Consider the following 57,671-nt stretch of genomic DNA (forward strand, 5'->3'; position numbering starts at 1 on the left):
CAGATTGCCCACGTGTTACTCACCCGTTCGCCACTAATCCACCCGAAGGCTTCATCGTTCGACTTGCATGTGTTAAGCACGCCGCCAGCGTTCGTCCTGAGCCAGGATCAAACTCTCCAACAATGTCAAATTTGATCGAGGCAAATTTTACTTGCACTCAAAGAAACCTCAAACGAGGTTCACATACATAAGCTCTACTGGCTTAATTCACTAGCACACTGTTGAGTTCTCAAGCAACACGCTTTGTTTCAAAGCGATATTCACAAACTTTTGGTCGAGCATGCCGAATCCTGCGGTCTTAGCTGCAGGGAGTCGGCGGCCGCTCGTGGGCCGACGCTGAACGTTACCTGGTCCGATTCGCGGTGTCAACCCGCTCGGCCCGTGTTCCTGGCCTGGGGCTTTTCGGCCCCGGTGGCCCGGTGTTCTTGGCGACGAAGAGAAGATTACATGCCCCGGAACCCCCCTGAAACAGGGGGGTCACATAACGGCATCGCCGCAGGTCAGCCGGTGCGAACCCCCGTCATCCGACGGTCTTCAGGTAGCGAGGCGTTTTCCGAGCGGGGACGACGCGCTCGAAGTCGGCCGCGTAGGCGAGCATCCGAGCGTCCGTCCACTGCCCGGCCATGAACGAGATCCCGACCGGGAGCGCCCCGACGAATCCGGCCGGCACGGTCACCGCCGGGTACCCCGCGACCGCGGCGGGGGTCGACGACGGGATCACGTCGTTGTCACCGGTCTTGCAGTCGGTTTTCCAAGCAGGCGGGTTCGTGGGTGCGACGATCGCGTCGAGGCGGTGCTTCGCGACGGTCTCGTCGATCGAGCGTTTCGCCAGGTCGGTCAGCTCGCGGCGCATCGCCAGGTAGCCGGGGTCGGACGGACCGGGCGCGGCGAGTGCCTGCTCGAAGAGTTCCTGCCCGGCGAAGCAGGTCTGCTCCAGCGGGTCGGATCGGTTGTAGGCGATCAGCGCGGCGAGGTCGCGCGGGCCTTCGGGGCGCGTGGCCAGGTAGCGATCGATGTCGCGGTGGAACTCCGTGAGCAGTGCCGGGAACTCGAGTTCACCGAGCCTCGCCTGGTACGGCGGTGTCACTTCGACGACTTCGGCGCCAGCCTTGACCAGCGAGTTCCTGGTCCGCGTCAGCACGTTGTCGACGTCCGGACCGAGTACCGGCAAGCGCCAGAGTCCGATGCGGGAGCCCTTCAGAACACCGGGCCGGAGGTGTGCGGCGTAATCGGTCGGCTGGTTCGGCGGGTACGCGCCGGTGGCCGGGTCGCTCGGGTCGCGGCCCTGGAGCGCGGACAGGGTCAGCGCGACGTCGACGACGTTCCTGGCGATTGGACCGGCGGTGTCCTGTTCGGCCGAGATCGGCACCACGCCGGTGCGGCTGACCAGGCCGAGGCTCGGTTTGTGCCCGACGGTCGAGGTCATCCCAGCCGGGCAGACGATCGAGCCGTCGGTCTCGCTGCCGATCGCGACCTGGGCGAGTGACGCGGCCACGCCCGCGGCGGATCCGGCGGATGACCCACACGGGTTGCGGTCGAGTACGTACGGGTTGTTCGTCTGCCCACCGACGCCGGACCACCCGGAAGTGGGTTTGGCGGCGCGGAAGTTCGCCCATTCGGACAAGTTCGCCTTGCCGAGGACCACCGCGCCCGCGTCACGCAGACGGCGGATCAAGGTCGCGTCCTTCGCGGGGTTGCCGCGCAGAGCGCGGGAGCCGGCGGTCGTCTGCATCGACCGGGTGTCGACGTTGTCCTTCACCAGGATCGGGATGCCGTCGAGAGGGCCTCGTGTCTTGCCCGCCCGGCGACGGATGTCGCTCCCCGCGGCTTGCGCGATCGCGGCCGGGTTGACCGCGATGACCGCGTTCACCTTTCCGTCGACCTTGCGAATGCGATCGAGATAAGCCGAGGTCAGACTTACCGCCGTGAGCCGCCCGGAGGACATCCGCGCCTGGAGCGCGGGGATGTCGGCGGCGTCGAGATCGAGAGGCCTACCGGTGGCGGATGCCGCCGGCGCGGCAGTCGCCGTGATGGTCACGGCGACCAGTGTCGTCAGGATTCGGAACACCGGTCGCCGCACCATCAGGTCTCCTTCTAGAGCACCGGAAGCAGGGTCCGCAGTTCGTACGGGGTCACCGCGCTGCGGTAGTTATCCCATTCAACACGTTTGTTGCGCAGGAAGAAGTCGTAAACGTGCTCCCCGAGCGCTTCGGGCAGAAGTTCCGATTTCTCCATCTCGGACAAGGCCTCGCCGAGGTTCTGCGGGAGCTGGGCGTATCCGGCCGCGCGGCGTTCGGCGTCGGACAGCTGCCAGATGTTGTCCTCGGCGGGAGGCGGGAGCTCGTAGCCCTTCTCAATGCCCTTGAGACCGGCGGCCAGGATGACCGAATAAGCCAGATAGGGGTTGCAGGCCGAGTCGAGCGTGCGGATCTCCACACGGCGTGACGACGCCTTACCCGGGGAGTACATCGGGACCCGGACCAGCGCGGAGCGGTTGGCCCGGCCCCAAGAGACGGTCGTCGGGGCCTCACTGCCGCTGATCAGCCGTTTGTAGGAGTTCACCCACTGGTTGGTGACCGCCGAGATCTCCTTCGCGTGGCGCAACAACCCCGCCACGAAAGCTTTACCTGTCGCTGACAACTCGTACGGGTCTTCGGCGTCGTAGAAGGCGTTGCGGTCACCCTCGAACAGGCTCACGTGGGTGTGCATCCCGGAGCCCGGCTGGTCGGTGAACGGCTTCGGCATGAAGGTGGCGCGGACCCCCTGGGTGATCGCGACCTCTTTGACGACGTAACGGAAGGTCATCACGTTGTCGGCCATGGTCAGCGCGTCGGCGTACCTGAGGTCGATCTCCTGCTGGCCGGGCGCGCCCTCGTGATGGCTGAACTCGACCGAGATCCCCATCGCCTCGAGCGTCTCGATGGCATGGCGGCGGAAGTGTGTCGCGGTCGCGTGGCTGGCCTGGTCGAAGTACCCGCCGTTGTCCGCGGGCTCGGGCTCGCTGCCGTCGTCCGGCAGGCTCGCGAGCAGGAAGAACTCGATCTCGGGGTGGACGTAGCAGGTGAAGCCCGCTTCGGCCGCCTTCGAAAGCTGCCTGCGCAGGACATGCCGCGGGTCCGCCCAGGACGGGGAGCCGTCCGGCATCGCGATGTCGCAGAACATGCGCGCCGAATACGGTCCACCGTCGGGGGTCTCCCAAGGCAGGACCTGGAACGTGGCCGGGTCGGGTTTCGCGACCATGTCGGATTCGTAGACGCGCGCGAACCCTTCGATGGCTGATCCGTCGAAGCCGATCCCTTCGCTGAAGGCTCCCTCGAGCTCGGCGGGCGCCACGGCGACGGACTTGAGAAATCCCAACACATCCGTGAACCAGAGCCTGACGAAACGGATGTCGCGCTCTTCCAAGGTACGGAGCACGAACTCCTGCTGGCGATCCATGGCCGCACCCTAACGAGAACGTGTTAACGACATGTTTCGCGACGCGCCGTAGGACCGGAAGTGGTGGATCACCCGACCAGAACCGGCTCGGGCTTGGCGGCCTTTGTAATCGACAGCGAAGCGACCGAAGCGAGCACCGCGAGACCCCCGGCGATGTACCAAGCGAGCGCGTAGCTGCCGGAAGAGTCGCGGATCGCTCCGGCGCCGAAGGCCGCGAGACCCGCGCCGAGCTGGTGGCTGGCGAAGACCCAGCCGAAGACGATCGGTCCGGCGGTACCGAATTGGCGGACGCAGAGCGCGACCGTCGGCGGGACCGTCGCCACCCAGTCGAGGCCGTAGAAGACGATGAACGCCCACATGCTCGGTTCCACCGATCCGCTCAACAGCTGCGGAAGAAGCGCGAGCGAAACGCCACGAAGGGCGTAGTAGACGCCGAGCAGGATGCGCGGATCGACCCGGTCGGTGAGCCAGCCGGAGGCGATCGTGCCGACGACGTCGAAGATCCCGACGAGAGCGAGCAGGCCGGCGGCGGTGGTCTGCGGCATGCCGTGGTCGTGCGCGGCAGGAACGAAATGAGTGCTGACCAGGCCGTTCGTCGTGGCACCGCAGATCGCGAAACCGGCTGCGAGCAGCCAGAACGTCTTCGTGCGCGTCGCTGAGCCGAGGACCGAGAGCGCGCGGCGGGCTGAACCACCCGTACGGGCCGGTGGTGCGACTTCGCCGGGTCCGGCGCCGTAAGCGGTCGTTCCGACGTCGGACGGGTGATCGCGGACCACCAGAAGGACGACGGGGACGACGGCCAATGCGGCGATGGCGATGACGAGCGACGCCGTCCGCCAGCCTTCGTCGATGGCGAGGTTCGCCACGATCGGGAGGAAGATCAGCTGGCCGGTGGCGCCCGCCGCGGTGAGGACGCCGGTGACGACGCCGCGGCTGCGGACGAACCAACGGGCGGCGACCGTCGCGGCGAAGCTCATCGCCATCGAGCCGGTGCCGACGCCGACCAGGACGCCCCAGCAAAGGATGAGCTGCCAGCTCGCGCTCATGAACACCGTGCCGCCCGCGCCGATCGCGACGACGAACAGCGCCGTCGAGGCGACGCGTCGCATGCCGAAGCGCTCCATAAGAGCTGCCGCGAAGGGCGAGAAGAGGCCGTAGAGCACGAGGTTGACGGAGACGGCTGACGCGATCGTCGCGCGTGACCAGCCGAACTCGTTGTGAAGCGGGTCGATGAGCACGCCAGGGGCCGCGCGGAAACCGGCGGCGGCCAGGAGGGCGACGAATGCCGCGGCGGCGACGAACCACGCGCGGTGGAGTCGGGTTTCGAGTTGCACGGGAACAGCGTCACCGACGGCTGCCCCCGGCGGAAGCGGCTGGGAGGACACCGTGCGAAAGATTCGGGCCAAGGCCATAGGCTCTGGCCATGCACTGCCGTCATCTCGTGCCGGCGCTGCTGCTCTCGGTCGGGCTCATCGGCGGCTGCGCGGGGTCACCCTCGTTGCCCCCTGCCCAGGATTTCGTGAGCGCGGCGGCCGACTCCCTCGTCTCGTTGCGCAGTGTGCGGTTCACGCTCGGGGTGAACGGCGTGGTCTCCGGGTTGCCGGTGCTCGGGCTCGACGGCGAAATCAGCCTCGAGGGTGGCGCAGTCGGTAATGCCGACCTGCAGGACGACTTCGAACGGATGAAGGTCAAGTACCGGTTGTCCGGTTCGGAGATCACGCTCAGTGGGTCTGGTGCGGAGCGCGTGATCCCTGCTTCGGCGCCGTACACGCCTCGGGCGATGCTCGGAGCTGAAGGGGGGCTTCGGCGGCTGCTGACCGGGGCGACCGAGCTGAAGGGCGAGCGGTGGGAGCGGGTGCAGGACACCGACTCGTTCCGGATCGGCGCGAAGGTGCCGGCCGCGGTGATCGGCGGGATCGTGCCGGAGATCAGGTCGGACGTGGTCGTGAAGCTGTGGATTTCGAAAGACGAGCCGCGGCGGCTGATGCGGGTGTGGGTGCAGGTGCCGCCGACGAAGCCGGAGGAGTTCGCGGTGATGCTGGAACTGGCGCTGACCGGGCATAACGCGGTGGTCGTCGGGGACGGGCGATAGCAAAGGTCCCTTGCTCCCCCGCTAGGTGCAGCGGGTGTCGGGGGCGGGCAACTCGCCGTCGATCAGGTACGAGTTGCCGGCGCCGTCGACGCACTCGTTGCCGTCGAGGAAGACGGTGTGCCGCGCGCCCTCGAACGTGAGCAAAGCTCCCTTGAGGTCGCGCGCCAGGTTCACGCCGGACGCGTATGGGGTCGCGGGGTCGTCGGTGGTCGAGATGATCAGTGGCCGCGGCAGGCCGTCGATCTTCGGGCTGTGGACCTCGGAGGTGGCGGGCACCGGCCAGACCGAGCAGATGTCGAGTTCACTCATGTCCGGGGTGCCGCCGGCGAGGAACGGCGCGCTCTGGAGCATCCGCTGATGAGCACTGTCGATGACGCGCCGGTCGGCGATCCGCGTGCTGTCGACGCAGCGGACCGCGAAGTAAACGTCGAGGATGCCGGTGTACCGGCCGTCCGGCTCACGGCCGTAGTAGCTGTCGGCGAGCGCGACGAGGGTTTTGCCGCTCCCCCGCTTGAGCTCTGCGAACCCTTCGTTGAGGAACTTCCAGGCGTCCTGCGAATACAGCGCGGCGCTGGTACCGGTGATGGCGTCCTCGAACGAAAGTTCACGGTTCCCTGCCGGGACCGGTTCGGTGATCAGCGGCCGGACCAGGTCCTGGAACGCCTTCGTCACCGCGCCGGCGTCACGACCGAGCGCGCAGTCTTCACGGGCGGCACACCACTTGCCGAACTCGATGAACGTGTTCTGGAAGCCGGCCATCTGCGTGACCAGCGATTCGGCGGTGTCGAGTTCGGGGTCGACCGCGCCGTCGAGGAGCAGCGCCCGCACCTTGTCGGGGTAAGCCTCGGCATAGGCGGTCCCGATCTGGGTGCCGTACGAAAAGCCCAGGTAGGTGAGCTTCTCGTCGCCGAGAGCCGTGCGCAGGACGTCGAGGTCGCGGACGACGTCCCTGGTTCCGATGTTGGCGAGCAGCTCTTGGCCGTGCTTCGTGCGCTCGGCGCACTTCGCGGCGTACGCCCGGGCGTCGTCGAGTTGCTTCGCGATCCCGCTGGGAGTCGTGTCGCTTTCCGAGTCCTCCGCGCGGTCCGCGTCGCGTTCGGCGTCGGTGAGACAGACGAGCTTCGGTTCGCTGGTCCCGACGCCGCGCGGGTCGAATCCGACGATGTCGAACCGCGCGGCCAGCGTCGCCGCGGGATCGGACTTCGCGATACGCGCCGCCGCCGACACGCCCGAGCCGCCAGGCCCACCTGGGTTGACCACGAGCGACCCGATCCGCTGGTCGGTCTTCTTCGTTTTGTGCCGGAGGACGCCGATGGAGATCGTTTCGCCGTCCGGTTTCAGGTAGTCGAGCGGAACGGTGAGCTTCGCGCAGTCGAACGCCTTGTCCGCGAAGTCCGTGCACGCGCCCCACTTGAGCTTCTGCCCGGTGAACTTTTCCAGCGCCTTCGGATCCGGAGTCGGCGACACCGAAGTCGTCGGCGACACCTGCGGCGCGGGTTGCGGCCGTGGCGTCGTACACGAAGCGACGAGCACGGCGACAACGAGCACGGCCGGGACGCGGCGAAGGCTCATCTTATTTGGCCTCGCAGCGAGTGCCCTCGTCCGGTACGGCGCCGTCCACCAGGTATTCGATGCCGATCTGATCGACACACGAGACGCCCTGGAGGAACACCGTGTGCTGGTTCCCCTCGAACGTGAGCAAAGCTCCCTTGATCGCTTTCGCGAGGTTCACGCCCGCTTGGTAAGGGGTCGCCGGGTCGTTCGTCGTCGAGATGACCAGCGTCTTCGGCAGACCTTCGACCTTGGGCAGGTGCGGCTCCGAGGTGTTCGGCACCGGCCAGAAGGCGCAGGCGTCGCGCGCGGAACCGTCCGGCTTGCCGTCGTCGAGGAACGGCGCCGCCTGCGCGTACCGCTTCTGCGCGTCCAGGATCTTCGCCGGATCGGTGACCCGCGGATCGTCGACGCAGCGGATCGCGACGAACGCGTCCTGCGTCGTCCCGTAGCGGCCGTCGGCGCCACGCTCGTTGTAGAGGTCGGCCAGCCTTTCCAGGCCGTCGCCGCGCTGGCGCTTCAGTTCGTTGAGCGCGGTGTTCAGCGGTTCCCAGAGATCTTCCTGGTAGAGGGCCTGGATCACGCCGGTGGTCGCGTCCTCGTACGACAGTTTCCGGCCGTCGCCGACCGGGACGGGGAAGTCGATCAGTGGCCGCACCAGGTCCTGGAACGCCTTTGTCACGCCCGCGGCGTCGCGTCCGAGCGCGCAGTCCTCCCGCGCGGCGCACCAGTGGGAGAACTCACCGAACGCCTTGCCGAAGCCCTGCCCCTGCGCGACCAGCGATTCCACCGCGTCCTGCTCCGGGTCGACGGCCCCGTCGAGTACCAGCGCGCGGACGTTCGTCGGGAACGCCTCCGCGTAGGCGGATCCGATCCGCGTCCCGTACGAGTAGCCGAGGTAGCTCAGCTTCGGATCGCCGAGCACCGAACGCAGGATGTCCATGTCCTTGACGACCTCGCGGGTACCCACGTTCGCGAGCGTCGAGGCGCCGTGTTCGGTCCGCTGAGCGCACCTGGTCGCGAAGTCCTGAGACTCGGTTTCCTGCTTTTTCACGCCTTCGGGTGAACCGTCCGTCTCGCTGTCGTCCGCTCGGTCCGCGTCGCGTTCGGCATCGGTCAGGCAGCGGATCTGCGGCTGGCTCGCACCGATGCCTCGCGGGTCGAATCCGACCACGTCGAAGCGTTTGCCCAGCTCGTTAGTCGCGGTCCGGGACGCGAGACCGGCCGCGGCCTGCATGCCGGAGGCACCGGGGCCACCCGGGTTGACCACGAGCGAGCCAATCCTTTCGTCGGTTTCCAGCGCCTTCCGGCGTAGGAGGCCGAGGGTGATCGAGTCGCCTTCAGGCTTCGCGTAGTCGAGTGGGACGGTCAGTCGGGCACACTGTGCGTCCTTCACCCGAAACGCCGTTTTTACGTCATCGGATGTCGCGTAGGGTGCACAGTCGGCCCAGGTCAGACTCTGTCCGTAGAACTTCTCGAGTCCTGCAGGCACTTGTCCGGACGGTGCGTGCGATTCGGTCGCCGGAGGCGGCGGCTGGGTTCTACCCTCTCCCGACGAGCAACCGGCGAAAGTGACGGCGAGCAGGCCGGACAGCGAGATCGCGGCGAATCGACGGGCACGGGACCTGGCGCTGACATGAGTGGACACGGTTGGATCGTGCCATCGGCCGTGGAACTCGGCCGCACCACCACTGCGTTGGTGATACGAGTGCGGACGGCAGAAGAACAGACGGGAGCACAGGGGTGGCAGCACTGATCAGCCGGGTGGGCAAGAAGCTGCGCCGGATCATCCAGCGGCCGGGCAGCGTCGAGCTGACCCGCTACGAAGCGCTGCTGCCGGCCATCGAGAAGCTCGAGCCCGAGTTGGAGAAGCTCTCCGACGAGGAGCTGACAGAGCGGGCCGGCAAGCTTCGGGACGCCACGGCCTTCGGCAACGACCAGCTGGTCGAGGTCTGCGCGCTCGGCCGTGAGGCCGCTCGGCGCGCCCTCGGCGAGCGTGCCTTCGACGTCCAGCTGCTGGGCACGATGGGCCTGCTCAGCGGGCACATCGTGCAGATGGAGACCGGTGAGGGCAAGACGCTGGCCGGTGCGCTGGCCGGCGCCGGGTACGCCCTGCGCGGCAAGCAAGTCCACGTCGTCACGGTGAACGACTACCTCGCCCGCCGTGACGCGGAGTGGATGGGCCCGATCTACGACCTGCTCGGCGTCTCCGTCGGCTGGATCGAGCCCGCGCACTCCCGCGACGAGCGCCGCGAGGCGTACGCGAAGGAGGTCACGTACGGCGCCGTCAGCGAGATCGGCTTCGACGTGCTCCGCGACCGCCTGGTGACGCGCGAGGAGGATCTGGTCCAGCGCGATCCCGAGGTGGCGATCGTCGACGAGGCGGACTCCGTACTGGTCGACGAGGCACGCGTGCCGTTAGTGATGGCGGGGTCGATCGACCACACCGATGCCGACGAAGAGGTCGCGAACATCGTCCGTCGGCTGCGGCTCGGGCTGCACTACGAGACCGACGCCGACGGCCGCAACGCCTGGTTGACCAAGGCGGGCGCTTCAGTGGTCGAGAAGGCTCTCGGCGACGACATCAACCTTTACGACGACACGGGTTCGGACCGGCTGCCCGCGGTGAACGTGGCGCTGCACGCGCACGCGCTGCTCACCCGCGATGTCGACTACCTCGTGCGTGACGGCAAGGTACAGCTGATCAACGCCGCGCGCGGCCGCGTCGCCGAACTGCAGCGCTGGCCGGACGGCCTCCAGGCCGCCGTCGAGGCGAAGGAGCAGGTGAAGGCGACCGACCGGGGCGAAATCCTCGACTCGATCACCGTGCAGGCGCTGCTCGCGCGCTATCCCGAGGTCGCGGGTATGACCGGTACCGCGGTCGCGGTCGCCGAACAGCTGCGCGAGTTCTACAAGCTCGAGGTCGCGGTCATCCCGCCGAACACGCCGAACATCCGCGAAGACCAGGAAGACCGGATCTTCGGATCGCCGTCGCAGAAGCTGCGCGCGATCGAAGAGGAGATCAGGCGGGTGCACGAGAGCGGACGGCCGATCCTCGTCGGCACCCAGGACGTCGCCGAGTCCGAGGAGCTGGCCGAGAAGCTGGCGAAGGCCGAGCTCGAGTGCGTCGTGCTCAACGCACGCAACGACGCCGAGGAAGCCGAGATCATCGCCGACGCCGGCAAGAAGGGCGCTGTCACCGTTTCGACCCAGATGGCCGGTCGAGGGACCGACATCCGGTTGGGCGGCAAGGAGGGCGACGGCCGCGACGAGGTCGTCGAACTGGGCGGCCTGCACGTGATCGGCACCGCCCGTTACCCGTCGAGCAGGCTGGACGGCCAGCTGCGCGGCCGGTCCGGACGGCAGGGCGACCCGGGCAGCGCGGTGTTCTTCGCCAGTCTGAACGACGAACTCGTGCTGTCGAACGCGCCGGACGTGCCCGAAGGCATTAGCTCCGACGTGGGCAGCGGCGAGGTCACCGACCCGGCGGCGCTGCGGCAGATCAACCACGCGCAGCGCGTCGCCGAGGGCGTCGACCTGGAGATCCACCGGAACACCTGGCGCTACACGCGGCTGATCGAGCGGCAGCGCGGCGAGCTGCTCGAGCACCGGGACAAGGTGCTGAGGACCGCGCACGCGGCGGAGGTACTGGAGAAGGCGCACCCGGAGAAGTTCAAGGAGCTTTCGGAGGCTGTCGACGACGAAGCACGCGTCGAACAGCTCAGCCGTGAGGTGCTGCTGTTCCACATCGACCAGCTGTGGTCGGACCACCTGGCGTTCCTGACCGATGTGCGGGAGAGCATCCACCTGCGGGCGCTGGCGCGGGAGACGCCGATCGACGAGTTCCACCGCGCGGCGATCCCCGAGTTCCACAAGATCATCCCGGAGGCGGCCGAGCGGGCGGCGAAGACGCTCGAAGAAGCCGAGATCACCGAGGACGGGATCGACCTCGGTGACGCGGGAGTGCGGCGGGCGAACACGACGTGGACCTACCTGGTGCACGACAACCCGTTCGACTCCGACTTCGAGCAGACCATCAAGAAGGTGCGGAGCATGATCAAGCGGAAATAGCGCTCGGGTCCTGTCGCGGTAGCGGGGGACCTTTGCTATCACTCTCTTTTGGAGAGCGATAGCAAAGGTCCCCCGCTCTCTTTTCGCACGACCGGACCCAGGTGGGCGATTCGGCACATCCGGTCGTCCCCGCGGACGCCGGTGGGTGAGAATGTCGGCATGCCGCAACTGCGCATCGCACTGGCCCAGGTCAACACCACCGTCGGAGACCTCGAGGGCAACGCCGAGCTCACCGTCGAGTGGACCCGTAAAGCCGCCGAAGCAGGCGCCCACCTCGTGGTCTTCCCGGAGATGTCCCTCACCGGTTATCCCGTCGAGGATCTCTCCCTCCGCCCGACCTTCGCCTCCGCCTCGAAGCAGATGGTCGAAGCGCTCGCCCGGCGGCTCGAGGACGCCGGATGCGGTGAGGTGCTCACCTACATCGGCTATCTCGACCTGGACGAGACCGGTCCGCGCGACGCGGCGGCCGCGCTGTACCGCGGCGAAGTGGTCGCCCGCCAGTTCAAGCACCACCTGCCCAACTACGGCGTCTTCGACGAACACCGCTGGTTCAAGCCGGGCAACGAACTCGAAGTCGTCCGCTTCCACGGTGTCGACGTCGGCATGGTGATCTGCGAGGACGTCTGGCAGGACGGCGGCCCGATCTCCGCGCTGGGCAAAGCCGGGGTGGACCTCGTGGTCGCGCCCAACGCCTCGCCTTACGAGCGCGCGAAGGACGACATCCGCCTGCCGCTCATCGCCCGCCGCGCGACCGAGGCCGGGGCGCCGCTGGTGTACACGAACCAGATCGGCGGCCAGGACGACCTCGTCTTCGACGGTGACTCGATCATGGTCGGCGCGGACGGCCGGTTGCTGGCGCGCGCGCCGCAGTTCGCCGAGCACCTGCTGATCGTCGACACCGACCTCGTCGCGGGCGGGCACACCGCCGAGGGCGAGTTCGAGGGGCTGCGGGTCAAACGCCGCGTCCTCAGCGACGAACTGGTTCCGGCCTACAGCCCGCGCACCGAATCCGCGATCAGCGAACCGCTCTCGGACGAGGCCGAGGTGTGGCACGCGCTCGTGATCGGCCTGCGCGACTACGTGCACAAGAACGGCTTCTCGTCGGTGACGTTCGGGTTCTCCGGCGGCATCGACTCGGCGGTCGTGGCAGCGCTGGCCGCCGACGCGCTCGGCGGCAACAACGTCTACGGCGTTTCAATGCCTTCGGAGTACTCCTCGGAGCACTCGAAGGGCGACGCCGCCGACCTCGCCCGCCGCATCGGCGCGCACTACCGCGTCGAACCGATCGCGGACATGGTCAAGGTCTACGTCGACCAGCTTCAGCTGACCGGCCTCGCCGAAGAGAACATCCAGGCCCGTGTCCGCGGCATGCTGCTGATGGCACTGTCGAATCAGGACGGTCACCTGGTGCTCGCCACCGGCAACAAGACCGAGCTCGCCGTCGGCTACTCGACGATCTACGGCGACGCCGTCGGGGCCTTCGCGCCGATCAAGGATTTGTTCAAGACACACGTCTGGCACCTGGCCAAATGGCGCAACGCGGAAGCCGAGAAGAACGGCGAGACCCCGCCCATCCCGGAGAACTCGATCACGAAACCGCCGTCGGCCGAGCTGCGGCCGGGGCAGCTGGACAGTGACTCGCTCCCCGACTACCTGATGCTCGACGACATCCTCGACGACTACATCGAGGGTGACCGCGGCTACGTCGACCTGGTCGACGCGGGCTTCGAGCCGGAGACCATCGATCGTGTGGTGCGCATGGTCGACAAGGCCGAATACAAGCGCCGCCAGTACCCGCCGGGCACCAAGATCACGTTCAAGGCGTTCGGGCGGGACCGGCGGCTGCCGATGACCAACGGCTGGAGCGAGGGCACCGTCGTGGCACGCTCAGCTCAGCGTGATTTGCTTCCCGGCTGAGTTTTGGAGCACGGCCACCATGCCGGGCTTCGCGTCACGCCGTACGAGCATGTCCATCCCGAGCGCCCGGACCGCAGTTTCCACCGCGGCTGGCTCTGGGTGGACACCGGTGACCAGGAGTAGCGGGATCGATGGGAGTCCGCGCGTCGTCGGATGCGGGGTGCTCCCCCAGTCGATAAGGAAGGGTGCGAGCCCGTCCAAGCCGCCGGCGCCGGTGAGACGCCATGTCAGCAGTTCGCCGTCGTCGGTGGCGCGCGACATCTCGAACGCCTCCCCCGGGTCGTAACCGCGCTCGCGCGCCTCGGCGATCGCGTCGTCGATGCCCCGCGCTCGCGCGGCCCAGGTGACCAGTGCGGGCGCGGTCAGCTCGTCGACGCCGAACGGTCGCGACCCCACGTGCTCGGGTTGATCCGGATCGGGCCCGACCACCTCGAGATAGGCACCGGCACCGAGATCGGCCAGGTAGTTGGCCGTGCCGTGCCCGACATGCCTGCCGCCGCGTACGGGCGTGACGCCGGTCAGATCGGCGACGCGCGCGACGGCCTCATCGAGATCCGGCCCGGCGTAGACGAGGTGATCAAGCACGAGGTCGCTCATGCCCATAGTCCTATCGCAGTCGCCGCGTCCTTGGCACCGCGGTGTCGCCGAAAAGCGGCTAAGCCGAAACTGTCGGACCTGTCTCGTACCCTGGACTCATGACGGCACCGGGCTACGCCGTGTTCGACACCGCGATCGGCGACTGCGGCATCGCGTGGAACGAACGCGGGGTCATCGCGGTCCAGCTCCCCGAGGGCAGTGAGGAAAAGACCAGGACACGGCTCGCCGCTCGTCTGCCCGACGCGGTCGAATCCGTGCCACCGGCGGACGTCCAGCGGTCGATCGACGGCGTGGTCTCGTTGATGAACGGCAAGCGCACGGACCTCACCGGCGTCGAGCTCGATTACGAGGGCGTGCCGGAGTTCCATCACCGGGTCTACGAATTCATCCGCTCGATCCCCGCGGGCAAGACGCTGACGTACGGCGACATCGCGAACATCCTCGGCCTGCCCGGCGGGGCGCAGGCCGTGGGGCAGGCGATGGGCCGGAACCCGTTCCCGATCATCGTGCCGTGCCACCGCGTGCTCGCCGCGGGCGGCAAGGACGGTGGGTTCTCCGCGCGCGGAGGGGTCGCCACCAAGCGCCGGATGCTGGTCATCGAAGGCGCTTTGGCGGACGAACCGACGTTGTTCTAAACGGTCGCGGCCGGCGACCACGGCTTGAGCCAAGGTGTCTCCGGCCAGCCTTCCGCGGCGGCCATCAGCGGGATGGCGGTCGCGCCGTCGATGTGCTCGCGGATGATGTCGGCGTGCCCGGCGTGCCGCGCGGTCTCCTCGATGAGGTGGAAGAGCACCCAGCGGACAGACCAGGCGTCGACGTCCTGCGGGTACCAAGGCACGCCCTTCGGCACCGGGACCGGCTGGCCGAGGTCGGCGATTCCCGCGACGACGTCTGAAGTGCGGCGAGCGACCTCGTCGTAGCGTGCGAAGACGTCTTCGAGCGTCTCGCCGTCAGCCATCACGTAGCCGGCTTCGTATTCCTTCATCGTCTCCTCCATCGGCTTCGAAGGCTTCTGAAGGAGGATGTCGATCCAGCCGTCTTCCACGGTGGCGGTGTGCTTGATCAGGCCGCCGACGCTCAGTGAGCTTCTGGTCGGGACCGCTCTGGCCTGTTCTTCGGTCAGGCCGTGCGCGGCGATGCGCAGGACGTGCCGTTGCTGCTCGAGGTAGGCGAGGAGACCTTCGCGCTCGTCAGCGACCGGGGGAACGTTTCCAGCCATGGTGGCTCCTTCCGTAGGGAAGAAGATCTTTACATCAGGAAGGCGGGCTCGGGCCGGTTTTGCCAGGAAGAGAGCAAGGGACCTTTGCTACCACTCGCTTAGGCAGGCTAAGCAAGTGAGAGCAAAGGTCCCTTGCTACCGCTACGACTGGGGGCGCACGAACGGGAACAGCACGGTCTGCCGGATCGAAGCCCCGGTCAGCATCATCAGCAGCCGGTCGACGCCGATGCCGAGCCCGCCGGTCGGTGGCATGCCGTGTTCGAGCGCGAGCAGGAAGTCCTCGTCCAGTTCCATCGCCTCGACGTCCCCGCTCGCCGCGCGCAGCGACTGGGCCTCCAGTCGCCGCCGCTGTTCGAGCGGGTCGGTCAGTTCGGTGTAGGCCGTGCCGACCTCGGAGCCGAACGCGATCAGGTCCCAGCGCTCGGCCAGCCGCGGATCCACGCGATGTTGCCGGGTCAGCGGCGAGACATCCGTCGGGTAGTCGGTGTAGAAGGTCGGCATCACGGTCGAGCCTTCGACGAGATGCTCGTGCGCCTTCAGCACGAGGTCGCCGTGCCCGGCCTCCTCGTTCACCGGCACTCCCGCCGCGCGGCACAGCCGCTGGAGTTCGGCGACCGGGGTGCCCGCGTCGATCTTCGCCCCGAGCCCCGCCGAAACGGCTTCGTGGACCGGGATCACCGGCCAGTCACCGGAGATGTCGTACTCGACGACCTTCCCGTCCGGCCCCGGACGGCGAACGACCTGCGCGCCGTACGCGGCCTCCGCGGCGTGCTGCACGAGTTCTCGCGTCAGAGTCCGCATCGTGTTGTAGTCGGCGTACGCCTGGTACGCCTCCAGCATGGTGAATTCGGGGTTGTGCGTCGCGTCGACGCCTTCGTTGCGAAAGTTCCGGTTCAGCTCGAAAACGCGCTCGACCCCGGCCACGCACAGCCGTTTCAGATACAGCTCGGGCGCGATCCGGAGGTACATCCGCATGTCGTAGGCGTTGATGTGGGTGACGAACGGACGGGCGTTGGCGCCGCCGTGGACGGTCTGAAGCATCGGCGTCTCGACTTCGAGGTAGTCGCCCTGGTGCAGCCGTTCCCGCACCGCGCGCACCACGGTCGAGCGCATCCGCAGCATCGCCGTCGAATCCGGGTTCACCGCGAGGTCGAGGTAGCGCTGCCGCACTCGCGTCTCCGGATCGGTGAGACCCTTTCGCTTGTCCGGCAACGGATGCAGGCTCTTCGCCGTGACCGTCCACTCGTCGACGAGCACGGAAAGCTCACCGCGCCGCGACGTCACGACCTGCCCGCTCACACCGACGTGGTCGCCGAGGTCGATGCCCCGCCGCCAACCGCCGAGATCGAGCACCGAGGCGTCGAGCATCAGCTGGATCTCGCCGCTGAAATCCTTGACCCTGGCGAAACAGAGCCCGCCGAGGTTGCGCAACGCGAGCACCCGGCCCGCGATGCGGACCCGGTGACCGGTGTGAGTGTCCGGGCTCAGGTCGCCGAACTTGGCGACGACCTCGCCGAGCAGATCCTCCCGGGTGAAACCGACCGGATAGGGGTCGATCCCGGCTTCCCGCAAGCGATCCAGCTTCGCCATCCGTACGCGGACCTGGTCCGGGCGCCGCACCTGCTTCGGTGCGGGGGTGGCCGCGTTCGCGTCGATACGGTGGACTTCGGCGACGAATTCGTCGGTGACCGTCTCCAGTTTCAGCGCCCGCCCTGACCGTCCGGTCGGGACGAAACCTTCGAGCGCGCCGGCGACGATGCCGACCCTCGGCAGCCGTCGAGCCGAGGAATAGCACAGGAATCGCGGTTCCCAGTCGGGTCCGTACTTCGCGTTGGACCGGTAGAGCGATTCCAGCTGGAAGAACCGCGACGCCATGCTGAGGACACCGCGCCAGGCCCGCAGTACCGGACCCGCGCCGATCCGCTCTCCCTCGGAGAAGACCGCGCGGAACATCGCGAAGTTCAGCGAAATCCGTTGTGCGCCAAGGTGTGAGCTCGCCGCCACGACCTCGGCGATCATGTACTCGTTGAGGCCGTTCTCGGCGTCACGGTCGCGCCGCATCAAGTCCAGTGACAATCCGCGACGGCCCCACGGGACGAATGACAGCATGCCGCGCAGCTCGCCTCGGGCGTCGTACGCCTCGACCATCACGCTCCGGCCGTCACTCGGATCGCCGAGCCTGCCGAGCGCCATCGAGAATCCGCGCTCGGTCTCCGCGCCGCGCCATTGCTGCGCCTGCAACAGCAGCCGAGCCATTTCGTCGGCCGGGATTTCGCTGTGCCGCCGGACTTTCGTGGTGTATCCCGCCCGCTCGATCCGTTTGACCGCTTGGCGAACCGAGCGGCGTTCCGGCCCGGCGAGACTGAAGTCCCGGACGTCGAGGACCGCTTCGTCGCCGATTTCCAGGGCGCGCAGACCCGCGTCGGCGTAAGTCTTCGCGCCGCGTTCGCTCGCGCCGAGCACGCCGGGGGTCCAGCCGTAGGTGCGTGCTTCGTTCAGCCAGGCGCGGACCGCGTCGGACCAGGCATCGGGATCACCGATCGGGTCCGCACTCGCGACGCTGGTGCCCGCGAGCACGCGGTAGGCGACGGCGGCGCGGCCATTGGGCGAGAAGACGACGCTCTTCTCGCGCCGGGTGGCGAAATAGCCCAAAGAGTCGTCTTCGCCGTGTTCGGCGAGAAGGCGCCGTACGCGCAGTTCTTCCTCGTCTGTCCTCAGACGACGGCTGCGTACGCCACGGAAGAGCGTGTACAGCGCGGCCGTCGCGACGGCTGTGGCGCTGAGGTCGAGCACGAGGTCGAGCCAGGCGGGTCCTTCGCCGATGCCGACCCGTCGGAGCTGGATGTTCTCACCGGTCGTGTGGTTGACGACCCAGGCGAAGCGCGCCCAGGTGTCCGCGAGACGACCGGGGAAGGCCTCGCTCAGCCCCCAGCCGACGAGGATGACCGCGGCCAGCCCGCCGAACAGCATGGTGAGGCCGTCGCGCCACGCGCTCGGGGCGAGCCTGGCCGGGAACGCTGGCCGCAGGATCCACAGGAACGCGATCATGCCGATCGAGATCAGGTCGGCGATGGCCAGCACCCACACCTGATGCGGGATGTGCCGGACCTGCCACGGACCCAGTTTCAGCAGTTCGGGCCACCACAGCAGGGCGGCTTGGAAGGCCAGGGTCACCGCCAGGCCACTGATCTGGAACAGCAGCAGCGTGTAGAGGGCGGCGCGTTTGCGGCGGCGGAGCGCGGCGCCGAGGACGACGAGCAGCAGGACGATCACGAGGCTCGCGTTCGTCGGGATGCTCAGTGCCGAGAAGGCGACGTCGCCCATCTTGAGCACCCGCCCCTTCACGCCGCCGGCGAGAAGGAGGATCACTGAGAACACGGCCGCGAGCTGCACAAGAGTGGCGACGATGCCGCCTGCCCTCGCCTTCCACGGCGGGACACGGCTCGCTGGGTTTCCCATACTGGCCTTTCGGGGTACACACAGGTGATCGACAGCTGCTACTACTTGACGTCACACGACCCTGTGTGGTTGTCAAAGATCATCATCCTCTGGTCTGAATCTCTTCCTCGGCAGCGTCGACACCGCGGTGTGAAGCTGGTCGCAGGGCCTTGGGGGCGCTATCCCCGCGTGTCAGGCTTTGATCTGTTCAGCTCCACGACCCGGGGACCTCTTCGAGGCCTCGAGGGAAGGACGGTCGACAAGGATGTCTGCCACCGAAAAGGATTCCGGCGAACTCGCTGCCCCGTATGGAACCGGCGCGGCGCCCCAGGCCACATCTGGGAAGAAAGTCCGCGTACATCACCTTCGCGACATGAAGGAGCGCGGCGAAACCTGGCCGATGCTCACCGCCTACGACATGTACACCGCCGCACTGTTCGATGAGGTGGGCATTCCGGTGCTGCTCGTCGGGGACTCCGCGGCGAACAACGTCTTCGGCTACGACACGTCACTTCCGGTGACCGTGGACGAACTGCTTCCCTTGGTCCGAGCGGTGACCCGCTCGGTGAAGCGGGCGCTGGTCGTGGCCGATCTTCCGTTCGGCTCGTACCAGCTTTCGCCGCAGCAGGCGCTGGAGACAGCGGTGCGGTTCATGAAGGAAGGTCGTGCGCACGCGGTGAAACTCGAAGGCGGGCGGAAGTTCGCGCCGCATGTCGAGGCGCTGACGTCAGCAGGCGTCCCGGTGATGGGACATATCGGATTCACCCCGCAGAGTGAACACAATCTCGGCGGCTACCGAGTCCAGGGACGCGGCGAAGCGGCCGAAGCGCTGCTCGCCGACGCGCTCGCCCTGGAAGAGGCCGGCGCCTTCTCGGTCGTCATGGAGATGGTGCCCGCCGAAGCGGCGAAGCGGATTACGCACGAACTGAAGATCCCGACGGTCGGCATCGGCGCGGGGCCGGACTGCGACGCGCAGGTGCTCGTCTGGCAGGACATGGTCGGGCTTCGACGCGGCAAGACCCCTCGCTTCGTGAAGAAGTACGCCGATCTGGCGGGCGTGCTGGCCGGGGCCGCGACGGCGTTCGCGGAAGACGTCCGGCGAGGCGAATTCCCGGCCTCGGAGCACTCGTTCCACGACTAGCACTGCCGCTGACCCGCAAAAGAGAGCAAGGGACCTTTGCTATCACTCCCGTTGGGGAGGGCGATAGCAAAGGTCCCTTGCTCCCTCCGCACGCAGCCCAGCCGGGACGGCTGCGGTGACTGTGGACTTCGGGTCATCTAACGCACCAAATCCACATGGTCAGTTCGCACCGCTACGCCGAGTGCAGGGTGTGTGGAAATAGGGACACTGAACGTCCCTATTTCCACACACCCCCTGTCCCGTCGCCCGCGATAGCAAAGGTCCCTTGCTCTCTTTCGGGGCGGCCCGTGCGTGCCAACCCTCCTTTAGTCGTTCACGTATACGAACTTCAATCATGTCCTTGACTAGCGTTCGAGAGCTGCCTTACGGTCTAGCCGTCGCTGCCACGACCGAGCTTCGATCCCTCGACGAGGAGGACTACGGATGCGTATTCGTGAGCGGGTTCTGGCCATCGCGACCGGTGCCGCCCTGCTGTCGCTCCTGGCGACGTATCCCGCCCAGGCCGCGACAATCCGCGTAGGCACTTCGGCGGAACTGACGTCCGCGCTCGCTTCAGCCAATCCGGGCACCGTCATCGAACTCACGGCCCACACGACCTTCACTGGCAACTTCAAGGCGGCGAAGAGCGGGACTTCCGGCAGCCGCATCACGCTGAAGGGGCCGCGAAGCGCGGTCATCAAGGCCTCGGCCGGGCGCACGCTCGAACTGACCGGCAGCTACTGGAATCTGACCGGCTTCACCCTCACCGGTGGCCAGAAGGGCCTGATGGCGACCGGCGTCAAGAACACGGTCGTCGACGGCATCAAGGTCATCGGCGTCGGCCACGAGGGCATCCACTTCCAGTACACGAGCACCGACAACGTCGTGAAGAACTCCGAGGTGACCGACACCGGCCGCGAGTACGCGGGCTACGGCGAAGGCATCTACTTCGGTTCCGCGAAGGGCAACTGGCCCGGCGGCACGCCCGACCGGAGCGACCGCAACAAGGCGCTGAACAACAAGATCGGCCCGAACGTGCGGGCTGAGTCGATCGACATCAAGGAAGGCACCACCGGCGGCGAACTGCGCGGCAACGTCTTCGACGGGACCGGGCAGAGCGGCGAGCACTTCGCCGACAGCTGGGTGGACATGAAGGGCAACAACTACGTGGTCGCGGACAACCGGGGCAGCAAGGTCTTCGTGCACAACGCGACCTACGGCGGCTTCGAGGTCCATGTCCAGCTCGACGGCTGGGGCCGCGACAACACCTTCTCCGGCAACACCGCGGACGTGCAGTCCAGCTACGCGTACGGCTTCTATCTCGTGAAGGCCGCAACGGGGAACAAGGTCTGCGCGAGCAACAAGGTGACCGCTGCCGGGAAGGGATTCGCGAACGTGGCCGCCACGGCGGGCTGCTGACGCGACCGAAGACCGGGGGCCCGCTCAGCCCGGCGGCGGGGGCGGGCCCCCACCCTTCGGACACTCGCCGATTCGGGCAGAGTGTCCATATGGACGATCTGTACCCGCCGATCCACGTGCGTGCCGAGGGCATGCTCGACGTCGGCGACGGGCACCGGATCTACTGCCAGGAAGCCGGGAACCCGAACGGCAAACCGGTGGTCGTCCTGCACGGAGGCCCTGGTAGCGGCATCTCACCCATGGCCCGGCGGCACTTCGACCCCGAGGCCTACCGGATCATCCTGTTCGACCAGCGCGGTACCGGCCGCAGCACTCCGCATATCGGCGAGCCGGACGTCGACCTGTCGGTCAACACCCTCTGGCATCTCGTCTCGGACATGGAAAAGCTGCGCGAACGGCTGAATTTCGAGCAGTGGCAGATCTTCGGCGGCTCGTGGGGCGCGACCCTCGCCCTCGCCTACGCCGAAAGCCATCCGAGCCACGTCTCCGAAATCATCCTGCGCGGCGTCTTCACCGCCCGCCGCGGCGAACTCGACTGGATCTACAACGGCGGCGCCGCGAACCTCTTCCCCCGCGAGTGGGAAGCCTTTCTCGCCCCGATCCCCGGAGATCGCCGCGACGACCCGATGTCGGCGTATCGCGAACTCGTCTATCACCCCGATCGGGCGATCCGGGAGCGTGCCGCGATCGCTTGGAGCATCTGGGAAGGCGCGATCGTCTGCCTGCGCCCAGATCCGGCCTTCCACAACCAGTACGCGTCGCCGGACTTCGCTGTCACCTTCGCCCGGCTGGCGCTGCACTACTTCTGCCATGGCGCGTGGCTCGAGGAAGGGCAGCTGATCCGGGAGGCCGGGAAGCTCGCCGGGATTCCTGGCGTGATCGTGCAGGGGCGGTACGATGCGGTGTGCCCGCCGGCGACGGCTTACGAGCTGCACCGGGCTTGGCCGGACTCGAAGCTGGAGCTGGTGGAGGCGGCGGGGCACGCGGTGACAGACCCGGGGATACTGGCGGCGCTTCGGGACGCGACGGACTCATTCCAGCTGCCCTGATCGGGTTCGCCTCATGTCGTCAACCGAGCGCAATCACTACTGCTGGCACACATCGAAGATGAGGGCAGGTCAGCCTCCAAGAGGCAGTGAAAGATATACCGTGACGCCGCCCGCCCTGGGCACCTGCGCACAGTAGGTCACACAGCTCTGCCTGCCAAGGTCATAACCTGGATACCTCCCTACTCGAGTCTTCGACATCATCACCGCGACATAAGCCATGGCGGCCAGCGGATTGGCAACGCCACCCGGGCACTATTGGCCGTAAAGGAAGGTTCCCGGATTAAACTCTTCCACCTATTGGTAGCGCCTTGAGTCGCCGAATTTGTGAGCACTGAGGTTATCTCATCGACCCACCTAGGGAACCGGCATGGAGAGTACGCGTGGTCGGTGTCGACGGTCAGGTTGTAAACCCGCCGCACCTCAGACCACGATCGCGTGCCCGTAACAGTGGCGTCGCGGTGGTCTCCGGTCTCCAACCGATGCCCGGCCTTCAAATCAACAGCGTTCGACCAGCGTTTCCCCAAGCCCCCCAGAACGGATGCTCATCCGTCGCCACCACAGACCCACGACCAGCCCCGCCAGCGTGTTCGGATCGAAACTGTTCTTCAACACACAGCTCGTATCCGGACCGCTCGACGACCCGTCATGAATGCTTACCCCGACTCTTGTTCCACCCAGCCAAACCACCCAAAGGAGACAGAACATCATCAAGAGAAGCACCCGACTGAGCAACCTCCGACACCGCCGTCACCGTCTCCGCGACGTTCTGGACAACAACCCCCGTCCCCCGAACACCTGCTCCATAAAGAAGTCGAAAACCCGGTCCGAATCGTGCCACATCCGCCTTGAACTCCTGCACCACCCGCGCCGACGAATCCGCCACACTGCACCGACACGACGTCAGCACGGCGACTAAATCGTCGCGTCAGCTATACCTGCGGGACCATAAGGACATTTCGATCATTACGCCGCAAGCCATTCCTCTGATTCATGAAACTCAATAAGCTGACGAAATCTACTACGGTTCCCGAATCAGCAACCCTAAGCGCTTCATAAAGCTGTTTCACCACCAAAGGGTCGGCGTACCCCAAGATCATCAGAATATTGTCACTATTGCCTTTCGGGACAGCAACTAGGATCGACGTCCTCCGCGACTCCCTTGGCGCCCCAGGACAACAACCCTGACGAACCATCTGCCGCAGGCGTCGCCCGCTGACGTTACCGTCAAACACTCCTGGGTCATCTCGACAGTCCAGGCGAAATCCATCATGGAACCTGAAATCGCATGCAGAGCAGTCGGCACGTCCTGAACCTGAGAACCTGACTACCTTGATTCTCGGACCCGACCGCACATAGTCCCATTGCCCGGAAGTCACGTCAGGCGACTTATCTGGAGGCAGCCACCTCAAGAATCCTGAAAATCCCGAGATGGTTTCACCCCAAAGCAAGCGATGACCAAATTAAGTTATAGGTTCAAAATATCTGAAAGCAGTAACCGCCTCGGTGTCGATCATTAATGAATCCTATTTTGAGCTCGGCACCCTCATGCGCACGAATGAAATCGAGCGCTTCAGGGAATCCCAGCGAAGCCTGGTCAGAGCGGCGAGTTCCACGCTCCGCCTCTCATAGATGGAGACGAGAAGTTGAGTTGCGATACCTTCAGACCAGACCTTGTACTCGGCACCCTCACCGAGGGCGGCTCGGAAAGAAGCCGCACCTCATCAGCCCCTGCGAGGAGTCGCCTCGCTTGGCCTCAAACAGCAACTAGCAAGGTTCATCGGCCACCCGGTCTGCGCCAGGGACCTCTGTCGATACTGATCTCTGCGCCATCGATCACGCCACGTAGTGCATGCTCCGACTCTTCGTACGATTCATGCTTGGTCCCACGGATTCGAACGTCCCTGCCGACCGGGACGCTGGCGTGCGGGATTCGCATTACGATACCTCCCAGACCAAGCTCCTCGACTGCGTCAGGCGGGCGAAATTATTGTCAGCGACGTCAGAAAACTCTGCCAGTCCTGTCAGTGACCTTCACTGACCAAGCGGACACTTACCGACATTTGAAGTCGCACCGTAGCCCACCAAGGCGTGGTATCCCAGTACCCATTCGCCGGGATCGCCGGGCCCAGTCAGGCTATATTGGGCGGAATATTCGATGAAAAGAGGTAAGTTTTATCCCAATCATTGGCAATGAGTGCACGAATGGCAGCTTCGAACCCGTTCGCAACACGCTGCGTGCCGGCATCACCGGCGATCAGTATCTCTCCATCTTCAGCAAGAAGTACTCGATCTTCCGTTTCGCTCGCCAATCCTACCGGAAGGACCGGCTTCCCAATGCGCCGGACGTCATTCCTGACATTCCGACGCGGCACCGACAGCGCACAATTGACCACCGTGGAAAGTTTAGTTGCGGCAATTCCCGAGTCATTCTTATAGTTCCATATGACAGTAAGTTCTGAGTAGTTTTTAAGAAACTCTCGCAGCCACGGTGTCACATCGTAGTCTTCTTCTCTGTATCGAACGCAGGCAGCATCGACGTAGACCGATCCCACTTCAACGGAGATCGCATCCCTCACCGCATCTTGCAGGCTGGCTGCAAGATGCCTTCCACCTATCTCGGTCATCCTGTCAAAACCTTTCCCACCGCCTGCGGCACCCAGACCTGACAGTTCGGGCACATCTTGAACTTCTTGCCCTTCTGATTCAAAGTCACGATATCAAGGTTCCTCAACTCTGCTCCATCGCCGAGCGCGTTGCTGCACATCCGCGCCTCCGCACATACCCCCGCTGGGCGGCCTCCCGGATGCTGCGACACCGACGGCAGCCATGCCTCGACACCTGGAGATAGCCCGTCGCTGGATCCACTGTGCCCCTTATAGATGCGCCCCGTTTCACGATCACGCCCTATAGCGAATGCTCCCGGCAGGTCCTGCCCCTCGGTCAACCCGGCTTCGACCTCTGCGATGTACTCCCTGCCTATAGCCATCAACTGGCTCTTGAGCGCCGTATCGCAAACGTCGTCGTTGTGGGTGAGGACAGGAGCGCCTCCCGCCAGCACATAGTACGTGTGGTCGGTGTCGACGGTCAGGTTGTAGACCCGCCGTGTCTCAGACCACGACCGCGTCCCCGTAACAGTGGCGTCCCGGTGATCCCCGGTCTCCAGCCGATGCCCGGCCTTCAGATCAACAGCGTTCGACCACCGCTTCTCCGACTCAACCCAGAACGGATGCTCATCCGTCGCCACCACAGACCCACGACCGGCCTCACTCGCGACACCGACCTCCACCAACGTCCGCTTACTCGCATGCGAACGGGCATCCGTCACCACCCGAACCGCGGTACGCCCCGTCGTCGGATCCTTCGCCAGAACCCTGTCCCCGACCTTCACATCCTTGATCGGCTTCCGAGACCCGTCACCCATCACCACCAACGTGTTCGAAGCAAAACTGTTGCTGTTAGCACAACTCCCGGCCGGACCACCAGACGACTCTTCGTGATGCTTACCCCGCCCCTTGTTCCGCCCAGCCAAACCACCCAAAGCAGACAAAAGATCATCAGGAGAAGCCCCCGACTGAGCAACCTCAGACACCGCCGTCACCGTCTCCGCGACGTTCTGGACGACAGCCCCGTCCCCCACCACCTGCTTCTTGAAGAAATCAAAAACCCGGCCGGCGTCCTGCACATCCGCCTTGAACGACTGCACCACCCGAGCCGGCATCAACGGAGACGACGACACCAAATCCGAACCCTTGAACACCGGCTTCAACGCAGCCTTCAACGACGGAATCGGATTCCGCTTCGCCGTCCGCTCCGCAGCACCACGCGCCGCAGCCGCAGCCGCCTTCTTCTTCGCCAGGATCGCCGCAGCCCGCCGAGCCGCGGCAGCGGCGGCCGCGGCAGCCGCCTTACGAGCAGCCGCAACAGCCGAAGCCTTCCGAGCAGCAGCCGACGCGGCATCATCGGCACCCCGGCGTGCGGCACCGGCGACATCATCGCCATAACGACGGCCGAGACCGACCGCGTCGTCGGCATGACGACCTGCTCGACGGCCATTGCCGATGAAGTCGCCCGCCTTTCGAGCCCACTTCGCCGCGGTCGCGGCGTTGCCACCGAACGGGATCGCGCCCGCCGCCGACCAAGCCGCGTTCTCCCAGTCACCCTCAGCCGCATAGATCGCGGCGTTCGCGAGGTCGGCGATTTCACCGATACCGGGGATCATGCCCGCCACGTCCAGCGCGGTGTGCACGATCGTGCCCGCCTTGTCCCACAAGTCACTGAACCAGCCGTGACCATCCGGGTCGAAGTAGTTCAACGGCGAACCCAGCACATACGAGTACCGGTTTGCACTGATCGACGGCGAGAACGGAAGCGCGATGCTGTCGCGAGAGGCGAAGGTGCCGGAACCCGGCTGGTACCACCGCGCCCCCATGTTGACATTCCCGTTTTCGGGATCCGTCCAGTCACCCTGGAAACCGACCGCCCGCGAAGCACCGGTCGACGCGATCCTCTTGCCGTACGGGTCATACGCCGTCGAGTCGACGACGCCACCCGACGCGGGCGCCAGCGCGCCGACGACGTCTCCGTGCCGGTCGGAAAGCGTGAGCCGGGAATCGGTTCCCTGCGAGAGCGACACCAAGGAGCCATCCGGACCGCGGCCGAAGCGTGAGACACCGTCGCTGACAGTGTCTCGTTCCATGCCCGCGTACGAGAACTTCTGTCCGCCTCGAGTAGCGAGCCGGTCGAAGTCGTCGTAGGTGTACTCGGTCGTGCCGAACTTGACCAGCCTGTCGAAGGCGTCGAAGGAGTACTTTTCCTCCATACCGGACGACGTGCGTGAGCTCAGCGAACCGCGCGGCGAGTAGGCGTAGGTGTAGTCGCCATCGGCGAGAACACGATTCCGCTCGTCGTAGGTCGCGTTCTTGTCACCCGCCTTGACCCGGTTGCCCGAGTCGTCCCAGCCGTACTCGGTCGACTTGCCCGACGGGTCCGTCCAGGAAAGCATGCGCCCCTGGAAGTCATACGAGTAGCTGTTCTGGCCCGAGCCGGCCAGACCCGCGGTCGTCTTCGTCTTGACCCGGTCGTTCGGGTCGTAGGTGTAGACGATCGACGAGAGGACCGTGCCATTCGATTCCTTCAGGACATCGGATTTCGGCCGAGCGAGGTTGTCGTAGTCGTAAGTCCGGACGCGGCCGGCGCCATAGTCGACCGTCTTGACCTTGCCGGCTTCGTTGTAGCCGTAGGTCAGCTTGCCCCCGGTCGCGCCGTCGGTCACCGAGTCCAGACGGCCCTTGAGATAGCCGTAAGCAGTGGTGCCCGCAGCATCCTTTCGGGTGATGACGCGCCCAGCGGTGTCGTACTCGAAGGAGGACGCGCCGGACGTACCTGTCGCAGTCAGCAGACCACCACGGTCGTTGTAGGTGTACGCGTTGCTCCCCGCCACCCGCAGACGACCGTCGGCGTCATAGGTCCGTGTCTTGTCGGCGGTCTGCGTCTCGGCGCCCGAGCCGGTCTCCGTGAGCATCCGGTTCAGCGCGTCGAACGTCCGGTCGCGGTTCACGTTTCCGGGCGCGGCCAGCCGGGTCGCGTTGCCCGTGGCGTCGTAGGACTGCGTCCAGGTCCGATCCGCCGCCGCGGGATGCGCGGCGGTGGACGGCTCGACCACCGACTCCGGCAGGTTCAGGCTGTTGTAGGTGAAGACGGTCTTGTTCGATCGGCCGTCGGTGAACCTGGTGCGGTTTCCGGCCGCGTCGTAGCCGAACGACGTCGTGATCGTCTTTCCGTCCGCGACAGGTTCGATCTGGCTCGACAGCCGGTTCGCCGCGTCGTAGCTGAACGTGGTGACCCGTTTCTCCCAGTCCTCCGACGTCCGCATGTTGCCGGCGGGGTCGTAGGTGAACTTGCGCTCTCGCAACACCGGCTGCGAGCCGGTCCACTGGCCGTCGACGTCGAACTCGGAGATCACGCGTCCGGCGAGGTCGTAGTTGAGCCGTTTCGTGGCGCCCGCACCGTCGCTCGCCCGGACCAGCCTGCCCTGCCGGTCATAGCCCCGCTTGGTGGTGACCCCGGCCGGGTCGACCGCGGTGATCAGCTGGTTCAGCTTGTCGTAGGTGTTCAAGCCCTTCTCGCCGGCCGGATTCTCGACCGCCACCACGTTGCCCGCGTCGTCGTGTCGACACTTCGTGGTGTACGCGGCAGGCGTCGGGAACCGCTCCACCGCGGTCGACGTGGCCTTGCGGCCCAGTTCGTCGTAGGTCGCTTCGACCCGGCCACCCGTCGGCGAAGTCACGGACAGGGGCAGGCCGGTCATCGTGTACGAGTACTTCCAGACACCGGCGGCCGTGCCACCGTCCTGCGGGTCGTGCCGCTCCAGCAGCCTTCCCAGCTGGTCGTACCGAAGTTCGGTCGCGTGCTGCCGGGCGTCGATCTGCTTGATCACGCGCCCCACGGCGTCGTAGCGGACCTCCTTGGTCGGCGTGATCGGCGCCGTGGCGCCAGGCGGTGTGTACGACGGCAGGCTCGCCTTCACCAGCTGCCCGAGTTTGTCGTACGCCGCCGTGGTCACCCGGCCGAGCGGGTCCTTCGTGTGCGTGACCGAACCGAAGGTGTCGTACCCGGTGACCATGGTCGCCTGCGCGTCCGCCGGCGCGCCGCCGTTCGACTCCACGCGAACGCGCGGACCGGTGGCCCGGATGGGCCTGGCCAGCTGGTCGTACGCCATCGTCGTCGCGTACTGGGACGACGACTCGTTCCCACGAGGATCGGTGACCGACACCGGCATGCCGCGTTCGTCATAGCTCCAGGTGGTGATCAGCCGTTCCTGGCCATTGTGGACGGTCTGTTTGGTCCGCTGGCCGGAGGCGTTGTATTCGAACTCGGTGGTCTCAGCGGTGTTCACCTGTCCGCCGCTGGTGTTCGAGGGATCACCGGACTTCTCGGTGCGGGTCACATTGCCGCTGCGGTCGTAGGTGAACCTCGTGCTGCGGTCGAGTCCGCCGGGGTCCTCGATCGACTGGGTGAGCCTGTTGACCGTGTCGTAGTCGTAGGTCGTGGTCCGGTTTCCGGCCGTGGTCTGCTTGGTCAGGTTCCCGGCGCCGTCGTAGCTGTTGTTCTCCAGCACGAGGTCGCGAACGTTGCCGGTGACCGGATCCCGGTAGCCCTCCGCCACCACCTGTGCGACCAGGTCGTTAGCGTAGTAGTTGTTCCGCGTCGTACGGCCCATCGCGTCGACGTGCAGGATCTGCCGTCCGGACTCGTCGTACCGGAAGGACTCGAGCACCGTCGGCTTCGAGTTCGCCGGATCGGTGTCCCCTTCCCCGTCACCGGGGCGGCCGTCCCCGTCGGCCGGGTCGACCACACCACCGTGCCAGCCGTGCAGGCGCACCTCGGCGACTTCATTGCGAGCCGTATAGGCGTAGGACTTCTTCACACCGCTCGCGTCGATTTCGAACATCCGGTTGCCGAAGACGTCGAAGCCGTACCGCGTTCCCTTGCCCTCCGGGTTGACGAGGTGCACGAGACGACCGCGATCGTCGTATTCCCGAGTGGTGACGCGGGCAGGGTCGCCACCGACGAAGTCTGAAACCTCCTCGCGCTCGATGTTCCCGTCCTTGGTCATAGGACGTGACCGTCCGGGCACGATGTTTGGCACCGGTGACGGCGTTCGTGGTCTCGGGCCCTGTCTCGGCCTTCACTCGCGAAAGCGCGTCGTATTCGTAAGTGGTCGTGATGCCGTCGGGGTAAGCGTCCACATAGATCGTGGAAGAGGTCCGCCGTCCCGCGGTGTCGTAGACGAATCGTGTCCGCATTCCGGACGCTTGCTGGATCTCCCCGAGATCACCGGTGCTGTAGTACCGGAAGTTCGTGTTCTCACCCGTCGCGCTCACCGTCGACAACAACAGGTCGGCCGGCACCGGGATGCTCACGTCGTCGAGCGGCCGCTCGGTGCCCGTGGTGTAGCTGTGCACGACCTCGCCGCCATCGGGCATCTTCTGGCTGGTGAGGTCGCCCTTGGCGTTGTAGAGGTACGTGGTCAGGTACCGGTTGTCCTCGGCGTTCGTGGACCTTCCGTCCCGGCTCCAAACAACCTTGTCGTTTCGAGGATCGAGCGGGTTATCCGGGCTGAAGTGGTAGCCGAAGTATTCTGTCTGGCAGCGGCCGAGCATCAGGCAGGTCTGCTTGCTGACCACGTTCCCTCGCTGGTCGAATCCGAGTGTGACCTCATTGAGGTTCTCGGAGACGATGGTGTTCTGATTGCCTTCGTCGTCGTAGTCGTAGGTTCGGATCCCGTAGCGGACTTCCTCGGTGGGCTGCCCGGCCTGGTCTTCCGGACGGACGCCGCGGCCCAGTGGGGTGACTGTCCGCAGAATCCGGCCCCGAACCGGGTCGTAGTCGAAGGTGTGGTTGCGGTTCCCCGGATCGGCGAACTGAACGGTGCGGATCAGATTGTTCTCTTCACCGGTGATCACCGGCACGCCGAGCCGCCAGTTCCCGCCGTTACGGTCGGTGTAACTCTTCACCCGCTCGCTGACCGTGTCGTATTCCACCTCCGCGGCGATCTTGCCGCTGGGCAGGGTGATCCTGCTAAGCCCTTCGGACGGCTGAGCAGCCTGGAACTGCTCGCGGACCGCGTCGTCCCCCAAGGGTTTGGTGTAGACAGCCACCTCATCGATCGCTCCGGCGAAGTACCCGTGGTCGTTGCCGGGCTTGGCAGGCCAGTTACCGGAGACGAAGCCGGCGCCCACGTACGTCTTGGTCTGGTTGCCGTGATCGATCACGCCCTGCTTGGTCGCGACCTGGACGCCGTCGAGATAGAGCCGTTGTGTCGCCAGCGATCCGGAAAGCACCACGTGGTGCCACTTGTTGTCGTTGACCACACCGGGAGTGCTCATCGGCGCGGTCGTGCCGTCCGCGAACTGCCCGTAGAGCTTTCCGGTCGTCCCGACATACAACGCCGGCGTGTAGGCGTTCTGCAGCGAACCCGAGATCTCGTTCTGCTGGTAGCCCAGCAGGACACCGGCGCCACTGGTCTTGAACCACAACCCGACCGAGAGATCCCTGCTCTTCTTGACCGCTCCGTCCGGGAGTTGCAGCACCGAGCTCGACCCGTTGAAGGTCGCCGCGGTGTCGGCCGAACCCGGCACCGCTCCCACCGTCCCGAGCACGACGTTCTTGTACTTGCCGTTGTCCTTGCCCCGGTTGAACGCCACCTGGCTGACGGCGGTCTCTCCGCTCCGATCGCCCAATCGCCAGTACCCGTCCGGTGCCGTGTCATTGACGACCGTGCGGAACCTGGACTGATCGGCGTAGTCGTACCGGGTGATGTTGGCCAAGGGGTCTTCGACCGTTCGCAACCGGTTGCCCTCGTAGGTGTACTTCCAATTCCGGATCTGGCCATTGACCTCGGTCGCGAACACCTCGGCGACCTTGCGGTCCTGGATCAGGAAGACCAGTTGCCGCCCGCTGGCCAGATCGAGGGCACGGGTGAGGGCGTCACCCTCCCAGTAGATCCTGACGCCACGCCCGACGCCGTCGGTGTAACCGGTCAGCTTGCCCGCGGAGTCGAAGCGATACGTGGTCGCCGACTTGTCCGTCAGCGACCAGCCGCCGTCCGACTCGGACTTGAAAGCGGCGAACCGGCCCTGTGGCGGCGCGTAGGTGCCGTCCGGGTTCAACCCGAACCGCAACTGCTGGCCGTCGGGATAGGTGACCAGGACGTTCCCCACGTAGTCCCGGACCACCCGCATGTCGTACTTCGTCGCCCATCCCGTGCCGAACCAGTGGTCGCGGCGGGGATCCAAGGTGTTGTAGGTCCGGATGACGCTCAAGCCGGGACCGGCCGTCGGCATCTGGACATCGATCGCACTGGAGTGGTAATTGCCGACCATCGGGTCGAAGTCACGGTCGGTCCCACTGTGCGGGGTCATGGCCATATGCGAGGTGATCGCCGGCTGCGGGACGGCGCTCAAGATGGCACTGAACGGCAACGCTTCGCTCTCGCTGGTGCCGTCGAACGCGAACGAGCGCCAGAGGTAGATCTTGTTCCAGAACAACTTCTTGTCCGGGACCGTCCAGGTCGGACCCGTCTGGTGCGCCGAGCTGAAACAGTTGACCGGATTGTCGTCCGCGCCCTTTTCGCAAACTTCGAACCGGTACTTCAGGGTGCTGCCCGGGGGCGGGTCGACGTCGATACCGCTCGCCCACAACTGCGGGGTCAGCGTCTGGACGGAGGCGCCGTTGGGCGGGTACTGCTGCTTGATGAACGGCGGTACGTCGTACACGTCGAGGCCGATACGAGCGGGCGCGACCTGGTGATCGGTGAAGTAGTCGCCGGGCTTGCGGACCATGCTGAAGTCGAGGAGATAGCTGCCCACCCCGATCGGCTTGATCTCCGCGTCGAGTGTGACGGAACCGCCGCGCGCCACGTCGCCGGGAAGCTCGGCCGCGAGCTGAGATCCGAGCGAGTTACCACTCCGGTCGTAGACGCGGTAACCCAGCGCGAAGTCGTTGCGTGACCAGGCCTGCGCTCCACGGTTCGTCACGGTGATCTTGACCTTGCCCGAGGCCGCGCGGGTGACCGGCGGTTCCGGTGTGGCGCGGTCGATGCGGTAGTCGGCGTTGTACGGCGAGTGCGTCACGTAGAGACGCGGGGGGTTGGCCGTGCCGAAGCCGATGAAGCGTTTCCACGCCGCCGGGTCCGTCGGCGCCTGAAGAGCGAGACCATGGTTCGGAGCACCGCCCGCCCACTGCTGGACGAGGTCCCGGCCGCCGACGCCCAGGTCGATCAGTTCGTGGGCGGTGGGGCAGTTCGATCTGGTCGCCAAGGGGGCCATGTACCCGTGTGAGAAGACCCCGCCGCCCAGCGCACCGCCGAACGGGGGCGTTCCGGAGGAACCCCAGTCCGCGGTGACCGGGTGCACGGACATCGGACGGGGCGTACAGGAGCCGGACCAGAAGTTGGTCAGCTGCAGCTGCGCACCGAAGATCCGGTTGTCCTTCAGATCTCCGCCGATGCCGCCGAACCGCAGGTAGCTCGAAGCGGATGCGCTGTCCCCAGAACAACGCCTGCGAATACACCACGCTGCGCACCGGCACGGGCGCTACCTTCTTGTTCGCCTTCCCGAACGAAACCGACACCCGTGTCGTGGTCACCGCGACGGCGGAGAACAGCCGAGGCGTGATCACGAGTCAGCGGTACACCGTCAACCCCCGGACGGCTCGGCTGGCCGTCGTCGGCAGTCGTCCGGCGCGGGTCCAGATCGGGGTGAACGAGAGCACCAACCGGCTGGTGACCGTGAACTCCTCCGTCAAGATCTCCGCTCCTTCCAAATCCCTGGACGCGGCGAACTTTCTCAAGTGGCCGGACAACCAGAGCATCGAGCTGGTCCGTCAAGTCCAGATGCCCGTCGCGGGGCTCGCCCTCCGTGCGGAGTACCAGACCCCGATCCAGAAGCGCTACGCGGACGAGGCTCCCATCCGGACGCTGATGGGCGTTCCGGTGGGGTTGGAACTCATCGAGGGCGACGGCCATTGGCAGCAGTACGCTTCCGGTCGTCTGTATTGGACGGAGCAGCACGGCGTCAAAGCCGTCGCCGGGGAGATCCTGACCAAGTACGTCACGCTCGGCGCCCATGCCTACCTGGGGTCGCCGAAGACCGACGAGCTCGTGGCTAGAGCGAACAATGGCCGCTACAACGACTTCGTGGGTGGTCCGCTCACCGGTGACGCGTCGATCCATTGGAACTCCAGCGTCGGGGCCATGGCCATCCACGGCGAAATCCGCACGAAGTGGCAGGCCACCAACGGCGAAGCCGGTCCACTGGGTTTCCCGACCAGCGACCAGCTGACGACGCCGGACGGCATCGGGCGCGTCAATCACTTTAACAACAACAACGCCTCGATCTACTGGACTGCGGTGACCGGCGCACACTACGTGATGGGCCGGATCTGGCAGAAATGGCGTTCGCTGGGCTGGGAGGTGTTCTTCGGCTATCCGACCACCGACGAGGTGGCCACGCCGGACGGCGTCGGCCGGTACACCCACTTCAGCGGGAACGGTTCGATCTACTGGTCACCATCGACCGATGCCTTCGAAGTGCACGGATATGTCCGCGACCGCTACGCGGCGATCGGCTGGCAAGCCGGTATCGGTTACCCGACCACCGACGAGACTTGGACGCCGGGCAGTAAGGGTAAGTACAACCACTTCGCCCAGGGCGGCTTCGCGCACTCGATCTACTGGCGTGCGGGAACGAACGTCGCCTGGGAGGTCAAGGGGGTGATCCGTCTTCGCTGGCGGGACCTCGGCTGGGAGACGTCGTATCTCGGCTTTCCGACCAGTGGTGAATACAACACCCCGACCGGTAAGCGCAGCGACTTCCAGTTCGGCTACATCACCTACAACGGATCGACAGGAGCGGTCGAAGACCGCCGGTACTGAGTGAACTCGAGTACGCCGGTGCGGCCTGCAAAGGCCGCACCGGCGTTTCGCTATCTACAGCCGCCCGCCGGAGATCGTGTCACCGGAAAGCCGTTGCGCCGGTTTGATGAGGCATGGCGTGCCTTTCGGTGATCGTCACAGCGCGCTCATCACGTGCTTGACGCGGGTGTAGTCCTCGAGGCCGTAGAGCGAGAGGTCCTCGCCGTAGCCGGACTTCTTGAAACCGCCGTGCGGTATTTCGGCCACCAGCGGGAGATCCGTGTTGGCCGATCAGGAATTCGGCTTCGACTGGTGGACCGAGACCGGGGACGCCGAACCCGCTCAGCTGGTCATCAGCCTCGACCCGGCCAGCGACAACTTCCTCGACTACACCCGGCAGTCGTGGTTCACCGTCCCGCGTGACACCGGCCGCCGCCACCTCAACGGACCGTACGTCGACTACCTCTGCACCGACGAGTACACGCTGACCTTCACCGTCCCGGTCCAACGGAACGGCTCGTTCGCGGGGGTCGTCGGCGCGGACATCTACGTGCGCGAGGTCGAACGCCTGCTGCTGCCGAAACTGCGCGCGCTCGGCGGCCGCGCCGCGCTCGTGAACGCCCAGGGCAGGGTGATCGTGTCGAACAACGCGCGCCAGGCGACCGGCTCACTGGTCCGCGACGTCGACGTCCCGGCGTGGTGGTACTCCGGCGCGGAGCCGGTCACCCTTGAGAACGGCGCCACGCTACGACGGTGCGAGGACTCGCCGATCGCGCTGGTCAGGTCCGGGGGCTGAAGGACGCCATACCCGCATGTGACGCGAGGAAAGGGCCCTTCACCGCGTCACATGCGGGGAAAGCGTCCTTCAGCCCCCGCTGACCTGCAGCGCGAGCCAGAATTCGGCACGCACACCGGGGGAATCGAGGTCGCGGCCGGTCAATTCGGCGACCTTGCGCACGCGGTTGCGCAAGGTGTGCCGGTGCACGCCGAGCCGCGCGGACGCCAGATCCCAATGACCGTGATGTTCGAGCCAGCAGGTCAGTGAGGCGACCAGTTCACCTCGGCCGATCTCGTCGTGCTGCCGAAGCGGCGCCAGCAGACTGTCCGAAAACGCCTGTGCCGCTTGGGAATCGACCATCTTCAGGAAGCCGCGTCCGGCGTGTTCCGCGAACCGGACGAACTCGACCCGCTCGGCCTTCGCCGCTTCCGCCGCTTGCTTCGCCTGACGGAGCCCCGCCGAGAAATCCACTGTGGACACCGAATCAGAGAGCCCGGCGTGCAGTCCTCCGACGCGGGACACCAGCCGCGACACCACCTCCACGTCGCCGAGCACGACGACGAACGCCCCGGACTCACCGAAGAACACCTTCTCTCCGGACACCTCGTCGTCGAGCGCGTCGGCGAGTGAACGGCGGGCCGCGGCGGGACCGGTGACGGCGAGGACCGGCCATGGCGGTTCCGGAACACCACCCCAGAGGGTCTTCATCGTGCGGGTGGCGAGGTCGGCGTGTCCCGCGGCGAGCAGGTCGCACAGTCCGGACCGCAGCCGCCGGAGCGCGCCGACGTGTTCCCGGTTCTGTTCCAGCGCAAGGGAAAGCAGTGACACGGCAGTGTTGACGATGTGCTGTCCCGCGGCGTCGAGAGGCTCGCGGGTGCCGACGACGAGCACGCCGCGCGCACGGGTGTCGAGCGTCTGAAGGACGACCTCGTCCTCCCTTACCGCCGTCACCAAGGTGCCCGCGCGCAATCGCCCGAAGTCTTCCCGCACTTCGTCGGCGAGATTCCGGGCCGACGCGGGCGACGCTTCAGTGGCCGTGCCCGCCGAATCGAGCAGGAGCACCCAGCCGTCGACCAGCTTCGCCAGTTTGCGCACCACTCCACCGGGACCACCCTTCCCGACGGCGGTCCTGGTCAGTTCCTGCTGTCCCTTGCCGGTGCGCACGAGCGAGGCGTACTCGTCGGCGGCGACCGCACGGGAGACCGCGCGCGTGATCGCGATGAACGGCGTCTTCCTCGGCACTTCGAGGAGCGGGAGCCCCACCTCTTCGGCGGTGTCCACAAGGGACCTGGGAATGCTGTCGTGGCTGAGGCCAACTCCGAAACCGAGCCCCGCCACCCCCGCGCCGACGAGGCGCCGGATGTACTCCGGCGCCGTGCTCTCATCGAGTGAGAGGCCGGTGGTCAGCAGCAGTTCGCCACCTTCGAGGAAGGCCTGCGGGTCGGTCAGTTCGGTGGGATGGACCCAGCCGATCGGCCGGTCGAGTCCGGCCTCGGCCGCACGCACGCGCAGGCCCAGTGGGCGTTCGGCCGCGAGGGCGCGGAGCGTCAGTGCCATGTTGTCCAAGTCTACGCCTCGATATGGACAAGATGTCGAGCTGACGCGGACCGGCCCGGCTCTCATCCTGGAGGGCGACCCCGTCCCTCGTGTCCGCAGGAGTCTGGCCGTGACCGTCACCACCGAAACCCAGCGCAGGCTGCGCACCGAGATCCCCGGCCCCGCCTCACGCGCCCTGCAGGAACGCCGCGCCGGTGTCGTCGCCGCGGGCGTCAGTTCGGTGCTGCCCGTCTACATCAGCTCGGCCGAGGGTGGCCTGCTCACCGACGCCGACGGCAACGTCCTCATCGACTTCGGTTCCGGCATCGCGGTGACCAATGTCGGCCACGCCGCCCCCGCCGTCGTGGACCGCGTCCGCGAGCAGGTGGGCCTGTTCACGCACACGTGTTTCATGGTCACGCCGTACGAGGGGTACGTCGAGGTGTGCGAAGCCCTCGCCGAGCTGACGCCGGGCACCCACGAGAAGCGTTCGGTGCTGTTCAACTCCGGCGCCGAGGCCGTCGAGAACGCGGTGAAGATCGCCCGCGCCGCGACCGGCCGCCAGGCGGTCGTCGTATTCGACCACGCTTACCACGGCCGCACCAACCTGACGATGGCGCTGACCGCGAAGTCCATCCCCTACAAGCACGGTTTCGGCCCGTTCGCGCCCGAGGTCTACCGGGTGCCGGGGTCGTACCCGTACCGCGACGGCCTGTCCGGTCCCGAAGCGGCGCGCATCGCCATCGACCGTATCGAGAAGCAGATCGGCGGCGACCAGGTCGCGGCCGTCGTCCTCGAACCGGTGCAGGGTGAGGGCGGGTTCATCGAGCCCGCACCCGGTTTCCTGCCCGCGCTCTCGAACTGGTGCACCGAGAACGGCGTCGTGTTCGTCGCGGACGAGGTGCAGACCGGCTTCTGCCGCACCGGCGAGTGGTTCGCGTCCACGCACGAAGAGGTCGTACCCGATCTGATCGCGACCGCCAAGGGCATCGCGGGCGGACTGCCCCTGGCAGCCGTCACCGGCCGCGCGGAACTGCTCGACGCAGTCCCGCCGGGCGGCCTCGGCGGCACCTACGGCGGTAACCCGATCGCGTGCGCCGCGGCACTCGGCTCGATCGAGATCATGCGCCGGGAGAACCTCGCGACGTCGGCGAAGCGCATCGAGGACACCGTGCTGCCGCGACTGCGGACACTGGCCGAGGAGACCGGCGTGCTCGGCGACGTCCGCGGCCGCGGCGCGATGCTGGCCGCCGAGTTCGTCAAGCCCGGCACCACCGAACCCGACGCCGACCTGACCAAGCGGGTCGCGCAGGCCTGCCACCAGGCCGGAGTCGTCGTCCTCACCTGCGGCACCTACGGGAACGTCGTCCGACTGCTGCCGCCGCTGTCCCTGTCCACCGAACTGCTCGACGAAGGCCTGTCCGTCCTCGAGCACGCTGTCCGCACGGAGGCCGTCAAGTGAGCACTCTTTTGAACAGCTCGAGCCCTTTTTGGGTAGCCGGAAAGCCGGTCACCAACAACGAGACCGTCGTCGTCCGTCACTCCTTCGACGGAAGCGAGGCGGGCTCGCACCACGTACCGTCCACTTCGGACATCGAGACCGCGGTCCAGGCCGCGCACGACGTCCAGGACGAATTCGCGACACTGCCCGCGCACGTCCGGGCCGGCGCGTTGGACCACGTGTCCCGAGTTTTGGGTGAGCGGTCCGAAGAGTTCGCGCAGCTGATCACGGCCGAGTCCGGCAAGCCGCTGAAGTGGTCGCGCGGCGAGATCGGGCGTGCGGCGTCGACGTTCCGCTGGGCCGCCGAGGAGGCGCGCCGGTTCTCCGGTGACCTGCAGCGGCTCGACACCGACCCGGGCGGCACCGGACGGCTCGCGCTGGTGCGCCGCGTGCCGAAGGGCCCGGTCCTGGGCATCACACCGTTCAACTTCCCGCTGAACCTGGTGGCGCACAAGGTCGCCCCGGCGATCGCGGTCGGCGCGCCGATCGTGCTCAAGCCGGCGCCCGCGACGCCGCTGACCGCGCTGCTGCTCGGCGAGATCCTGGCCGAGACCGACCTTCCGGCCGGGAGCTGGTCGATCCTCCCGGTCAGCAACGAGGAATCGGCTCGGCTGGTCTCCGATCCGCGACTGCCGGTCGTGTCGTTCACCGGTTCCGTGCCGGTGGGCTGGGGGATCCGCGACAGCGTGCCGCGCAAGCACGTCGCGCTCGAACTCGGTGGCAACGCGGCGGTCCTCGTCTGTCCGGATTGGCCGGACCTGGACTTCGCGGCGCAGCGCATCGCGACCTTCGCGATGTACCAGGCCGGACAGTCGTGCATCTCGGTGCAGCGCGTGTACGCGCACACCGACGTCTACGACGAGCTTCAGGCGAAGGTGTTGGAGCAGGTGCGCGCGCTCGGGACCGGCGACCCGCGGGCGGACGGCGTCGACGTCGGGCCGCTGATCAACACCGCAGCGGCCGAGCGGGTCGAGTCGTGGGTCGCGGCCGCCGTCGACGCCGGTGGCGAGCTGCTGACCGGCGGCGAGCGCGACGGCGCGACCGTCGAGCCGACCGTGCTCGCGAACGTGCCGGAAGACGCGTCCGTGATGGCGGACGAGGTCTTCGGGCCGGTCGTGTCGATCACGCGCGTGGAGTCGGTGGACGACGGCGTGCGGCGGATCAACGACTCGCGGTTCGGGCTGCAGGCGGGCGTGTTCACCCGCGACCTGCCGACCGCGTTCGACGTGTCCGCGAAGTTGCGCGTCGGCGGCGTGCTCGTCGGGGATGTGCCGAGTTTCCGTGCCGACCAGATGCCTTACGGCGGCGTGAAGGACTCCGGCGTCGGCCGCGAGGGCCCGGCTTCGGCGATGGCCGACTTCACCGAGGAGCGCGTCACCGTCCTGACCGGCCTGACGCTCTGACCTCCTCGCGTTTCGTCCTCTAGTTGCGGTGGTTCGTGGCGCGAACTACCGCAACTAGAGGACGAGTTGCGTGAGGTGGGTGTGCGCTTCGACGAGCGAAGGGCCGTACCAGGTGAGATGGCGACCGGAGACGAGGACGTACTTCGCGCCGGGGAACGCTTCGGGGCCGTCGTCCGCAGTGAACTCGTAGGGCTCGTCAGGCAATACGAGCAAGTTCGCGTCTCCGTCCGCGAAGCGCGATTGGAGCTCTTCGAGCTTCGGACGCGGGTAGTGCTCTTCGTCCTCCGCGTAGGCGTTGCCGATTCCGACGCGATGCAGGACGTCGCCGCCGAAAGTGTCGCGACCGAGCACGATCCACGGCTTCCGCCAGACCGGCACGACCGCCCGAAAACGCTCCGGCAGGGTCTCCCGCCACACCTCTTCGGCCTCGACCAGCCATTCCGGCTCAGCGAGGTCGTAGGCCCGCGTCAGTATCCGCCGGATCGAGCCGAGCGCGCCGGGCACGGTGGCCGACGCCTCCATCACCCAGACCGCGATCCCGTCGGCACGCAGGCGTTCCACGTCCTCCGGCCGGTTCTCCTCGGAGTTGGCCAGCACCAGATCAGGTTCGAGTTCGAGCACTTTGTCCACGTTCGGGTACTTCGAGCCCCCTACCCTCGGGACGTCCAGGTCGACCGGGTGGGTGCAGTAGTCGGTGGCGCCCGCGAGTCTTCCCGGCGCACTCACCTCGACGGCCTCGGTCAGCGACGGCACGAGCGAAACCACCCGCGCCGCCGGTCCTCGCAGGGGGACCACTTCGCCGAGATCGTCGATCATGCGCGCTCGAAGGACAGTTTCCGCTTGTCGACGTCCACCGCGGTGAGCCGGACGCGGATCCGCTCGCCCTCGGGCAGCTTTTCGCCCGAGCACTTGGACATCACCGGCGGATCCTCGACGAGGATCTCGGCCTTGGTCTCGTCCGCGCGCAGGACGATCGCGCCGAACTCGCCGCCGATGTGCTCGGCCATCACCCAGACCTCGACCTGGTCGATACAGGCTCGTTCGACCTTGGCCGCCAGCGTGTCGGACGCGGTCATCTGCTCCGGCACCTCCTTGAGCGCCGCGCGCACCCACGCGGGCACTTCGCGGTCGGCGCTCACGGCCAGGCAGATCTCGGTGGCGAACCGGTCGACCAGGCGCCGGATCGGCGCGGTGACGTGGGCATACGCGCCACCGATCCCGGCGTGCGTGGTCAGCGCGGGCAGTTCGCCGTCGAACGCGGTGTACCCGGCACCCCGCAAAAGCCTCGTGGTATCGGCGAAAAGCGCCATGGAAGCGGGCTGACCGGGATCCAGCGCGGCCAGGAACTCCGAAACGCTCGTACCCTCGGGCCACTCGATGTTCAGCGCCTGCGCGGACCGCCGCAGCCACTCGATCGCTTCGGCGTCGGGCTGGGGCAGCGTGCGCAGGACACCGATCCCGGCGTCGATCATGATCTTGGCCGCCGCCATCCCGGTGAGCAGCGAGATCTCGGCGTTCCACGCGTCGACGTCGTTACGCGGCCGCTGGATCAGCGCCCAGCCGCCGTCGGGATCACCACTGATCTCCTGCTCCGGCAACTGCAGTTCGACCGCGCCGCGCCGGATCGCGAGTTCGCGGCGCAAGCGGCCGAGTTCCGGCAGCGCGGCGACCGACGGATGCGGGGTGCCCGCGTCGATCGACGCCTGGACGGTCTCGTAGTCGAACTGTTCGCCTGACCGGACCAGTGCCCGGCGGACCTTGGTCACGGTCGGCTCGCCCTTGGCGTCGACGTCGATGGTCCACAGCACCGCGGGCCTGGTCTCCCCCGGCAGCAGGCTCGCCGCGCCTTCGGACAACACCGGCGGGTGAAGCGGGACGTTGCCGTCGGGCAAGTAGAGCGTCTGACCCCGGCGGCGTGCCTCCCTGTCGAGCGCGCCACCCGGCGGGATGAACGCGGCCAGGTCGGCGATCGCGTAGTGCACCCGGAAGCCGCCGCCCTCGACGCGCTCGATCAGCACCGCCTGGTCCAGGTCCTTCGAACCGGGCGGATCGATGGTGACGAAGGGCAGACCGGTGGCGTCCTCACGTTCTCCCGCGGACTCGAGCGGGTCGACGACCGCCGCCTCCGCCTCGGCGAGCACGTCAGGCCCGAACGTCTCCGGCAGCGAGAATTCGGCTCGCAGGTGACCGAAGTCCCCTCCGGCCGTGTGTGTCCTGAGCACGAGTGAAGGCACCACCCAACCCTATCCCGACCCGGCCCGGTTGATCGCCCGTTCGGGTGCGGGCCGGCCGGGTGTACGTTACGAGCCGAAATGAAAACCGATACCCTTTTCAACACGACAGGGAGGGCCGTGGCGTGAAGATCGCGTTCGTCGGGAAGGGCGGCAGCGGCAAGACCACGCTGGCGTCGCTGTTCACCGCGTACTTGGCCGGAGCCGGGAAACCGGTACTGGCGATCGACGCGGACATCAACCAGCATCTCGCCGTCGCGCTCGGCGCGAGCGAGGAAGAGGCCATCGCGTGGCCGACGCTGGGCGACAACATGGGCCTGATCAAGGAATACCTGCGTGGCGACAACCCTCGGATCGCCGACGCGGCCTCGATGATCAAGACGACCCCGCCGGGGCGCGGGTCGCGGCTGGTCCGGCCGTTCGAGGACAACCCGATCTTCCAGGCCTGTTTCCGCGAGTTCGGCGGCGTGCGGCTCGGCGTCACCGGGCAGTTCGACGAGGACGACCTCGGCGTCGCCTGCTACCACTCGAAGATCGGCGCGGCGGAGCTGCTGCTGAACCACATGATCGACGACGCGGGCGAATACGTGGTCATGGACATGACCGCCGGCGCCGACGCGTTCGCGTCCGGGCTGTTCACGCGGTTCGACGTGACGTTCCTGGTGTGCGAGCCGACCGTGCGCAGCGTCGGCGTGTACCGGCAGTACGCCGACTACGCGCGGGACTTCGGGGTACGGCTGGTCGTCGTGGGCAACAAGGTGACCGAGGACGAGGACATCGAGTTCCTGCGCGACGAGGTCGGCGACGCACTGCTGGGCTGGATGGAGAACTCGCGGCACGTCCGCGCCGCCGAACGCGGCCGAGCGCGCCCGATCGGCGAACTCGAGGCGCACAACCTCGGGACGCTGGACTCGATGCTCGCGGCCGTCGATGCCGAGCGACGCGACTGGGCTCGCTACCAGCGTCAAGGCGTCGAGTTCCACCTGCGCAACGCGCGGGCGTGGGGCAGCGGGCGGGCCGGGGAAGACCTCACGGCGCAGGTGGACCCGGAGTTCGTGCTGGGGCCGGCGCTGGCCGGGCAGGACGCCTGAGCTTCGGGCGGCAGGGAGTGCAGGACGCTTTCCCCGCATGGCACGCGGGGCAAGCGTCCTTCACGTCGCGAGGTATCTCCCCACGCCCGGTCGGCGGCGGTCCACAGGGACCCTCAGTCACCGTTCCACTTGGCGTCCTCGGTGTCGGCCTGACGGGTGCGTTCCTTGGCGATGTCCAGGGCGCGCCTGGCCGTCGCCTCGTCCGGGTACGGGCCGAGGAGGTCGACGCTCCGGCCGCGTTCCAGGTGCTCGACCTGATTCGTCTTGGTGTTGAAGTACCAGCCCTGATCCGGGTTCGGGTCGCTCGACATAGGTCCAGCGTGACATCACCCGGACGTCCTGTCATCACTTGCGGTAGCGGTAGGGGATCTCCGTGGGATCACCGGTCGGACCGAACTCGCTGTTCTCGGGCGGATCCAGCTTCGAGCTCTCCGGTACGTTTTCGCCCATTTCGTCGAACCAGCCCCGGTTCATCGGGATGCCGCGCGGCGGGGTGGCGTCCTCCGGCGCGACGGGGATGCCCCGCGGCGGCGAACTGGGCGACACCGGCTGCGGCAAAGGCCCCGGAGGCGGCCCGGTCACCGGAGGAGCGGACGGCGGCGGGGTCATGGCGGGCGGCGGGGCGACCGGCATCGGCGGGCTCGCGGGCTGCGGCGGATCCGGCTGCGGTTCGGCCTGCGGCGGCGCGGCGGACTGCGTTTCCGGCGTGGCCGGAGGCATGCTCACCGCCGGAGGCGGCGCCTGCGCGGGCTGAGGCCGCACCGGCGGAGGCATGACCGGGGGCGCGGCAGGCGGCCCGGACTGAGGCGTGGCGGGCGGCGGGGATCCGCCCGGCGACGGCGGCGCGGCGGGCGGGGTGACCGTGCGCCACACCGGCGCCGGTCCGATGTTCATCGGCGCCGGGGCGCGCGGCGGCTGCGCGGTCACAGGCGGTGCGGCCTGCGAAGGAGGCGGTGGTGCCTGACGCCGCGCGGGCTTCGGGATCGGGTCGAGGCAGGAGACGAGCACCGTGGTGCTCGCCGGGTCCTCGATCTTCCGGCCGCTGCGCTCCCGGTAGATCATCTCGCCTTCGGTGTCCATCTCGACCAGGTAGCCGGCCTCCGCCAGCTGCTCCTCGTCGAGATCGACGAGCTTTTCGTACCGCGAAGGGACGACCCGGTAGATCGGCCAGGCGAGATGGGCGTTCTCGTGGTGGAACTGGGCCAGCAGGGCGGCCATCTGCTGCTGCCAGGGCAGCGACATCCCTTCGGCCAGCGAACGCGGCAACACCACGTAACCGGGGTCGACCCCCGGCCAGCCTTGCTTCAGCTGGTCGGCCAGCGGTGTGCTCGACGCCGGCCTCGCGGCCTGCCGCGCGGGTTGCGGAGTACCGAAAAGATCGCGGGGATCGACCTCCGGGCCGTGCGCCGCCGCGGGCTTGCCTCGCCTTCCGAATTTCCGTGCCACGCTCGTCATCCTCTGCCAGTGTGCGGCCGCTTGCCGGTGGACAGGCCGCCACTTCGGGTGAATCCGATGGTCCGCGGTCGCGAAACCACGCGTTCACCATGCTAAACGCCAGGACGGACCGCCTGCGCGACCACTTCGGCCTCGTCGAAGGAGAAGTCGCGGATGTGCACCGGGACCCCGGTCTGCTGCGCCTCGACGATCTTGCCCTCACCCAGGTACATCATCACGTGGTGGATGGTCGCCGGGTTCGACGGGACGGTGGCGAGGAACAGCAGGTCACCCGGCTGCGCCTGGCGGACCGGCAGCATCGCGCCGCCCTTGTACTGGTCACGGGAAACCCGCGGAATGATGATCCCGGCCGACTCGTAGGCCCGCAGCATCAGCCCGGAACAGTCGTAGGAATTCGGTCCGGTGGCGCCCCAGATGTACGGCTTGCCCTGCTCGCCGAGGGCGAACTTGATGGCCTGCGCGGCGGCCTGGCTCGGCGGCACCACACTGCCCACGCTCGAACCGCAGCCGACGACGTCGACGATCTGGCCCTCGTTCTGCACGAGGAGCGCCGCCATCGGCTCCCAGTTGTGATACCGGTCGGGGAAGCCGGACCGCTCCACCCGCTGCGCCGCGTCACCGGGACGCAGGTTCTCCCAGTCCGGCACGGCGAGCAGCACGTCGTAGAACTTGTTGACCTGGTACGGCGGGTCGGTGACCTGGGCGACGGTGCCCCAGCCCATCGACGGCCGCATCTGGAAGATGCCGAGCGAGTCGCGGTCGCCGTGGGTCAGGTTCCGCAGCTTGGACTCGGTCATCCCGGCCTGGATCGCCACCTGCCACGCGCGCGGCGACAGGGTCCGCTGCTTGCCGATCGAGATGATCAGCGCGACGATCCCCTTCTGTTCTTCGTCGAGCTTGTTGACGTCCGAAGAACCGCGATCGACCTGGCCGGGCAGGGTCGGCCCGATGGACGCGTCACAAGAGGTTTTGACGACGCCGCCCGCCTGCGCCTCCAGGTGGTCGGTCACCACCTCGGTGACCGTGTTCGTGGTGACCACCGCGGCGAAGACCGCGGCGATCAGCACGCCGATGATGATCCCGATCTTCATCGGGTCAGCCCGCTTGCGTGAACTTGGTGACCCGCCACCCGAAGTTCCGCTGGGTGACGGTGACCCGGACCTTGGGCCCGTCCGTCGGGACGTCCACCTCCATCGATCCGGCGAGCGAGGACACGACCTGCGGCTCCCCGGTCACCTTCGTGGCGGTGATGTTCGCGGGATCCACCGTCGTCAGTTCCCCGGCCAGGTATTCCTCGGTGGTGTACGGCCGCAATCCGTTCAGCCATCGCTCGGTCGTCGTACCGTCGGGATGGTTCGCCCATGCCGTCACCCACTCCTTGGCGACCCGGACACCGCTCTGGTCAGGTGGCGCGGACGACGGCGGTGGCTGGGTGGTGAGCCTCGGCGGCAACGTCGAGGTCACGGTCACCGGCGCCGCGACGCCCGGCCGCGAGGTGCTGGTCGTCGGAGAACCCGGCCCGGTGGCCAGCTGCCCCGGTTTGCCGACGGCCTTCGGCAGCAGGATGCCCACCGCGGTGAGGACCACCGCGAGGACCACCAGCGTGCCGGTGAGGTGGCGAGGTGAGCGCAGCGGCCAGCCCCACAGCCTGCGATAGACCGCGGTACGTCCGCGATTCGTCCGGATCGGCATGGGTCACCGGCCCACTGCGTGGTCGGTGTCCCGGAAGTCCTCGCGGACCTCGAGGCCGCGCGAAGGCCGGTACACCACGAAGACCTGCTTGCCCGCGACGACTTCGGGATCGACGCGGCGGGGACGCGGTGTGGACGGGCCCGGTTGCACCGGCACGACACCCGAGTGGTCGGGAATGGCGTAGCCGCCACCCGCGGAGTTCATCCGCGACGGCACCACGACCGGCTCCGGTTCGTCGCTCCAGCGCCGGTCGGCGACCGGCGACGTGTCGACGCGGCGGCTCGGCACTTGGATAGGGCTCCGCCCACCCGAGGTGAACATGGAGTCGCCGGGACTGCCCGCGGACGGGTTGTACTGGCCGAAGACCGGAACGCCTCCGCCGCCACCGCCGGAAGGAAGCGCGGCCATGCCGCCACCACCACTGCCGACCGCGCCCGGCCAGGGTGCTCCGGACCAGGCCGCGGCGGGCCGGATCGCGCCGGAACCGTTGTCGAGCCGCTGGGAACTGGCGAAGATCGTCGCCTCGGGCCGGAATCGCCCGCCGCCGACGGTCGCGCCCACGGGACCGCGGAGGTCGCCGTCGACGACGTCGTCGGTGTCGCGGACGTTCTGCCAGAACGCGTCCTGCGGCGTCTGCTCGTTGTTCTTCTTGCGGAAGCGGGAGAAGAGCCCGCCGCGTGGCGAAGGCGCCGCGCCGCCGACCATGCCGACGGACATTTCCACCATCTGCCACAGCCGCCGCACGGGACGGCCGACCATGAACAGCAGTACGGTGATGATTCCCGCCAGCACCATCTTGGTCAGCAGGGAAAGCGAGTTCCCCGCGGTGAAGATCGCCTCCAGCAGGAGGGTGTGCACACCCGCCAGCACCGAGAGCACCATGAGGTTGAAGGCGACCGCTCCGACCACCTTCAGGATGCGCTGCATGATCTGCGGCTGGAGCAGCGCGATCAGGCCGATCAGCGGAGCCGTCAGTACGAAGATCCTGATCAGCACCTGCGCGAGCAGGACCGTGGCCTTCGCCAGCAGCTGGAACAGCGAGTAGACGATTCCCTGGCCGAGGGAAAGGAAACCAGCGCCGACGCGGCTGCCGTCCTCACCCGTGAAGTACCCGGTCGCCGGGCCGAGTTTGGTCGAGATGTCCTTGAACGCGGCCTTCTTGGAGTCCACCAACGCGGTGTCGGCATCACCGCCCTGCTGGATTTGGGGCCAGGTGAAGGCACGGGCGTCCAGCAGCGGCGGGCCGTATTGCAGTGCCTGTGGCGAGTCCGGACTGCCGAACTCCCCCCGGAGCCAGTTGTCGTAGACGACCCGGCAATGCAGTTCGGTCGGGACGCGGTCCCATGGCTCGCGCGCGGCGACGGCCTCCGGTGTCGCCTGGCACGGCTGTGCCGAGGGCGGGGTCGGCTGGTTCGGCGGAGGGGTCTTGGCTTCGTCGATGAAACCGGCCTGGATGTTGGTCGTGGTCTGCACGATCGCGTTGTCGATCGGATCGAGGAAACGCAGCAGTGCCAAGGAAGACGCCGCCAGCCAGACCGCGGCCAGGCCGTACAGCGCCCGTTTGCTGACCGCCGCGAGATCGCCACGCCAGATGTTGCGGAACAGCATGATCGACATGATCAGCGCGGCCAGGCCGAACAACTGGGCGTAGATGTTGTTGTAGACCTTTTCGGCCCCGGCCTTGACGGCGTTGTACAGCGGGCTGAGCAGGCTGCCCTGCAGCACGGTGTAGTGCAGCGAGTTCGTGGCGCCGACGAGGTTCTTGCCGATGTTGAAGAGCTGGTTTCCCGCCCAGGTGTCGATCGTCGAGTTGGGCGAGGTGATCCCGGCCAGCGGGCCGCAGTCGGTTTCGAAGGTGTCCCAGACATGTCCCGCGTATCCGTAGACGTTGTACGGGCTGCCACCTTCACCGCGAGCGGTCGCGGGCGGGTCGAGGGCGCCGACCATGCCGGCTCCGGGCCGTTCCGGGTTCGGCGCCTCACCACAGGCCGCGGCCGACGCCGCCGGAGCGGTCGCCACGGCCTGCAAACCCAGGATCAGCATGACGACGAACATCGTCGCGCGGCGGCTGGGCCTGCTCTTGCCCGGCCGCGGCCCCTCTTTGAGGCGGCGGCGCAGCGCGTGCCAGCCGGCGGCGAACGCGAGCACAGACGCCAGCGTGATCACCGTGTTCATGCGGCATCCCTGCCGGTGCCGCCCTTGCCGGCGCGCACGTGCTGCTCGCCCTTTTCGCCGTTCGTGATGTGTCCATTTTGGACAGTGCCGTTGACCTCGCCCGTCTCGGCGGCCAGCGGGTCCGGGGCGCCGAGCATCTGCTCGTCGGTGAGGCCGACCTCGAGTTCGGCCGCGAGTTCGAGGTCCTCTTCGAGCTCGAAGTCGTCTTCCTCCGGCGGCGACGCCACGAACTGTTTCTCCGCCGGGGCCGCGAGTTCGTTACCCGGCCGGGAAGGCTTGGCGTCGGGTGAGCCCGGCGTCGTGTCCATGACCCGGCGCAGGTGTTCCAGGTGCGGCCCGGAGAAGTCGACGCGGATCCGCTCCACCCCACCGGCACCGTCACCGAAGATGAACTGGCGGGGCTCGACGTCCCGCTGGAGATCGCGGGACGAGCCGGGACGGCGGCCGAGTGCGGCCACCACCTGCTCGTAGCCGACGCCGACCGGGACCTTGAGCAGGCGCAGCGCGTCGGCCTGGGCGTCGTCGTCGTCGAGACGGCCGACGAACACCGAGTCCAGCAGTGCCACGAAACCCTGGATCTTCAGGAAGTCCGCGGGGATCTGCGAGGACAGCAGCACCCGGACGTTCCACTTACGCGAGTCACGCGCGAAGCGGTTCATCAGCACGCGACCGGTCGGGACCTCGGAGAGGAAGAACGCCTCGTCGATCCAGACGCCCTTGCGCAGTTCCTTCGGCTTCTCGTACACCGACCGCTGCGTCAGCCACGCGGCGAGGTTCAGCATCTCGACGCCGAGCGATTCCGCGTCCGTCCAGTACTCGCGCGGGACGCCGTCCTTGGGAAGGGTCAGCCCCGCCATGGTCAGCACGGTCATCCGGTCGTCGCGGGTCTCGGCGTACGGGTCCGCGTCGGTCTCCGGGATGAGCAGCGCCATCCGCTCGCGCATCTCGTCGAGGAAGTCCGCGACGACGACGGCGTGCTCGTGGTGCTCGCTGGAGTCCCGGCGCAACGCGTCGATGACCTGGCCAGGGTCGGCTTCGAACCGGCCGCCGACCGCGCGGACGGCGCGCAGCAGCACGATCCGGGTCTGCGCCATCCGCGAGACCTCGTACGGCAGGACACCGGTGAGGACGTCGAGCACGAGACGTCGCCGCGTCGCACCCGCGAGGGCCTTCTCCCGCCGCCAGGAACGCTCGGGGTCTTCCTCGTCCATGAAGTGCTCGATCTGCGGCTCGGCGACCACCCGGTACGGGTTGAGGATGCCGGGCTGCGCGTTGAGCAGGTTGATGTTCCGCGCGTACGGCCGCATCTCGGGCAGATCGCACAGGCGCGACAGCGGACCGGACGGGTCGAGGATCGTCCAGTGCGCGCCCGCGCGGAGTGTCTTGTAGACGATGCCGCCACCGAGGAACGACTTACCGCCACCGAGGCCGGCGACCATCGCGGTCAAGCCCGAACCGTCACGGATCTCCTGCGCCATCCACGGGTCCCACGCCACCGGGCGCCGGGTCGCGGTCACGGTCTCGCCGAGCAGGATGCCGCGGCGGTCACCCACTTCGGCCGTCGCCGTCGGCACCGACGAGGACGCCCACACGACCGAACCACGGCGCATGTACGCCGCCGAGGCCAGCGGCTCGCCGGGGATGAATTCCCTGGCGAGCGCGTACTGGGCCTCGGGGTGTTCAACGGCGATCTTCGGCTTGTAGAGGTCGAGAAGCTGCTGGGCGAGGCGCAGCGCGTCACGCTCTGTCGGCCCGGAGACCGCCAGCCGCCACCAGGAGCGCACACGGGTGGCCAGCGCGGTGAAGCCCGACGTCATCTCGTCGTCGATCTCCAGCACCCGGCCCGCCTGGCGCGCCAGCGACTGCGGCGGCTCCAGTTCGTGCTCGTCGGTGTAGTGCTTGACCTGCGAGCGCACCTTGTTCATCTGGCGCTGCAGCTCACTGGCGACCTCTTCGGGCCGCCGGACGTAGATCCGCGCGGACACCTCGACCGCGGCGGGCAGCCGGTCCGCGTGCTGGATCCAGGGGTCGTCGACCTCGGGGATCTGCAGGCCGTGCATCTGGCCGACGGTGAGGACGGCGAGGTGCCGCGAGACCCCGGCGTTCGACCCGGTGCGGCCGCGCACGGTGACCGTCGGCGCGTAGGGCTCCGCGTGGAAGTCCGCCGCGTCGGTGAAGCTGGCGAGGTCTTCGGGTTCCCAGGCGGCGCCGGGGACCGCGGGCATGTGGCGCGGCGCGGGCAGGCCCAGCGAGCACGAGCGGTGCATCAACCAGGACATCTCTTCGGCGTGCACCGGTCGGCCTTCGAGCCCGGCCGAGCCGATCACCTGGTCGAGGTGCTCGACCTCGGAGTCGAGCGCGGCCAGTTCGGCGTCGACGGCCTCGGGAAGGATCTTGCGCAGTACCGGAGCGGCGCTCTCGACGGCGCGGTCGATCATCCGGCGGGTCTGCACCTGGATGCCGAGATAGACCTCCTTCTCGGCCATCGAGCGGCCCATGAGCTGCTGCTGCTCGCCGATGAGGTAGTCGTCGAAGGAGAGCGCGCCCTGGACGTCCTGGGGACGACCGACGGCGTTGTGCACATGAGCCTCGGCCCACATGCGGATCGGGTACGGCCGGTTGGTCACGCGCAGGTGCAGCCAGCGGCCCTGGAGCTCCGCGTACTGCCCGGCGATGGCCGCGATCAGGTCGCGACGCTGCGAGTCCGACCGGAACGACCAGCGCTGCGGCGCGAGCCGGTACCAGGCGTAGACCTCATGACCGGTACGTAACAGGTGCCCGTCGATGCTTCGCGCCGCGATCGACGGGGTGTAGGCAGGTATGGCCGCCTCCCCTGGCAGCCGCCTCCCCTTGCCGGCCTTCTTGGGCTGCGCGGAGCGGACCTGCTGGGGCTGGTTCCAGGCCCCTTGCTGCAGGTCACGATCACGTTTTCCTCGGCTTCCGCCGCGACCGAACAACGACTACCTCCCGGCCCGAGCCGCAGGGCGGCTCCGACGCGCTCTTGGTGTTCCCTGAGCTCCGGCGCCGCCGCCGTAGCCGTGTTGCTGGTACTGCCGTCTCCTGCGGTGCTTCGGCAGCGGGCGGGTCGCCCGCACCCGGACGCGGGACGCGCTGGCTGCGCCACCCGTACCCGTGGTCCGTTCTCTGGGTGAGTTGAGCTCTTTCGCCGCCATCGCGGCCACGGCGCCGAGCGGGCGCTCGTGGCTGATCTTGGCCGTGATCAATCTCGTGATCACAATTGTGGCGACGAAGGCCCAGGCGGTCGAGAAGAACCCGAAGCTCCAGCCCGCCCACCGTTCGACGGTGAGGACGAGCAGGAAGACCGGGATACCGACAAGCCACGCGACGTAGCGGGCTCTCCAGGGAAAAGTCGCTTTCGGCGGGCCCAGCCACACGGCGTCGACCCGGTAAACCTCGTCATCGGTACGGATACGCAACGCGGGCCCTGCCTCAGCCCGTGAAGAGGCCGGCGATCCACTGGCCCACGTTGACTCCGGCGCCGCTCACCGCGAGGCCGATGATCGCCAGCGCGATCACGACACCGGCGAGACGGCGCATGACACCGGCGTTGTCCCCCTTGCCACCGCCCAGCCACAGCAGCAGAAGTGCGACGGCCAGCAGCACAAGGGGGATGATGTTGTCGATCAGCCAGGTGCGGACGTTGCCGGTGCCGAGCTCGCCGGCGGCCAGCGTGTCGAGGGTGGTCAAGGTCATCATCGCATTACTCCCGGTGCGCGGAGAGGGGTTTCGCGCGGTTCTGGCTCGGTTGTGCTTCGAACATCATGGCGTCACGAGGGGTAGTGGTCAAAGCGCGCTCTGTAGATACCGTTTTGCCTACGAATTACAGAGCGAGGCACAGCACCACGACCATCCTCGGTCTCCATCATCGTTGCAAGGGTCGTCAGGATTAACCCCGGCCACCCGTATTTCGCAGTGTGCTGACGAACTCACCCGGTTGCGAGGTTCTTGCTCACTGTGAGTACGGATCGACGGCCGGGAATTGGGCCGCGACCAGTGTGACATGACTCGTTCGGTGGCTTTCCGCGAGTCCACTGCGTGAGCGCGTATTCGACAAAATTTATGGGCACCGATCAAGGGAAAGTCATGCTTCCGTTACCCAAAGCGAAAACTTAACCCGCATTTTCACTACATAGCGTGATTATCGGCCCGTGGAGAACACATTCGCCGGAAAAGCGCCGGCTTCGACAGCCTGGCGGCTCAACGGCCCACAGAGCTCGTGAAGCCGTTTGGTCTTCTCCTCGCCGAGGTGCTCCCAGGGCCCTGTCGACGCCGCGTTGGTGGCGGCTTCGACCCGTTCGCGAAGATCGTTCCCGGCCTCCGTCAAGCCGCCCTCGGCGTCGAGGACGCCCTTCTCGCGGAGAGCCTCGGCCGCCGCGTCCCACTGCTCGTCGCTCCAGCCACGGGAGGCCTTGGCCGCCGCGGCCTGGAAGCCCTTGCCCGTGGCGGTGTGCGTGACGAGAGCGTCGAGGCCGCCGAGACCGTTGAGGACGAGCGCCGCGATGTGGCCGTCGCCGCGGTGCTCTCGCAACAAGGTGATGGCGTGCCAGAGGACGAGGTGCGGCTCGCTCGGCCAGTCGAGGTCCGCGTGCCCGGCGTAGAGCGGCCGCCCGTCGACCCGGCAGCCCCCGGTCGCCGCACGGGCTAGTTCGGCGGCCTCGGCGACCTCCTCGGAGTCGAGGGTGTCCTTGCCGAGAAGCCGGATCAGCGTCGCGTCGACGGCTTCGAACCGGGCCTCGATGATCCGGTCCGGGGTGGCCAGCGTCCACGCACGCGGGATGTAGCGGGCGACCAGCTCGGGATTGAAGTTGTAGAACGTGGCGGCGACGACGCCCGGGCTCACCGCGCCCATGGGGGCCGCGCGGCCCGCGAAGTACGTCATGCGCCCCGGCCGGAGCCCCGCGTCGGTGAGCGCGGCTTCCGTCTCCGGTGCGAAATAGGTGAGGGAATGCAGTACATCGAACGTTCCGCGGAACCGTCCCGTGACCCGACTCGCTTCGCCCATGAAGGCACCCTACCGGCAAGTAGACAGAGTGCGCAGCGTCCGAAGGGGCCGAGGCGGGGAGCAAGGGACCTTTGCTGTCACTTCCCAGGTCGGGGGCGGGTTCCGCGAGCGATCCGTGAGGCTGCCCTACTGCCGCCGGCCTCACCCCCGGTGCGGCGGCGCGGGCGCGTGGCGGGTCCCCAGCCACCCAGGCCAGGAGTACAGGAAGGCCCCCTTCCTCGCGCTAGGCAGAAGGAAGGGGGCCTTCGTACTCGGACGAGCCGGCGTGTAAGCCGGATCCTGTCCTCGCCTCGCCTTGCGGCTGGGCGAGTGGCGGTCATCCATCTAGGCCCGCCGTCGCCGACGGGCTCGAGCGGCCTACCCGCAGACTCGGGCGGGCAGCCCTCGGTCGTCTGCGCAGGAACCTCGCGGCTCCCTCTTGGCCTTGCTCCGGGTGGGGTTTACCTAGCCGTCCTGGTCACCCAGGACGCTGGTGGTCTCTTACACCACCGTTTCACCCTTACCTCCGCGAGCGGAGGCGGTCTGTTTTCTGTGGCACTGTCCCGCGGGTCGCCCCGGGTTGCCGTTAACAACCACCCTGCCCTGTGGAGTCCGGACTTTCCTCGAACCGGTCTCCCGGCTCGCGGCCGCCCTGCCGACTCGTCCGCCGGCGAATCCTACTGCACGGGCTCGGGCAGGCGGTTCAGGTTGTGCCGCCCGTCGGGTTCGATCACGAACCAGACGCGGTCGGTGCCCTGTCCGGTCCATTCGCCGGGCCGCGCGTTGCCGAACTTGCAGAGCGGCCAACCCGCCAAGGTCACCTGTCTGGCGCCTTCGAGACGTTCACGGTCCCCACTAGCGCGGGATCGATGCCGGTCACCGAGGCACGCCGAGCGGGCCTTGTGCGGGTCGTCGCGTTCGTAGCGGAAGAGGCGGCACCCGTCTCGTCAGCGCGGCCGGGCCCTCGGGATCAGCCGCCTGCCACCACATCGCGGCGCCCACGACGAGCGCCGCGAGGACGACGAGCATGGTCAGCCGCGATCGGCGCATCAGGCGTCTCCGTTTCTCCTTGACGGCCGGCGGGGTTCTGCTCCGCGATCTCATCGGTCCAATGAAGGACGGCGGACGGGCTGTCGAGGCCGACGACACCGGCGAGCACGACGTGGCCGCCGCGCGGCGCCTCGTGCCCGGTGACGCGCCGGATCCAGCCGGTGGCGCTCAGCACGCCCCAACGCCGGCGTCAGGCACATCGTCACGCAGGCGAACCGGGCCGAAAGCGTGGCGATGTCCCGCACCCCGCTGTCGTGGGGCGACGGGGCCGGGATGACCGCGAAGAGCGACACCGTCATGCGCGCCTGCCCGGCGAACCGAGCACCCGCACCACACCGAACGTCGCTCCCCCGGCGAGCCCCGCCATGAACACGCCGAGCGCGACGTCGCCACCGTCCCGTTCGGCGCCACCGGTGGCGACACCGTCAGTGAGATCGTCTCGGCGAGGCCGGTGCTTTCGAGCAGGGTCATCTGCCGCATGACGGTGTCGACGGCCGTCTGGGCGAAGGAACGCATCGCGTCGTCACGGGTGGCCGCCCGGACCTGTGAGGCGAGGCCGAAGATGCTCCCGTGCGCGGCACGGGCACGGTTGACGTAGACGCGGTCGAAGTCGGCGAACGCGGCGCCGGTGATCTCGTCGGCCCAGGACCGTTGCTCTTCGGTCGGCTCACCGGGAAGTTCGACACGGATTCTCGACGCGAGTTCGCGGGCCTGGCGTCGAGGCACTCGATTTCCGCGTAGGCATGGGCGGGCATTCCCGCCCATATCACCAGGCAGGCGATCACCACTCCGAGCAGCCGATAGATCATGTCACCCGTCCCCGTCCGTAAAGTGCCTCATGGGGGAGCACGGCGAACCGGAGCGACCGGTTCGATCTCTGTCCGCCCATGCCAGTGTGACGTGTATCACACGTCGCATTAGAACCGTTTCTCGCTGCCATACGTACCGGACGAACAATGGTAATTGGAGCACTACCGCACGTGACTTACGTCGATAGTCTGCGCTACGGTGTAGCGACCTGCGAAATCCTCCACCGCCGGGAGGTTGCGAACCTTATGGAAGCAGTGGGCAGAGGGTGCCGATTCGGCCGCGATCGCCAGGTCGCCGACCTGTCCGAAGTTCCTTCCGATGAGATGATGTTGTTGCTGCACAAGGACTTTGGAGACACGCTGTTCAGCCAGGTCCTGCATCTGACCGGCCATGATCAACAATGGACCGAAGACGTCGTCCAAGAGACACTGATTCGCGCCTGGCAACATTCGGGCATCCTGAACCGCGAGCCGGGAATGCTGCGTGACTGGCTGCTCACGGTCGCGAAGCGGATCGTGCTCGACGGCTGGCGAAACCGGCACGCCCGACCGCGGGAAATGAAGCTGGACAGTTCCGAAAACGCCGAAAAAGCGGACCAGACGGATCAGTCGCTGTCCGCACTCGTCATTTCGGAGGCGCTACGATATCTGGACAGCAAATATCAGGCTGTCCTCTACGAGACGTATCTGACCGGGCATACGGTCCGGGAGGCGGCGGCGATATTGGGAATCCCGGAGGGAACGGTCAAATCACGGCTGTACGCGGCTATGAGGACACTGCGACGGTCGTTAGGGGAACTGGGTTCGCGATGAGGAAGCGGAAGGCGAAACACACCGATGTCGCGGCCTTTGCGCTCGGTGTGCTCGATCAAAGCGAGGCATACGTCTTCGAAGAACACCTGAAGGGATGCGGGCGCCGCGGACGACAGGTCGCGGAATTCGCGTCGGTGGAAGCCGCGCTGGCGAAGGCCGATCCGCGCTACCTGTCCCCCGGCGCCGCACGGCGTCGCGGGCGGCTGTCACGGATCACGGCCAACCTCGTGGTGGTCCTCCTGATATGCGTCGTCGCGGCCGTGATGTCGTCACACCGGTCGTCCGGCCGGCGACTTCGACCAGCGACAGTTGCCGCAATCCGACACGAGGGTATCGACGGTGCATACCGGAGTAAATCCCGAGAGTCCCTTCAGCGGGTCTCGAAGCGCCACGCGCGCTCGGCCGTTCCCAGCGCGTGGACCACGATTGACGGTTTCCGGGGGCGGCGGGTTCACTCCGCGGCATGCCGGGAATCGAATCCGAACCACTCAAATTCGCCTATTGGGTCCCCAATGTGAGCGGCGGGCTGGTCACCAGCGACATCGAGCAGCGCACCGACTGGGGCTACGAGTACAACCGGGATCTCGCCGTCCTCGCGGAGAACAGCGGATTCGAATACGCGCTGAGCCAGGTCCGTTACACGGCCAGCTACGGTGCCGCCTACCAGCACGAATCAACCGGATTCAGCCTCGCGTTGCTGCTCGCGACGCAGCGGCTGAAGGTGATCGCGGCGATCCACCCCGGACTGTGGCATCCCGGAGTGCTCGCGAAGTTCATCGCCAGCGCGGACGTGATCTCCGGCGGGCGCGCGGCGGTCAACGTGGTCAGCGGCTGGTTCAAGGACGAATTCACGAACCTCGGTGAAGCGTGGCTCGAACACGACGAACGGTACCGGCGTTCGGAAGAGTTCATTCGCGTACTGAAGGAACTCTGGACGAACGACCACGCCGAATTCAACGGTGATTTCTACCGGATTCACGATTTCGACATCAAGCCGAAACCGGTCGGGCGGCCGCATCCGGAGATCTTCCAGGGCGGCAACTCCACCGCCGCGCGGAAGCTCGCGGGCCGGGTCTCCGACTGGTACTTCAGCAACGGCAAGGACTTCGACGGCTTCAGCGAGCAGGTTTCGGAGGTCCGTGGCTACGCGGCCGAGAACGACCACTCCGTCCGCTTCGGGCTCAACGGTTTCCTGATCGCGCGGGAGACCGAGAGCGAGGCGAAGGCCGTGCTGCGCGAGATCGTCGAGAAGGCGAACACCGACGCCGTCGAGGGATTCCGCAACGCCGTCAAACAGGCGGGAAGCTCCACTTCGGACAAGAAGGGGATGTGGGCCGACTCGGAGTTCACGGATCTGGTGCAGTACAACGACGGCTTCCGCACCGGGCTGATCGGCACGCCGGAGCAGATCGCGGACCGGGCCATCGAGTACAAGAAGCGCGGGGCGAACCTGCTGCTGCTCGGATTCCTGCACTACCTGGAGGACGTCGAGCACTTCGGGAAGCACGTCCTGCCGGTGATCCGGGCGAAGGAAGCGGACCTGGAGCGAGGCTCCGCCACCCCCGAACCCCTCACGCAAGTAGTCCTCTAGTTGCGGTAGTTGCGCGGCGCAAGGATCGCAACTAGAGGACGAAACGCGGAGGGGTCAGGGCAGGTAGACGGTCTGGCCCGGGTGCATGGTGGGGCCGCAGTCCTTGAGCGGCCCACCGAACCGCGCCGCCTCGACGTCCGGAAGGGTCTTCGCGGCGTAGTCCTGGGCCGCCTTCAGCTTCTCCGGGCTGGAGACGGCGTCCTTGCGCACGAAGTCCC

The 57,671-nt window shown here is 67.1% G+C and carries 39 protein-coding genes, 1 rRNA gene, 1 other RNA gene and 3 pseudogenes (1 of these 44 running past the window's edge); 14 read left to right on the forward strand and 30 right to left on the reverse strand.

Features of this window, described 5'->3' with window-relative positions:
* From ACM6LU_RS00005 to ACM6LU_RS00020, 4 genes are all read right to left on the reverse strand, one after another.
* Positions 1-123, reverse strand: a 16S ribosomal RNA gene (locus tag ACM6LU_RS00005); the annotation flags it as partial.
* A 397-nt stretch (positions 124-520) separates the two neighbouring features.
* Complete coding sequence (locus tag ACM6LU_RS00010; protein ID WP_414935493.1) at positions 521-2,083, reverse strand: amidase; 1,563 nt, start codon at positions 2,081-2,083, stop codon at positions 521-523.
* 11 nt (positions 2,084-2,094) lie between these two features.
* A complete protein-coding gene (gene glnA / locus ACM6LU_RS00015) occupies positions 2,095-3,438 on the reverse strand; it encodes a type I glutamate--ammonia ligase (RefSeq protein WP_414935494.1) in 1,344 nt (447 codons plus the stop codon).
* A 68-nt stretch (positions 3,439-3,506) separates the two neighbouring features.
* Positions 3,507-4,772, reverse strand: coding sequence for an MFS transporter (locus ACM6LU_RS00020; protein WP_414935495.1), 1,266 nt, complete (start codon positions 4,770-4,772; stop codon positions 3,507-3,509).
* An 89-nt stretch (positions 4,773-4,861) separates the two neighbouring features.
* On the opposite strand from ACM6LU_RS00020, the gene ACM6LU_RS00025 reads away from it, so the two are divergent.
* Positions 4,862-5,530, forward strand: a complete 669-nt coding sequence (locus ACM6LU_RS00025; RefSeq protein ID WP_414935496.1) for an LppX_LprAFG lipoprotein — start codon at positions 4,862-4,864, stop codon at positions 5,528-5,530.
* A gap of 21 nt (positions 5,531-5,551) precedes the next feature.
* On the opposite strand, the gene ACM6LU_RS00030 is transcribed toward ACM6LU_RS00025, so the two are convergent.
* Together ACM6LU_RS00030 and ACM6LU_RS00035 are read right to left on the reverse strand one after the other, a co-directional pair.
* A complete protein-coding gene (locus ACM6LU_RS00030; protein WP_414935497.1) occupies positions 5,552-7,102 on the reverse strand; it encodes an alpha/beta hydrolase in 1,551 nt (516 codons plus the stop codon).
* Between the two features lies 1 nt (position 7,103).
* Positions 7,104-8,675, reverse strand: coding sequence for an alpha/beta hydrolase (locus tag ACM6LU_RS00035; protein ID WP_414937033.1), 1,572 nt, complete (start codon positions 8,673-8,675; stop codon positions 7,104-7,106).
* 149 nt (positions 8,676-8,824) lie between these two features.
* Here ACM6LU_RS00035 and secA2 point away from each other — a divergent pair, with 149 nt between their 5' ends.
* Positions 8,825-11,152, forward strand: a complete 2,328-nt coding sequence (gene secA2, locus ACM6LU_RS00040) for an accessory Sec system translocase SecA2 (protein WP_414935498.1) — start codon at positions 8,825-8,827, stop codon at positions 11,150-11,152.
* Between the two features lie 159 nt (positions 11,153-11,311).
* Positions 11,312-13,069, forward strand: coding sequence for an NAD+ synthase (locus ACM6LU_RS00045; RefSeq protein ID WP_414935499.1), 1,758 nt, complete (start codon positions 11,312-11,314; stop codon positions 13,067-13,069).
* On the opposite strand, the gene ACM6LU_RS00050 is transcribed toward ACM6LU_RS00045, so the two are convergent.
* Positions 13,040-13,666, reverse strand: coding sequence for a VOC family protein (locus tag ACM6LU_RS00050; protein WP_414935500.1), 627 nt, complete (start codon positions 13,664-13,666; stop codon positions 13,040-13,042). The two genes, ACM6LU_RS00045 and ACM6LU_RS00050, sit on opposite strands and share 30 nt — an antisense overlap.
* Positions 13,667-13,764: 98 nt before the next feature.
* On the opposite strand from ACM6LU_RS00050, the gene ACM6LU_RS00055 reads away from it, so the two are divergent.
* The gene (locus ACM6LU_RS00055; protein ID WP_414935501.1) at positions 13,765-14,301 is read left to right on the forward strand and encodes a methylated-DNA--[protein]-cysteine S-methyltransferase; all 537 of its coding nucleotides are present in this window, start codon (positions 13,765-13,767) and stop codon (positions 14,299-14,301) included.
* Here ACM6LU_RS00055 and ACM6LU_RS00060 read toward each other — a convergent pair.
* Both ACM6LU_RS00060 and lysX read right to left on the reverse strand, forming a co-directional pair.
* Positions 14,298-14,885, reverse strand: coding sequence for a DinB family protein (locus ACM6LU_RS00060; protein WP_414935502.1), 588 nt, complete (start codon positions 14,883-14,885; stop codon positions 14,298-14,300). The genes ACM6LU_RS00055 and ACM6LU_RS00060 overlap by 4 nt on opposite strands.
* A gap of 141 nt (positions 14,886-15,026) precedes the next feature.
* A complete protein-coding gene (gene lysX, locus ACM6LU_RS00065) occupies positions 15,027-18,344 on the reverse strand; it encodes a bifunctional lysylphosphatidylglycerol synthetase/lysine--tRNA ligase LysX (RefSeq protein WP_414935503.1) in 3,318 nt (1,105 codons plus the stop codon).
* A 244-nt stretch (positions 18,345-18,588) separates the two neighbouring features.
* Between lysX and panB the strand changes: the two genes are divergently transcribed.
* From panB to pip, 3 genes are all read left to right on the forward strand, one after another.
* Positions 18,589-19,464 carry a 3-methyl-2-oxobutanoate hydroxymethyltransferase gene (gene panB / locus ACM6LU_RS00070; RefSeq protein WP_414935504.1) on the forward strand — a complete coding sequence of 292 codons (876 nt, stop codon included), beginning with the start codon at positions 18,589-18,591 and terminating at the stop codon, positions 19,462-19,464.
* 423 nt (positions 19,465-19,887) lie between these two features.
* Positions 19,888-20,862, forward strand: a complete 975-nt coding sequence (locus ACM6LU_RS00075; RefSeq protein WP_414935505.1) for a hypothetical protein — start codon at positions 19,888-19,890, stop codon at positions 20,860-20,862.
* An 89-nt stretch (positions 20,863-20,951) separates the two neighbouring features.
* Entirely contained in the window at positions 20,952-21,911 is a 960-nt protein-coding gene (pip, locus tag ACM6LU_RS00080) for a prolyl aminopeptidase (protein WP_414935506.1), read from the forward strand.
* A 2,129-nt stretch (positions 21,912-24,040) separates the two neighbouring features.
* Here the strand turns inward: pip and ACM6LU_RS00085 are convergent.
* From ACM6LU_RS00085 to ACM6LU_RS00095, 3 genes and pseudogenes are all read right to left on the reverse strand, one after another.
* Positions 24,041-24,535, reverse strand: coding sequence for an SUKH-3 domain-containing protein (locus ACM6LU_RS00085; RefSeq protein WP_414935507.1), 495 nt, complete (start codon positions 24,533-24,535; stop codon positions 24,041-24,043).
* Entirely contained in the window at positions 24,532-29,526 is a 4,995-nt protein-coding gene (locus ACM6LU_RS00090) for an RHS repeat-associated core domain-containing protein (RefSeq protein ID WP_414935508.1), read from the reverse strand. Before ACM6LU_RS00090 ends, ACM6LU_RS00085 begins: the two co-directional genes overlap by 4 nt.
* Positions 29,527-30,544: 1,018 nt before the next feature.
* A pseudogene (locus tag ACM6LU_RS00095) lies at positions 30,545-32,980 on the reverse strand (LamG-like jellyroll fold domain-containing protein); the annotation flags it as partial.
* Here ACM6LU_RS00095 and ACM6LU_RS00100 point away from each other — a divergent pair.
* On the forward strand, positions 32,950-34,347 hold the full coding sequence (locus tag ACM6LU_RS00100) for a hypothetical protein (RefSeq protein WP_414935509.1): 1,398 nt from the start codon (positions 32,950-32,952) through the stop codon (positions 34,345-34,347). The pseudogene ACM6LU_RS00095 and the gene ACM6LU_RS00100 overlap by 31 nt on opposite strands.
* A gap of 135 nt (positions 34,348-34,482) precedes the next feature.
* Here ACM6LU_RS00100 and ACM6LU_RS00105 read toward each other — a convergent pair.
* A pseudogene (locus ACM6LU_RS00105) lies at positions 34,483-34,611 on the reverse strand (aldehyde dehydrogenase family protein); the annotation flags it as partial.
* Here ACM6LU_RS00105 and ACM6LU_RS00110 point away from each other — a divergent pair.
* Positions 34,607-35,122: pseudogene (locus ACM6LU_RS00110) on the forward strand (cache domain-containing protein); the annotation flags it as partial. The pseudogenes ACM6LU_RS00105 and ACM6LU_RS00110 sit on opposite strands and share 5 nt — an antisense overlap.
* A gap of 69 nt (positions 35,123-35,191) precedes the next feature.
* Here the strand turns inward: ACM6LU_RS00110 and ACM6LU_RS00115 are convergent.
* Positions 35,192-36,661: a PucR family transcriptional regulator gene (locus tag ACM6LU_RS00115; protein WP_414935510.1), complete on the reverse strand. Its 1,470-nt coding sequence runs from the start codon at positions 36,659-36,661 to the stop codon at positions 35,192-35,194.
* A gap of 109 nt (positions 36,662-36,770) precedes the next feature.
* Between ACM6LU_RS00115 and gabT the strand changes: the two genes are divergently transcribed.
* Positions 36,771-38,102 carry a 4-aminobutyrate--2-oxoglutarate transaminase gene (gabT, locus tag ACM6LU_RS00120; protein ID WP_414935511.1) on the forward strand — a complete coding sequence of 444 codons (1,332 nt, stop codon included), beginning with the start codon at positions 36,771-36,773 and terminating at the stop codon, positions 38,100-38,102.
* Entirely contained in the window at positions 38,099-39,544 is a 1,446-nt protein-coding gene (locus ACM6LU_RS00125) for an aldehyde dehydrogenase family protein (protein ID WP_414935512.1), read from the forward strand. Before gabT ends, ACM6LU_RS00125 begins: the two co-directional genes overlap by 4 nt.
* 54 nt (positions 39,545-39,598) lie before the next feature.
* Here the strand turns inward: ACM6LU_RS00125 and ACM6LU_RS00130 are convergent, their stop codons facing one another.
* Both ACM6LU_RS00130 and ACM6LU_RS00135 read right to left on the reverse strand, forming a co-directional pair.
* The gene (locus ACM6LU_RS00130; RefSeq protein WP_414935513.1) at positions 39,599-40,360 is read right to left on the reverse strand and encodes a helical backbone metal receptor; all 762 of its coding nucleotides are present in this window, start codon (positions 40,358-40,360) and stop codon (positions 39,599-39,601) included.
* Positions 40,357-41,766, reverse strand: coding sequence for an RNB domain-containing ribonuclease (locus tag ACM6LU_RS00135; protein WP_414937034.1), 1,410 nt, complete (start codon positions 41,764-41,766; stop codon positions 40,357-40,359). Before ACM6LU_RS00135 ends, ACM6LU_RS00130 begins: the two co-directional genes overlap by 4 nt.
* 134 nt (positions 41,767-41,900) lie before the next feature.
* On the opposite strand from ACM6LU_RS00135, the gene ACM6LU_RS00140 reads away from it, so the two are divergent.
* Positions 41,901-42,866, forward strand: coding sequence for an AAA family ATPase (locus ACM6LU_RS00140; protein ID WP_414935514.1), 966 nt, complete (start codon positions 41,901-41,903; stop codon positions 42,864-42,866).
* A gap of 113 nt (positions 42,867-42,979) precedes the next feature.
* Here the strand turns inward: ACM6LU_RS00140 and ACM6LU_RS00145 are convergent, their stop codons facing one another.
* From ACM6LU_RS00145 to ACM6LU_RS00205, 13 genes are all read right to left on the reverse strand, one after another.
* On the reverse strand, positions 42,980-43,177 hold the full coding sequence (locus tag ACM6LU_RS00145) for a hypothetical protein (RefSeq protein ID WP_414935515.1): 198 nt from the start codon (positions 43,175-43,177) through the stop codon (positions 42,980-42,982).
* A 34-nt stretch (positions 43,178-43,211) separates the two neighbouring features.
* The gene (locus tag ACM6LU_RS00150) at positions 43,212-44,312 is read right to left on the reverse strand and encodes a hypothetical protein (protein WP_414935516.1); all 1,101 of its coding nucleotides are present in this window, start codon (positions 44,310-44,312) and stop codon (positions 43,212-43,214) included.
* A 101-nt stretch (positions 44,313-44,413) separates the two neighbouring features.
* Positions 44,414-45,412: a C40 family peptidase gene (locus ACM6LU_RS00155; RefSeq protein WP_414935517.1), complete on the reverse strand. Its 999-nt coding sequence runs from the start codon at positions 45,410-45,412 to the stop codon at positions 44,414-44,416.
* 4 nt (positions 45,413-45,416) lie between these two features.
* Positions 45,417-46,013, reverse strand: a complete 597-nt coding sequence (locus ACM6LU_RS00160; protein ID WP_414935518.1) for a hypothetical protein — start codon at positions 46,011-46,013, stop codon at positions 45,417-45,419.
* Between the two features lie 3 nt (positions 46,014-46,016).
* Positions 46,017-48,188, reverse strand: coding sequence for a magnesium transporter (locus ACM6LU_RS00165; protein ID WP_414935519.1), 2,172 nt, complete (start codon positions 48,186-48,188; stop codon positions 46,017-46,019).
* On the reverse strand, positions 48,185-51,145 hold the full coding sequence (locus tag ACM6LU_RS00170) for an ATP-binding protein (protein WP_414935520.1): 2,961 nt from the start codon (positions 51,143-51,145) through the stop codon (positions 48,185-48,187). The genes ACM6LU_RS00165 and ACM6LU_RS00170 overlap by 4 nt, the downstream gene beginning before the upstream one ends.
* 3 nt (positions 51,146-51,148) lie before the next feature.
* Positions 51,149-51,625, reverse strand: coding sequence for a hypothetical protein (locus tag ACM6LU_RS00175; RefSeq protein ID WP_414935521.1), 477 nt, complete (start codon positions 51,623-51,625; stop codon positions 51,149-51,151).
* A gap of 13 nt (positions 51,626-51,638) precedes the next feature.
* Positions 51,639-51,905 (reverse strand): hypothetical protein, encoded by a 267-nt coding sequence (locus ACM6LU_RS00180; RefSeq protein ID WP_005166545.1) that lies wholly within the window; start codon positions 51,903-51,905, stop codon positions 51,639-51,641.
* A 442-nt stretch (positions 51,906-52,347) separates the two neighbouring features.
* Positions 52,348-53,211, reverse strand: a complete 864-nt coding sequence (locus ACM6LU_RS00185; protein ID WP_414935522.1) for an SCO6745 family protein — start codon at positions 53,209-53,211, stop codon at positions 52,348-52,350.
* Between the two features lie 252 nt (positions 53,212-53,463).
* Positions 53,464-53,853: RNase P RNA component class A (gene rnpB / locus ACM6LU_RS00190), an RNA gene on the reverse strand.
* A gap of 14 nt (positions 53,854-53,867) precedes the next feature.
* Positions 53,868-54,011: a hypothetical protein gene (locus ACM6LU_RS00195; RefSeq protein ID WP_414935523.1), complete on the reverse strand. Its 144-nt coding sequence runs from the start codon at positions 54,009-54,011 to the stop codon at positions 53,868-53,870.
* A 149-nt stretch (positions 54,012-54,160) separates the two neighbouring features.
* Positions 54,161-54,415 (reverse strand): hypothetical protein, encoded by a 255-nt coding sequence (locus tag ACM6LU_RS00200; RefSeq protein ID WP_414935524.1) that lies wholly within the window; start codon positions 54,413-54,415, stop codon positions 54,161-54,163.
* Positions 54,409-54,966, reverse strand: coding sequence for a DUF4142 domain-containing protein (locus ACM6LU_RS00205; RefSeq protein WP_414935525.1), 558 nt, complete (start codon positions 54,964-54,966; stop codon positions 54,409-54,411). Before ACM6LU_RS00205 ends, ACM6LU_RS00200 begins: the two co-directional genes overlap by 7 nt.
* Before the next feature lie 329 nt (positions 54,967-55,295).
* Here ACM6LU_RS00205 and ACM6LU_RS00210 point away from each other — a divergent pair, with 329 nt between their 5' ends.
* Together ACM6LU_RS00210 and sfnG are read left to right on the forward strand one after the other, a co-directional pair.
* Positions 55,296-55,862 (forward strand): sigma-70 family RNA polymerase sigma factor, encoded by a 567-nt coding sequence (locus ACM6LU_RS00210; RefSeq protein ID WP_414937035.1) that lies wholly within the window; start codon positions 55,296-55,298, stop codon positions 55,860-55,862.
* Between the two features lie 463 nt (positions 55,863-56,325).
* Positions 56,326-57,453, forward strand: a complete 1,128-nt coding sequence (gene sfnG / locus ACM6LU_RS00215) for a dimethylsulfone monooxygenase SfnG (RefSeq protein WP_414935526.1) — start codon at positions 56,326-56,328, stop codon at positions 57,451-57,453.
* Positions 57,454-57,507: 54 nt separating this feature from the next.
* On the opposite strand, the gene ACM6LU_RS00220 is transcribed toward sfnG, so the two are convergent.
* Positions 57,508-57,671, reverse strand: partial view of a hypothetical protein gene (locus ACM6LU_RS00220; protein WP_414935527.1) — the 3' portion only. Its footprint extends 1,573 nt past the window's final position; only the last 164 of its 1,737 coding nucleotides appear in the window; the start codon falls outside the window, past its right edge; its stop codon occupies positions 57,508-57,510.

This window comes from Amycolatopsis sp. cmx-11-51, from assembly GCF_047608665.1.
In the GTDB taxonomy this organism is placed as follows: Bacteria; Actinomycetota; Actinomycetes; order Mycobacteriales; family Pseudonocardiaceae; genus Amycolatopsis.

Bases quoted from the DNA above. Each gene is read 5' to 3' on its own strand.
- ACM6LU_RS00010 (WP_414935493.1), bottom strand. From the start codon at position 2,083: ATGGTGCGGCGACCGGTGTTCCGAATCCTGACGACACTGGTCGCCGTG.
- glnA (WP_414935494.1), bottom strand. From the start codon at position 3,438: ATGGATCGCCAGCAGGAGTTCGTGCTCCGTACCTTGGAAGAGCGCGAC.
- ACM6LU_RS00025 (WP_414935496.1), top strand. From the start codon at position 4,862: ATGCACTGCCGTCATCTCGTGCCGGCGCTGCTGCTCTCGGTCGGGCTC.
- ACM6LU_RS00030 (WP_414935497.1), bottom strand. From the start codon at position 7,102: ATGAGCCTTCGCCGCGTCCCGGCCGTGCTCGTTGTCGCCGTGCTCGTC.
- ACM6LU_RS00045 (WP_414935499.1), top strand. From the start codon at position 11,312: ATGCCGCAACTGCGCATCGCACTGGCCCAGGTCAACACCACCGTCGGA.
- ACM6LU_RS00050 (WP_414935500.1), bottom strand. From the start codon at position 13,666: ATGAGCGACCTCGTGCTTGATCACCTCGTCTACGCCGGGCCGGATCTC.
- ACM6LU_RS00055 (WP_414935501.1), top strand. From the start codon at position 13,765: ATGACGGCACCGGGCTACGCCGTGTTCGACACCGCGATCGGCGACTGC.
- ACM6LU_RS00060 (WP_414935502.1), bottom strand. From the start codon at position 14,885: ATGGCTGGAAACGTTCCCCCGGTCGCTGACGAGCGCGAAGGTCTCCTC.
- lysX (WP_414935503.1), bottom strand. From the start codon at position 18,344: ATGGGAAACCCAGCGAGCCGTGTCCCGCCGTGGAAGGCGAGGGCAGGC.
- panB (WP_414935504.1), top strand. From the start codon at position 18,589: ATGTCTGCCACCGAAAAGGATTCCGGCGAACTCGCTGCCCCGTATGGA.
- ACM6LU_RS00075 (WP_414935505.1), top strand. From the start codon at position 19,888: ATGCGTATTCGTGAGCGGGTTCTGGCCATCGCGACCGGTGCCGCCCTG.
- pip (WP_414935506.1), top strand. From the start codon at position 20,952: ATGGACGATCTGTACCCGCCGATCCACGTGCGTGCCGAGGGCATGCTC.
- ACM6LU_RS00085 (WP_414935507.1), bottom strand. From the start codon at position 24,535: ATGACCGAGATAGGTGGAAGGCATCTTGCAGCCAGCCTGCAAGATGCG.
- ACM6LU_RS00090 (WP_414935508.1), bottom strand. From the start codon at position 29,526: ATGACCAAGGACGGGAACATCGAGCGCGAGGAGGTTTCAGACTTCGTC.
- ACM6LU_RS00100 (WP_414935509.1), top strand. From the start codon at position 32,950: ATGCGCTGTCCCCAGAACAACGCCTGCGAATACACCACGCTGCGCACC.
- ACM6LU_RS00115 (WP_414935510.1), bottom strand. From the start codon at position 36,661: ATGGCACTGACGCTCCGCGCCCTCGCGGCCGAACGCCCACTGGGCCTG.
- ACM6LU_RS00130 (WP_414935513.1), bottom strand. From the start codon at position 40,360: ATGATCGACGATCTCGGCGAAGTGGTCCCCCTGCGAGGACCGGCGGCG.
- ACM6LU_RS00145 (WP_414935515.1), bottom strand. From the start codon at position 43,177: ATGTCGAGCGACCCGAACCCGGATCAGGGCTGGTACTTCAACACCAAG.
- ACM6LU_RS00155 (WP_414935517.1), bottom strand. From the start codon at position 45,412: ATGAAGATCGGGATCATCATCGGCGTGCTGATCGCCGCGGTCTTCGCC.
- ACM6LU_RS00160 (WP_414935518.1), bottom strand. From the start codon at position 46,013: ATGCCGATCCGGACGAATCGCGGACGTACCGCGGTCTATCGCAGGCTG.
- ACM6LU_RS00165 (WP_414935519.1), bottom strand. From the start codon at position 48,188: ATGAACACGGTGATCACGCTGGCGTCTGTGCTCGCGTTCGCCGCCGGC.
- ACM6LU_RS00180 (WP_005166545.1), bottom strand. From the start codon at position 51,905: ATGATGACCTTGACCACCCTCGACACGCTGGCCGCCGGCGAGCTCGGC.
- ACM6LU_RS00185 (WP_414935522.1), bottom strand. From the start codon at position 53,211: ATGGGCGAAGCGAGTCGGGTCACGGGACGGTTCCGCGGAACGTTCGAT.
- ACM6LU_RS00210 (WP_414937035.1), top strand. From the start codon at position 55,296: ATGGAAGCAGTGGGCAGAGGGTGCCGATTCGGCCGCGATCGCCAGGTC.
- sfnG (WP_414935526.1), top strand. From the start codon at position 56,326: ATGCCGGGAATCGAATCCGAACCACTCAAATTCGCCTATTGGGTCCCC.